38 protein-coding genes and 1 tRNA gene (2 of these 39 cut by a window edge) are annotated in these 43,659 nt (G+C 59.6%); 20 read left to right on the top strand and 19 right to left on the bottom strand.

What is annotated here, in order from left to right; translation table 11 throughout:
* From WE862_RS07655 to WE862_RS07645, 3 genes are all read right to left on the bottom strand, one after another.
* Positions 1 to 399, bottom strand: partial view of a molybdopterin-binding oxidoreductase gene (locus tag WE862_RS07655; RefSeq protein WP_042029748.1) — the 5' portion only. It extends 105 nt beyond the left edge of the window; the window shows 399 of its 504 coding nt (coding positions 1–399); the start codon lies at positions 397 to 399; the stop codon falls past the left edge of the window.
* Between the two features lie 104 nt (positions 400 to 503).
* Entirely contained in the window at positions 504 to 2,138 is a 1,635-nt protein-coding gene (gene groL, locus WE862_RS07650; RefSeq protein ID WP_005341224.1) for a chaperonin GroEL, read from the bottom strand.
* A gap of 45 nt (positions 2,139 to 2,183) precedes the next feature.
* Complete coding sequence (locus WE862_RS07645; RefSeq protein WP_005309514.1) at positions 2,184 to 2,477, bottom strand: co-chaperone GroES; 294 nt, start codon at positions 2,475 to 2,477, stop codon at positions 2,184 to 2,186.
* Between the two features lie 257 nt (positions 2,478 to 2,734).
* On the opposite strand from WE862_RS07645, the gene WE862_RS07640 reads away from it, so the two are divergent.
* The gene (locus WE862_RS07640; RefSeq protein ID WP_225628441.1) at positions 2,735 to 4,069 is read left to right on the top strand and encodes an MATE family efflux transporter; all 1,335 of its coding nucleotides are present in this window, start codon (positions 2,735 to 2,737) and stop codon (positions 4,067 to 4,069) included.
* Positions 4,070 to 4,102: 33 nt separating this feature from the next.
* Here WE862_RS07640 and WE862_RS07635 read toward each other — a convergent pair whose 3' ends face one another.
* Positions 4,103 to 4,567: an FxsA family protein gene (locus tag WE862_RS07635; RefSeq protein ID WP_041209158.1), complete on the bottom strand. Its 465-nt coding sequence runs from the start codon at positions 4,565 to 4,567 to the stop codon at positions 4,103 to 4,105.
* Positions 4,568 to 5,010: 443 nt separating this feature from the next.
* Here WE862_RS07635 and aspA point away from each other — a divergent pair, with 443 nt between their 5' ends.
* Positions 5,011 to 6,453: an aspartate ammonia-lyase gene (gene aspA, locus WE862_RS07630; RefSeq protein WP_033113944.1), complete on the top strand. Its 1,443-nt coding sequence runs from the start codon at positions 5,011 to 5,013 to the stop codon at positions 6,451 to 6,453.
* Between the two features lie 129 nt (positions 6,454 to 6,582).
* Positions 6,583 to 7,902, top strand: coding sequence for an anaerobic C4-dicarboxylate transporter (locus tag WE862_RS07625; RefSeq protein WP_339058722.1), 1,320 nt, complete (start codon positions 6,583 to 6,585; stop codon positions 7,900 to 7,902).
* A 544-nt stretch (positions 7,903 to 8,446) separates the two neighbouring features.
* Here the strand turns inward: WE862_RS07625 and tsaD are convergent.
* Positions 8,447 to 9,460, bottom strand: coding sequence for a tRNA (adenosine(37)-N6)-threonylcarbamoyltransferase complex transferase subunit TsaD (gene tsaD / locus WE862_RS07620; protein ID WP_033113942.1), 1,014 nt, complete (start codon positions 9,458 to 9,460; stop codon positions 8,447 to 8,449).
* Positions 9,461 to 9,640: 180 nt separating this feature from the next.
* On the opposite strand from tsaD, the gene rpsU reads away from it, so the two are divergent.
* The 5 genes from rpsU (at position 9,641) to WE862_RS07595 (ending at position 14,531) form a co-directional block, all read left to right on the top strand.
* Positions 9,641 to 9,856 carry a 30S ribosomal protein S21 gene (gene rpsU, locus WE862_RS07615; protein ID WP_005309452.1) on the top strand — a complete coding sequence of 72 codons (216 nt, stop codon included), beginning with the start codon at positions 9,641 to 9,643 and terminating at the stop codon, positions 9,854 to 9,856.
* Between the two features lie 15 nt (positions 9,857 to 9,871).
* Entirely contained in the window at positions 9,872 to 10,315 is a 444-nt protein-coding gene (locus tag WE862_RS07610) for a GatB/YqeY domain-containing protein (protein WP_005341238.1), read from the top strand.
* Between the two features lie 88 nt (positions 10,316 to 10,403).
* A complete protein-coding gene (gene dnaG, locus WE862_RS07605; protein ID WP_139395766.1) occupies positions 10,404 to 12,191 on the top strand; it encodes a DNA primase in 1,788 nt (595 codons plus the stop codon).
* A 183-nt stretch (positions 12,192 to 12,374) separates the two neighbouring features.
* On the top strand, positions 12,375 to 14,270 hold the full coding sequence (gene rpoD / locus WE862_RS07600) for an RNA polymerase sigma factor RpoD (protein WP_263975067.1): 1,896 nt from the start codon (positions 12,375 to 12,377) through the stop codon (positions 14,268 to 14,270).
* Positions 14,271 to 14,454: 184 nt separating this feature from the next.
* Positions 14,455 to 14,531, top strand: a tRNA-Ile gene (locus WE862_RS07595).
* A 163-nt stretch (positions 14,532 to 14,694) separates the two neighbouring features.
* Here the strand turns inward: WE862_RS07595 and WE862_RS07590 are convergent.
* The 4 genes from WE862_RS07590 to purH form a co-directional block, all read right to left on the bottom strand.
* Complete coding sequence (locus tag WE862_RS07590) at positions 14,695 to 15,249, bottom strand: cytochrome b/b6 domain-containing protein (protein WP_198493533.1); 555 nt, start codon at positions 15,247 to 15,249, stop codon at positions 14,695 to 14,697.
* The gene (locus tag WE862_RS07585) at positions 15,230 to 15,604 is read right to left on the bottom strand and encodes a cytochrome b562 (protein ID WP_041209147.1); all 375 of its coding nucleotides are present in this window, start codon (positions 15,602 to 15,604) and stop codon (positions 15,230 to 15,232) included. The genes WE862_RS07590 and WE862_RS07585 overlap by 20 nt, the downstream gene beginning before the upstream one ends.
* 248 nt (positions 15,605 to 15,852) lie before the next feature.
* A complete protein-coding gene (gene purD, locus WE862_RS07580; RefSeq protein ID WP_185227768.1) occupies positions 15,853 to 17,145 on the bottom strand; it encodes a phosphoribosylamine--glycine ligase in 1,293 nt (430 codons plus the stop codon).
* A gap of 109 nt (positions 17,146 to 17,254) precedes the next feature.
* A complete protein-coding gene (gene purH, locus WE862_RS07575; RefSeq protein WP_198493534.1) occupies positions 17,255 to 18,862 on the bottom strand; it encodes a bifunctional phosphoribosylaminoimidazolecarboxamide formyltransferase/IMP cyclohydrolase in 1,608 nt (535 codons plus the stop codon).
* Positions 18,863 to 19,283: 421 nt separating this feature from the next.
* On the opposite strand from purH, the gene zntR reads away from it, so the two are divergent.
* Entirely contained in the window at positions 19,284 to 19,739 is a 456-nt protein-coding gene (zntR, locus tag WE862_RS07570; RefSeq protein ID WP_033112990.1) for a Zn(2+)-responsive transcriptional regulator, read from the top strand.
* Positions 19,740 to 19,909: 170 nt separating this feature from the next.
* Positions 19,910 to 20,149 carry an alternative ribosome-rescue factor A gene (locus WE862_RS07565; RefSeq protein WP_042029637.1) on the top strand — a complete coding sequence of 80 codons (240 nt, stop codon included), beginning with the start codon at positions 19,910 to 19,912 and terminating at the stop codon, positions 20,147 to 20,149.
* Positions 20,150 to 20,364: 215 nt separating this feature from the next.
* Here the strand turns inward: WE862_RS07565 and hemW are convergent, their stop codons facing one another.
* Both hemW and rdgB read right to left on the bottom strand, forming a co-directional pair.
* Positions 20,365 to 21,510 (bottom strand): radical SAM family heme chaperone HemW, encoded by a 1,146-nt coding sequence (gene hemW, locus WE862_RS07560; RefSeq protein WP_198493535.1) that lies wholly within the window; start codon positions 21,508 to 21,510, stop codon positions 20,365 to 20,367.
* Between the two features lie 74 nt (positions 21,511 to 21,584).
* Complete coding sequence (rdgB, locus tag WE862_RS07555) at positions 21,585 to 22,178, bottom strand: RdgB/HAM1 family non-canonical purine NTP pyrophosphatase (RefSeq protein WP_033112987.1); 594 nt, start codon at positions 22,176 to 22,178, stop codon at positions 21,585 to 21,587.
* Positions 22,179 to 22,413: 235 nt separating this feature from the next.
* On the opposite strand from rdgB, the gene WE862_RS07550 reads away from it, so the two are divergent.
* From WE862_RS07550 to WE862_RS07540, 3 genes are all read left to right on the top strand, one after another.
* Positions 22,414 to 23,577, top strand: coding sequence for a multidrug effflux MFS transporter (locus WE862_RS07550; protein ID WP_198493536.1), 1,164 nt, complete (start codon positions 22,414 to 22,416; stop codon positions 23,575 to 23,577).
* Between the two features lie 77 nt (positions 23,578 to 23,654).
* On the top strand, positions 23,655 to 24,716 hold the full coding sequence (locus WE862_RS07545) for an oxidoreductase (protein ID WP_198493537.1): 1,062 nt from the start codon (positions 23,655 to 23,657) through the stop codon (positions 24,714 to 24,716).
* A 307-nt stretch (positions 24,717 to 25,023) separates the two neighbouring features.
* On the top strand, positions 25,024 to 25,272 hold the full coding sequence (locus WE862_RS07540) for a hypothetical protein (protein ID WP_042030661.1): 249 nt from the start codon (positions 25,024 to 25,026) through the stop codon (positions 25,270 to 25,272).
* 53 nt (positions 25,273 to 25,325) lie between these two features.
* Here the strand turns inward: WE862_RS07540 and rimJ are convergent, their stop codons facing one another.
* Entirely contained in the window at positions 25,326 to 25,877 is a 552-nt protein-coding gene (gene rimJ, locus WE862_RS07535; protein ID WP_042030663.1) for a ribosomal protein S5-alanine N-acetyltransferase, read from the bottom strand.
* Positions 25,877 to 26,431, bottom strand: a complete 555-nt coding sequence (locus WE862_RS07530; RefSeq protein ID WP_033112982.1) for a GNAT family N-acetyltransferase — start codon at positions 26,429 to 26,431, stop codon at positions 25,877 to 25,879. The genes rimJ and WE862_RS07530 overlap by 1 nt, the downstream gene beginning before the upstream one ends.
* 351 nt (positions 26,432 to 26,782) lie before the next feature.
* Here WE862_RS07530 and WE862_RS07525 point away from each other — a divergent pair, with 351 nt between their 5' ends.
* Positions 26,783 to 28,555, top strand: coding sequence for a M4 family metallopeptidase (locus WE862_RS07525; protein WP_042030666.1), 1,773 nt, complete (start codon positions 26,783 to 26,785; stop codon positions 28,553 to 28,555).
* 30 nt (positions 28,556 to 28,585) lie between these two features.
* On the opposite strand, the gene WE862_RS07520 is transcribed toward WE862_RS07525, so the two are convergent.
* On the bottom strand, positions 28,586 to 29,479 hold the full coding sequence (locus WE862_RS07520; RefSeq protein WP_033112980.1) for a LysR family transcriptional regulator: 894 nt from the start codon (positions 29,477 to 29,479) through the stop codon (positions 28,586 to 28,588).
* Positions 29,480 to 29,571: 92 nt separating this feature from the next.
* On the opposite strand from WE862_RS07520, the gene mdtH reads away from it, so the two are divergent.
* From mdtH to WE862_RS07505, 3 genes are all read left to right on the top strand, one after another.
* A complete protein-coding gene (mdtH, locus tag WE862_RS07515) occupies positions 29,572 to 30,768 on the top strand; it encodes a multidrug efflux MFS transporter MdtH (protein WP_042030669.1) in 1,197 nt (398 codons plus the stop codon).
* A gap of 128 nt (positions 30,769 to 30,896) precedes the next feature.
* Positions 30,897 to 31,823, top strand: coding sequence for a bifunctional helix-turn-helix transcriptional regulator/GNAT family N-acetyltransferase (locus WE862_RS07510; RefSeq protein ID WP_082035437.1), 927 nt, complete (start codon positions 30,897 to 30,899; stop codon positions 31,821 to 31,823).
* Positions 31,820 to 32,281: an acyltransferase gene (locus WE862_RS07505; RefSeq protein ID WP_042030670.1), complete on the top strand. Its 462-nt coding sequence runs from the start codon at positions 31,820 to 31,822 to the stop codon at positions 32,279 to 32,281. Before WE862_RS07510 ends, WE862_RS07505 begins: the two co-directional genes overlap by 4 nt.
* Positions 32,282 to 32,376: 95 nt before the next feature.
* Here the strand turns inward: WE862_RS07505 and prfC are convergent, their stop codons facing one another.
* From prfC to WE862_RS07485, 4 genes are all read right to left on the bottom strand, one after another.
* Positions 32,377 to 33,963 (bottom strand): peptide chain release factor 3, encoded by a 1,587-nt coding sequence (gene prfC, locus WE862_RS07500; RefSeq protein WP_042030672.1) that lies wholly within the window; start codon positions 33,961 to 33,963, stop codon positions 32,377 to 32,379.
* Between the two features lie 283 nt (positions 33,964 to 34,246).
* Entirely contained in the window at positions 34,247 to 36,121 is a 1,875-nt protein-coding gene (locus tag WE862_RS07495) for a diguanylate cyclase (protein WP_042030674.1), read from the bottom strand.
* A gap of 159 nt (positions 36,122 to 36,280) precedes the next feature.
* Entirely contained in the window at positions 36,281 to 37,735 is a 1,455-nt protein-coding gene (gene viaA, locus WE862_RS07490) for an ATPase RavA stimulator ViaA (protein ID WP_042030677.1), read from the bottom strand.
* A gap of 10 nt (positions 37,736 to 37,745) precedes the next feature.
* On the bottom strand, positions 37,746 to 39,359 hold the full coding sequence (locus WE862_RS07485) for an ATPase RavA domain-containing protein (protein ID WP_042030680.1): 1,614 nt from the start codon (positions 39,357 to 39,359) through the stop codon (positions 37,746 to 37,748).
* A gap of 234 nt (positions 39,360 to 39,593) precedes the next feature.
* On the opposite strand from WE862_RS07485, the gene WE862_RS07480 reads away from it, so the two are divergent.
* From WE862_RS07480 to WE862_RS07470, 3 genes are all read left to right on the top strand, one after another.
* Positions 39,594 to 40,025: a DNA polymerase III subunit psi gene (locus tag WE862_RS07480; protein WP_042030683.1), complete on the top strand. Its 432-nt coding sequence runs from the start codon at positions 39,594 to 39,596 to the stop codon at positions 40,023 to 40,025.
* Positions 40,026 to 40,077: 52 nt separating this feature from the next.
* Positions 40,078 to 40,527, top strand: a complete 450-nt coding sequence (rimI, locus tag WE862_RS07475) for a ribosomal protein S18-alanine N-acetyltransferase (RefSeq protein ID WP_042030685.1) — start codon at positions 40,078 to 40,080, stop codon at positions 40,525 to 40,527.
* 298 nt (positions 40,528 to 40,825) lie between these two features.
* Positions 40,826 to 42,616 carry an AMP-dependent synthetase/ligase gene (locus WE862_RS07470; RefSeq protein ID WP_042030688.1) on the top strand — a complete coding sequence of 597 codons (1,791 nt, stop codon included), beginning with the start codon at positions 40,826 to 40,828 and terminating at the stop codon, positions 42,614 to 42,616.
* Between the two features lie 63 nt (positions 42,617 to 42,679).
* Here the strand turns inward: WE862_RS07470 and gshA are convergent, their stop codons facing one another.
* A protein-coding gene (gene gshA / locus WE862_RS07465) for a glutamate--cysteine ligase (protein WP_042030690.1) crosses the window boundary here: on the bottom strand, positions 42,680 to 43,659 show its 3' portion. Its footprint extends 619 nt past the window's final position; only the last 980 of its 1,599 coding nucleotides appear in the window; its start codon lies off the right edge, out of view — the gene reads right to left on this strand; its stop codon occupies positions 42,680 to 42,682.

The following is a 43,659-nucleotide window of genomic DNA, read 5'->3' as shown; positions in this document are numbered from 1 at the left end:
CCCCTTGTCGCGCACCTTCATGACGACACCATCGTCCTCCCAGGCAAGGATGGGCTCATAGCGTTTGACCTTGTCCCAGTTGACACGGATCTGGTAGCTATTGAGTGCAGTCAGGGTGAGGGAATTACCATCATCAGCCCCCACAGCCGCCAGTACATCAGCCAGTCTGGGCCCACGATACTTGTGGGGCTTATCAACCCAGGGATTCCCGGTCACGATCTCGTGTTGTGGCAGTGCCTGCAACATGGCAAGGTCAAACTGCGCAACGCCATCTACGGCTTCTGTCGCTTTAACATTGCCTGTCACCTTAAGAATCACGGGCCCAGCAGGCGTCCCCAATGCCAGTACGGAAAAGCTTGCCAAGGAAAAAAGTAAAGAAATCAAACCCAGTTTTTTCATACTCACCTCCAAATAACATCCTTATCAACAACTCTCAGTTTAGCCGGATAAAAAAAAACGGCCCGCCAAAGCGAGCCGTTTCTCAAACAGAGCCGGGATGATGATTACATCATGCCCATGCCGCCCATGCCACCCATATCAGGCATGGCCGGAGCATCTTTCTTCGGCAGCTCGGTGACCATGCACTCGGTGGTGATCATCAGACCGGCGATGGAAGAGGCGAACTGCAGAGCAGAGCGGGTTACCTTGGTCGGATCCAGGATACCCATGGTCAGCATGTCGCCATACTGCTCGGTGTAAGCGTTGTAACCGAAGTTGCCTTCACCGTTCTTCACCGCGTTGGCGATGACGGAGGCTTCTTCACCGGCGTTGATGACGATTTGACGCAGCGGGGCTTCCATGGCGCGCAGGGCAACCTTGATACCGACGTTCTGGTCTTCGTTGTCACCGCGCAGACCAGCCAGTTTGGCAGCAACGCGAACCAGCGCAACACCACCACCGGCAACCACGCCCTCTTCAACCGCAGCGCGGGTAGCATGCAGAGCATCTTCTACGCGAGCTTTCTTCTCTTTCATCTCGACTTCGGTAGCTGCACCGACTTTGATCACGGCAACGCCGCCAGCCAGCTTGGCTACGCGCTCTTGCAGCTTCTCACGGTCGTAGTCGGAGGAAGTCTCTTCGATCTGCTGACGGATCTGGGCAACACGGCCTTCGATCACGCCTGCATCACCCACGCCATCGATGATGGTGGTGTTCTCTTTGGTGATGACGATGCGCTTGGCACGACCCAGATCTTCCAGAGTCGCTTTTTCCAGCTCCATGCCAACTTCTTCGGAGATGACGGTACCGCCAGTCAGTACGGCGATATCCTGCAGCATGGCCTTGCGACGGTCACCGAAGCCCGGCGCCTTGACGGCAGCTACTTTCACGATGCCACGCATGGTGTTGACCACCAGAGTCGCCAGGGCTTCGCCCTCTACGTCCTCGGCAACGATCAGCAACGGTTTGCCAGCTTTGGCAACACCTTCCAGCACCGGCAGCATTTCGCGGATGTTGGAGACCTTCTTGTCAACCAGCAGGATGAACGGGTCGTCCAGCTCGACAGAACCGGTTTCCTGTTTGTTGATGAAGTACGGAGAGAGGTAGCCGCGGTCGAACTGCATACCTTCAACAACAGCCAGCTCATCTTCCAGACCCTGACCATCTTCAACGGTGATGACGCCATCGCGACCCACTTTGTCCATGGCTTCGGCAATCAGCTTGCCCACTTTCTCGTCAGAGTTGGCGGAGATGGTGCCAACCTGAGCGATGGCATTGCTGTCGGCACACGGCTGGGACAGCGCCTGCAGCTCGGCAACGGCAGCCACAACAGCCTTGTCGATACCGCGCTTCAGATCCATCGGGTTCATACCGGCGGCAACGGCTTTCAGACCTTCGTTGACGATAGCCTGAGCCAGAACGGTTGCAGTGGTAGTACCGTCACCCGCAGCGTCGTTCGCTTTGGAAGCCACTTCCTTGACCATCTGGGCGCCCATGTTCTGGAATTTGTCTTCCAACTCGATCTCGCGCGCAACAGACACACCATCTTTGGTGATGGTCGGGGCACCGAAGGACTTGTCCAGTACCACGTTGCGGCCTTTCGGGCCCAGAGTAACCTTGACGGCATCAGCCAGGATGTTCACACCTTCCAGCATCTTGATGCGGGCTTCGTTACCAAACTTAACGTCTTTAGCAGCCATTTTTGTTCAATCCTTTCAATCAATTCGGAGAAAAGTGGGGATGGATTACTCTTCGACAATCGCCAGAATGTCGGTCTCGGACAGGATCAGCACATCCTGACCATCCAGCTTCTCGGTTTTCACGCCGTAGCCTTCGTTGAAGATAACCTTGTCGCCAACCTTGACGGCCAGCGCTTTGACATCGCCATTATCCAGGATTCGACCAGTCCCCACGGCAAGCACTTCACCACGGGTGGACTTTTGAGCCGCAGTACCAGTCAGTACGATACCACCAGCGGATTTGGCTTCAGCTTCGATGCGCTTGATGATGACGCGGTCGTGCAGTGGACGAATTTTCATCGATAACTCTCCCAAAATGAGTCTCATTGTTGCTTTGAGGAATGGCCGTTCCAGGCCAAATCGGATATGTCCCTGATGTGGGGTGAGGTTGCTAACCCTTCAAGGGCAAATACAAAAAAAATTTTTTCACGTACTATAAACGTCTTCGATTGTTCGCCCCTGTTCTCTTCGCGAACCTCGCTGGCAGCGCCAGCCCAGTTATCAGCCCAGCTCTTCGAGCAAGATGTAGAGACGATCCCTTGACCCGCATCAATCCCATGCTGACAGCACCGATCCCTGTCGTACTGCGCCAGATGACGGGCCCCATGATCCTCGGCATCGTCGCCATTCTGGCCTTCAACCTGGTCGATACCTTCTTTATTGGCATGCTGGGCACCGAAGCGCTGGCGGCCATCAGCTTTACCTTTCCGGTCACCTTCGTGGTCACCTCGCTCGCCATGGGACTTGGGGCCGGCCTCTCGGCGGTGATCGGTCATGCATTGGGACAGGGCAAGCATGAAGAGGCGGCCCACCTCGCCACCGATAGCCTGTTTCTGGCGGTGATCCTGGTTACCCTGCTCTCGGCAGGGGGCGCCCTCACCATCAAACCGCTATTTACCCTGCTGGGTGCCAGTGCCGAACTTATCTCCCTTATCCACGACTACATGCTGATCTGGTATCTCACCGTGCCCATGCTGGTGCTGCCCATGGTGGGCAACTCCGCCATCCGCGCCACCGGCGATACCAAGACACCCAGCCTCGTCATGACGGTGGCCGGTCTGGTCAACGGCATGCTGGATCCGCTGCTTATCTTCGGCATCGGCCCCTTCCCCGAGTGGGGGATCCGGGGGGCAGCCATCGCCACCTCCATCTCATGGCTGATGGCCATGCTGGTCAGCCTCTACATCCTGCGTCATCGGGAAGGGTTACTGCTGTGGCGCCTCTCGCCGCGCTCCCGGCTGCTCTATCACTGGCGGGCACTGCTCCATGTCGCCATCCCCGCCTCTTTTACCAACATGCTCAATCCGTTGGCCAATGCGGTATTGATGACGATTTTTGCCGGTCTGGGAACAGAAGTGGTGGCAGCTTACGGCGCCGCATCGCGGGTTGAGGCACTGCTGCTGATCGTGATGATGGCGCTCGCCTCCGTGCTGGCCCCCTTCATCTCGCAAAACTGTGGCGCCGGCAATCCGGCTCGGGCCAAGGCCGCACTTCAGAGCAGCATGCGCTTTGCCCTGCTGTTCCAGCTGGCCATCTATGGCCTCACCTGGCTGCTGGCACCACTCATCGCCAATCTGTTTAGCGATCATCCGCAGGTCATTCGCCTCATCATCCTCTATCTGCATCTGGTACCGATCGGATATGGCTTTCAGGGGATGGTGATGCTGCTGGCCTCGGCGCTCAATGGCGTGCGGGCATCGAGCATCTCTTTCTTGTTCAACGGCTTGCGGCTGTTTGGCTTTTTACTGCCGGGAGCCTGGCTTGGCGCCAGATGGGGGGGAGAACAGGGGATATATCTGGGGATACTGCTGGCCAATCTGGCGGCGGGCACCCTCGCATGGTGGTATGCCCGACACCGCTTCGAGGCCTTGTGCCATCAGGGCAAGCCCTGATCGGTCACTCGCCTCGGGTTTTCGTCTCGTCGATTACTCTTTACGTTCAAACTCGCCTTCGATGGTGGTGCCACCCTGTTTCGGATGATCGTCGAGGGATTGCTCAAACGGCGATTGAGTACGCTGGAAACCACCCATCTGCATCCGGAACTGGTTGCTGCCGATCAGCTTGTCGGCCAGTTTGTTGCGCAGCCAAGGCTGCAGCAGCAGGATCCCGAAGAAGTCAGTGACAAAACCCGGAATGATCAGCAGCAGACCGGCCAGCGCCAGCATCATGCCACCCATCACTTCGCGGCCCGGCATCTCGCCCTGCTGCATCTTCTGCTGGGCACTGAACAGGGTCTTGAGCCCTTCACTGCGCACCAGAGAAGAGCCCAGAATAGCGGTCAGGATGAGCAAGCCGACGGTCGGCAGCGCTCCAATCACAGAACCGACCTCGATCATCACGGTGAGCTCCAGTACCACCAGACCCACCAACAGCAGAAACAGCTTGCCCATATAAGCTCCACAACCAGTCAAATGTGAGAAAAAGTGGTCCCGCGAACCGGGAGCTGCACACGATGTTCAGACGCGCGAGTCACCACTTCCTACCCCCAATAAATGGGGGCCAACCCGCCCTTTTCAAGCCACCCAAATGCCCCCCTCATCAACCAGGCGCTAAAAAATCAGCAAAAAATTACAAATTTTTATAAAAATCAGGGTGATAAATCATGTACAACATATGTGTACATTCATCAAAGGAATTTGAAGATGTCACCAGATTAGTGATCCAGCTCTAATAACCGATACCTCAATTGGAGTAGTATGTTGATTAGTTATTAGGGAGGTCACACTCCCAATCGCCCCACTCGGTGTGTGGTGCTTCAGGATGAGCTGTGCGCAAGGAACTCGCGACCACTCGGTGAGGATTTTTCCATTTATCTGATTTCTGAGGCATTACAATGAGCGACATCAAGAACGTCCGCATTGAAGAAGACTTGCTGGGCACTAAAGAAGTTTCCAATGATCTCTACTACGGTGTGCACACCCTGCGCGCTGTCGAGAACTTCAAGATCAGCTCTCAGAAGATTTCTGACGTTCCGGAATTCGTACGTGGCATGGTGCTGACCAAGAAGGCCGCTGCGCTGGCCAACGGTGAGCTCGGTACCATCCGTCCTGAAATTGCAGACAAGATCGTGGAAGCCTGCGACCTGATGCTGAACACCGGCAAGTGCTTCGACCAGTTCCCGGTCGACGTTTACCAGGGCGGTGCCGGTACCTCCGTCAACATGAACACCAACGAAGTGCTGGCCAACATCGCACTGGAGATCATGGGTCTGGAGAAAGGTCGTTACGACGTCATCAACCCGAACGATCACGTCAACAAGTGCCAGTCCACCAACGATGCCTACCCCACCGGTTTCCGCGTTGCTGTTGTGAACAGCACCGACGTGACCCTGCATGCCCTGGAAGCGCTGATCGCCGCTTTCGACGTCAAGGCTAACGAGTTCAAGAAGATCCTGAAGATGGGCCGTACCCAGCTGCAGGACGCCGTGCCGATGACCCTGGGTCAGGAGTTCCACGCCTTCGCCGTGACCCTGCGTGAAGAGATCAAATCCATCAAGCGTTGCCAGGAGCTGCTGCTGGAAGTGAACCTGGGCGCTACCGCCATCGGTACCGGTCTGAACACTCCGCCCGAGTACTCTGCACTGGCCATCAAGCGTCTGGCCGAGATCACCGGTCGTGCCTATGTACCGGCTGAAGACCTGATCGAAGCGACCTCTGACTGCGGCGCCTACGTCATGCTGCACGGCGCCATCAAGCGTCTGGCCATGAAGCTCTCCAAGATCTGTAACGACCTGCGTCTGCTCTCCTCCGGCCCGCGCACAGCCCTGAAAGAGATCAACCTGCCGGAAATGCAGGCTGGTTCCTCCATCATGCCGGCCAAGGTCAACCCGGTTATCCCGGAAGTGGTCAACCAGTCCTGCTTCAAGGTATTCGGTAACGACATCACCATCACCTTCGCCGCCGAAGCCGGTCAGCTGCAGCTGAACGTCATGGAGCCGGTGATTGGTCAGGCAATGTTCGAATCCCTGAGCCTGATGGAAAAAGCCTGTATCTCCCTGCGCGAGAAGTGCGTGGAAGGTATCACCGCCAACCCGGAAATCTGCATGAACCACGTGCTGAACTCCATCGGTATCGTGACCTACCTGAACCCCTTCATCGGTCACCACGAAGGGGACATCGTTGGCAAGATCTGCGCCCAGACCGGCAAGAACGTACGCGAAGTCGTACTGGAGCGCGGCCTGCTGAGCGCCGAGCAGCTGGACGAGATCCTCTCCATCGAGAACCTGATGAACCCGCAATACAAGGCCAAGCGTTTCACTCGCGAAACCACTGTATAAGCGACGCATGGGCCGGGATCTTCCCGGCCCATTTAAAGTCAGTTCCCGATTGGTCTTTATCCCCAGCCCGATCGGGAATTGGCTTTTTGCCAAATAAAAACCAAAAAACTAAAAAATGGAGTTATCGCTATGATTGGAATCGAGTTACTTGTCGTGCTCGCCGCTATCTATCTGGGCGCCCGGATAGGCAGCATCGGCATCGGCTTTGCCGGTGGTCTGGGGGTTCTGGCCCTGACCTGGGGCCTCGGGGTGCAGATCCCGAGCGACCAGCTGGTCACCTACATCCCCTGGGATGTGATCATGATCATTGCGTCCGTCATTTGCGCCATCGCCTGTATGCAACTGGCTGGCGGGATGGACTATCTGGTTTCCTTGGCAGAGAAAGCGCTGCGCAAGAACCCCAAATACATCACCTTCGCCGCCCCGGTCGTCACCTATCTGATGACCATGCTGGCCGGTACCGGTCACACCGCCTTCTCCACCCTGCCGGTTATCGCAGAAGTGGCCAAAGAGCAGGGGATCCGCCCGTCCCGCCCGCTCTCCATCGCGGTTGTTGCCTCCCAGATCGCCATCACAGCCTCCCCGATCTCTGCCGCTGTGGTTGCCTTCTCCGGCATGCTCGAGCCGTTCGGTGTTGACTACCTGACCCTGCTGGCCATCTGCATCCCCTCCACCTTCCTGGCCTGTATCCTGGGTGCCTTTATCGCCAACATGATGGGCAAGCCGCTGGAGCAGGACGAAGTCTATCTGGAGCGTAAAGCCAAGGGCCAGATCAAGCTGCGCGGCACCAGCCAGCTGGAAATCAAGCCGTACGCCAAGCTATCCGTCTGGATCTTCATCGCCGCCATCGTGGCCGTGATGGCCTATGCCACCGCGATCTCCGGTAAAGTTGGCCTCATCACCAACCCGCCGATCCCCCGCGATGGCGCCATCATGGGCATCATGCTGGCCGCGGCCACCATCATGACTCTGGTGTGCAAACTGGACGCCACTCAAGTGACCAACATGCCGACCTTCAAGTCCGGTATGTCCGCCTGTATCTGCGTACTGGGTGTGGCCTGGCTGGGTAACGTCTTCGTGAAAGGCAACATGGACACCATCCAGCTGATCGCTGGCGACCTGCTGAACCAGTACTCCTGGCTGCTGGCCGTGGTGCTCTTCTTCGCCGCCATGCTGCTCTACTCACAGGGTGCAACCACCAAGGCCCTGATGCCTGCCGCTCTGGCTCTGGGTGTCAGCCCGCTGACCGCCATCGCCTCCTTCGCGGCCGTGAGCGCCCTGTTCGTACTGCCGACCTACCCGACCCTGCTGGCCGCGGTAGAGATGGACGACACCGGCTCAACCCGCATCGGCAAAGCCGTGTTCAACCACCCCTTCTTTATCCCCGGCACCGCCACCATCGCGATTGCCGTGGCGCTGGGCTTCTTCTTCGGCGGCATCATGCTCTAATCGCATCGCCTGTCGATAGCCAATCAAAAATCCCCGCCAGCTGGCGGGGATTTTTTTGCGCCTCGCGCTGACGCTGGCAGCTGATAGCGAAACCGTGGCGCCGGATTTCGCATCAACCCCTATCAAACGCATCAGATGGCCGTGCTTGGCTTAGCCCCGCACCGTCACCTCCCTTTCCTCACCTCTTTATCAGGCGCGTTCTGGCAGCACTCTGTCGGCGCAGGCATCTATCAGGATCGGACGATGGCGAGCTGGCGGTGATAAAGGGCAAAAACAGAGCCGCAGGCAAGGGCTGGCAAAGGCATAAGGAAAAATGAGGTCATTTTTCCATAATCCATAAATTAAATTTATAGCGCGACATGGATACCAAAAGCAGGCTTGAGGGGATAACTACGACGCTGCAGAGCCCTCTTCCGATCCACAAGGAATAATCAGGCAAGCCGTGGCGCAGCAATAAAAATGCCCCGGACAGGCTCCCGTCTTCACAGAGAGCATGCCCGGGGCATGTCACATCACTGGCCCGGCAGGGAGAGGATCCTCAGGATCAGACCGGATCCAGGGTATCCAGCGGCCAGCGCGGCACGGCCTTGACCGCCAGCGGCTCGAACACGCCCGCCTTCAGGCGCTGCATGCCGGCATAGGCGATCATGGCGCCGTTATCGGTGCAATATTCGGTGCGCGGATAGAACACCTCGCCCTTGAGGCTCTCCATCAGCTCGGCCAGCTGAGCGCGCAGGTGGCGGTTGGCACTGACGCCACCGGCCACCACCAGACGCTTGAGGCCAGTCTCTTTCAAGGCACGACGGCACTTGATGGCCAGGGTATCGACCACCGCATCTTCAAACGCCCGAGCGATATCGGCGCGGGTCTGCTCATCATCACCGTTGGCGGCAATGGTGTTGGCGGCAAAGGTCTTGAGGCCGGAGAAGCTCATGTCGAGCCCGGGGCGATCAGTCATGGGACGGGGGAAGTGGAAACGCCCGGTGGTGCCCTTCTCGGCCAGACGGGAGAGCAGCGGGCCGCCCGGATAGTCAAGTCCCATCAGCTTGGCGGTCTTGTCGAACGCCTCGCCGGCGGCATCGTCGATGGATTCACCCAGCAGCTGGTAGCTGCCGATGCCATCAACCCGTACCAGCATGGAGTGGCCACCGGAGACCAGCAGCGCCACGAAGGGGAACTCGGGGGCCTTCTCTTCCAGCATGGGCGCCAGCAGGTGACCTTCCATATGGTGGACGGCGATAGCCGGCTTGTTCCACGCCATCGCCAGTGAACGGCCGATGGTGGCCCCCACCAGAATGGCGCCAACCAGACCCGGCCCCGCGGTATAGGCGATGCCATCGATGTCATCCTTGCCCAGCCCGGCCTCCCGCAATGCGGCCTGGATCAACGGGATCGTCTTGCGAACGTGATCCCGGCTGGCGAGCTCGGGGACAACGCCACCGTAGTCCGCATGCAGCTTGACCTGGCTATATAACTGGTGGGAAAGGATCCCTTTTTGATCGTCGAAGATCGCGATCCCGGTTTCGTCACAGGATGTCTCTATGCCCAATACACGCATTGCTAAAAATTTTCACTGCTAAAATGAGACGGCTATGGTAACCTTCGCGGGTTTTTTAAACCAGAGCGATCTCTGCGGGTTTACTTTCATTCCCTGTCCAGAGTATAATTTCGCACCATTTTAAGTCATGCTGATCGATTGAAGGTCAGCTAACAATTTTATCACTGAGGTGAAAGGCACATGCCAGTAATCAAAGTCCGTGAAAATGAGCCGTTTGACGTTGCTCTGCGTCGCTTCAAGCGTTCTTGCGAAAAAGCCGGTATCCTGTCCGAAGTTCGTAGCCGTGAGTTCTACGAGAAGCCGACTACCATTCGTAAGCGCGCCAAAGCGTCTGCCGTTAAGCGTCACGCCAAGAAGCTGTCTCGCGAAAACGCACGTCGTATCCGCCTGTACTAATCAAGGGATCATGCCGTGTCTCTGAAGGATCAACTCAAGGATCAGCAAAAGCTCGCCATGCTTGCCAAAGACAAGCCGCGGTTGGGCGCTATCCGGTTGTTGATGGCAGAAATCAAGCAGCGTGAAGTCGATACCCGTGTCGAGCTCAATGATGAGGATATCCTCGCTGTCGTGACCAAGATGGTCAAACAGCGCCGCGATTCCATCAGCCAATTTGAAGCTGCCGGTCGCCAGGATCTCGCCGACAAAGAGTCCGCCGAGATCGTTGTGCTGCAGGAGTTCCTGCCACAACAACTGACCGCAGACGAAATTGCCGCCCTGATCGAGCAAGCCATCGCCGAGAGCGGTGCTGCCGTCATGGCTGACATGGGTAAAGTCATGGCTGTCTTGAAGCCAAAAATTCAGGGTCGTGCCGATGTCGGCGCCGTCAGTGCTCAGGTGAAAACCCGCTTGGCGTAACAGGCAAACTCTTGTTTGGTCGAAGAAGCCGTGCTTCCTTGTGAATGCGCGGCTTTTTTATTTTCTATCGCAGTGAAACAGGACGGTTATGGCAGGCAGGATCCCCCAATCCTTTATCGACGATCTGCTCGCACGCACAGACATAGTCGAGCTGATCGACTCGCGAGTGCGGCTGAAAAAAGCCGGTAAGAACTACCAGGCTTGCTGCCCTTTTCATAACGAAAAAAGCCCCTCTTTTACCGTCAGCCAGGAGAAGCAGTTCTATCACTGTTTCGGCTGTGGCGCCCACGGCAACGCCATCGGCTTTGTCATGGAGTATGACGGCCTCGAGTTCCCCGACGCCATCGAAGAGCTCGCCAGCCAGCAGGGCATGCAGGTGCCCCGCGAGCAGAGCAGCGGCGGATCTGGCCATAGCCAACCGGCCGTCAGCAAGGATCTGTTCGAGCTGATGAACCAGATCGCCCGCTTCTACGAGAGCAATCTCAAGAGTGCTCCCCATGCGGTGGAGTACCTCAAGGGACGCGGGCTGACCGGTGAAGTGGTCAAGCGCTTCAACATCGGTTATGCCCCAAGCGATTGGGATCAGGTGCGTCGCCGCTTTGGCGCCAGCCGGGATCACGAACAGCTGCTTATCTCGGGTGGCATGCTGATCACTCGTGAAAATGGTGGGGGCAGCTACGATCGTTTCCGCGATCGCATCATGTTCCCGATCCGTGACAAGCGCGGCCGGGTCATCGGCTTCGGCGGCCGGGTATTGGGCGATGGCACCCCCAAATACCTCAACTCGCCGGAAACCCCGATTTTCCATAAGGGACGGGAGCTGTTCGGCCTCTATGAGGTCAAGCAGGCACACAAGGATCCGCGCCGGATCCTGGTGGTTGAGGGCTACATGGATGTGGTGGCGCTCGGACAGTACGACATCGACTATGCGGTGGCGGCACTGGGTACCGCGACCACCAGTGATCACATCCATACCCTGTTTCGTACAACCGCTGAGGTGGTCTGCTGCTACGACGGCGACAACGCTGGTCGTGAAGCCGCGTGGCGGGCGCTGGATAACGCCCTCCCTCATCTGCAGGATGGCCGTGAACTCAAATTCGTGTTCCTGCCCGATGGTGAGGATCCCGACTCGCTGGTACGCCAGATCGGCAAGGAGGGCTTTGAAGCCCTGCTCGATGAAGCCCAACCCTTCGCCGACTTCATGTTCGAGCGCCTTGGTCGCGACGCGGCGCTCTCCGGCGAAGCGGGCAAGTTTGAAGTGGCCAACAAGGCCGCAGAACTTATCCGCCGCGTGCCGGAAGGGTTCACCCGCGAGGGGCTGATCACCCGCCTCTCCAGCATGATGCGCTGGGGTGAGAACAAGCAGCGAATAGCCGAGCTCTTTGCCCGCAACAGCCAGCCCAAGGCCGAGGTCAACAAGCCCAAGGCAGCCAAACTGACCCCGCTGCGCCGGGCACTGGCGCTGATGGTTCAATACCCGGCCGTGACGGCAGAGCTACCGGCAATGCCGGAGCTGGCGGGTTTGCGCTTGCAGGGGATTACCTTCCTGCTGCAGCTGCATCAGCAGATCCTGGCTCAGCCCGGTATTACTACCGGCATCCTGCTGGAACACTGGCGCGGCACCAAGGAGGGGGAAATCCTCGCCCAGCTGGCGATGCACGACCTGTTCGAGGAGATCAAACTCGATCAGGAGCCGGATATTCTGGGAGAGTTGCAGGATACCTTCGTCGGTTTCATCAACCTGTTTCTGAAACAACGGATCGAAGAATTGCAGGCCAAAGTGGCTCAGGAAGGACTAAGCTCCGAAGAAACCCAAGAGTTGATGATGCTGATCAGAGAGGTGCAAATTGAGAAAAGAAATGAGAGTGGGGCTTGATATTTGAGTGATTAGTCCCAATATGGATAGCGTTGCCCGAATCGACGGGATGAAAAGCAAAAATTTTATAACCGCCTGGCCCCGACAATACTGCGGGCAGGGGTTTCTCATGACCGACGCCGCAACCAGACATAGCATGTCTGGCGGTTTTCTATTAGAATTGGCTATTTGCGCAGCAGCGCACTGTACGCGCAACCTAGCAGCACCAACCGGATGAGTTCTATGGAGCAAACCCCGCAGTCTCAGCTTAAACTCCTCGTTGCCAAAGGTAAAGAACAGGGCTACCTGACCTATGCCGAGGTGAACGATCACCTCCCGCAAGATATTGTCGATTCAGACCAGATCGAAGACATCATTCAGATGATCAACGATATGGGCATTCAAGTGGTTGAAAACGCTCCGGATGCCGATGACTTGATCATGGCTGAAGGGGGTACCGCCGATGAGGACGCTGCCGAAGCAGCGGCCCAGGCTCTGGCATCTGTTGAATCCGAGATTGGTCGCACGACCGATCCCGTCCGCATGTACATGCGGGAAATGGGTACTGTCGAACTGCTGACCCGCGAAGGCGAAATCGACATCGCCAAGCGGATCGAAGACGGTATCAACCAGGTACAAAGCTCCGTAGCCGAGTACCCGGAAGCCATCACTTACCTGCTCGAACAGTATGACAAGTACGAAGCCGAGCAGCTGCGTCTCTCCGACATCATCTCCGGTTTTATCGATCCGAACGATACCGAAGATATGGCGCCGACTGCCACTCACATCGGTTCCGAACTCAGCGAGGATGACCTGGCTGACGAAGACGAAGATGAAGACGAAGATGAAGACGAAGACGGCGACAACTCTGACGATGACGGTGACGGTGGTCCGGATCCGGAAGTCGCTCGCGAGAAGTTCGCCGAACTGCGCGCCCAGTATGAAGTGACCCGCCTCTCCATTCAGAAGAATGGCCGCGCGCACGATGATACCCAGGCCGCCATCGCCCAGCTGGCCGATGTGTTCCGTCAATTCCGCCTGATGCCCAAGCAGTTCGATCGCCTGGTCAACAACATGCGCGAAATGATGGAGCGGGTTCGCGTGCAGGAACGCATCATCATGAAACTCTGCGTTGAGCAGGCCAAGATGCCGAAGAAAACCTTCGTCGCGGCCTTCACCAACAACGAGTGCGAAACTGCCTGGTTTGAATACCAGAAGCAGGCAGGCAAAGCCTGGTCTCCCCGGCTGATGGAGATGGATGAAGAGGTGCAGCGCGCCATCGGCAAACTGCAGCAGATCGAAGAAGAGACCGGACTGTCGATTGCCCAGATCAAGGATATCAACCGTCGCATGAGCATCGGTGAGGCCAAGGCCCGCCGTGCGAAGAAAGAGATGGTTGAGGCCAACTTGCGTCTGGTTATCTCCATCGCCAAGAAGTACACCAACCGCGGTCTGCAGTTCCTGGATCTGATCCAGGAAGGCAACATCGGTCTGATGAAGGCGGTAGACAAGTTTGAATACCGTCGTGGCTACAAGTTCTCGACCTATGCAACATGGTGGATCCGTCAGGCCATTACCCGCTCCATCGCGGATCAGGCCCGTACCATCCGTATCCCGGTACACATGATCGAAACCATCAACAAGCTCAACCGAATCTCCCGTCAAATGTTGCAGGAGATGGGTCGTGAACCGAACCCGGAAGAGCTGGCCATGCGCATGGGGATGCCGGAAGACAAGATCCGCAAGGTACTGAAAATCGCCAAAGAGCCTATCTCCATGGAGACGCCCATCGGTGATGATGAAGATTCCCACTTGGGCGACTTCATCGAAGATACCACCCTGGCTCTGCCGGCCGATGCAGCAACCAGCGAAAGCCTGCGCAACGCTACCCGCGAAGTACTGGCCGGCCTGACTGCTCGCGAAGCCAAGGTGCTGCGGATGCGTTTCGGTATCGACATGAACACTGACCACACCCTCGAGGAAGTGGGCAAACAGTTCGACGTTACCCGTGAGCGTATTCGTCAGATCGAAGCCAAGGCACTGCGCAAACTGCGCCACCCGAGCCGTTCGGAAGTGCTGCGCAGCTTCCTGGACGAATAATCCGGGTCGTGCCAACCAGCTTGTCAAAGCCCCGCTATGCGGGGCTTTGTTTTGTCTGGCATTTGCCCTTGCGACCCGCTTTGCGCCCTCTATCAAGCTGGACAATTAGTCGCCAAGTGGTTGATATGCCTATAGACTGCCCTTGGCACTTCCCCTATAATCCACGCCGCTAAACGCACAATTTGGCCCCTTAGCTCAGTTGGTCAGAGCAGTCGACTCATAATCGATTGGTCGTGGGTTCAAGTCCCCCAGGGGCCACCAAATTGAAAAAAGCCGCTCATCATGAGCGGCCTTTTTGCATCTGCGGATCGAGCAATGTCCCGTGATAAGCTCGATGAGGTCATAGAAAAGACCCGCCATGGGCGGGTCTGGGCAGGGTCGGATCAGGCGCCTCACTCAGAGACAAGGAGCCTAATGCTGAGCCTCAGGTTTGCTCGTTGCTGCCGCTCTGGATGGACGAGCGACGCCCTGCGGGCAACATCCGGATAACCAGATTGCTGCGCTGACGCCAGGAGGTGAAGACGATGGCCAGCAGGTGCAGACCTATCAGCCCCTGTAGCGCCACCACGCACCACTCATGCCACTCGTCAGCCCCCAGTTCAAATCCCGTCTCGGTATTTTGAAACCAGCCGCTGCCAGCGGTGGCCAGCACAACCAGCCAGAGCGCCCACACGGCCAGCTTGCCGCTACCGTGATGACCCGGTGCCGGAGGCTGCCGCTCACGCATCTCGCGCGCCTGCTGGCGAAAATCCTCACCACTGGGGATGAGGGCACCAAGGCGAGCGTAGCCACGGGCAAAAGTGAGCCCCCAGAGCAGACGCAAGGAGACCAGCCCAATGGCGCCGTAACCCAGCCACTCGTGCCACTCCTCCCCCGCTTCGTTAACCCAGAGGTTGCCGATGCAGACTGCCGCCAAGCCCCAATGGGTCAGGCGAACCAGCGGATCCCAGCGAAAGGACTCACCCTTTTTGCTTGGCATATTTGTGGTACTCCTTCTTCAGGTCGTTGACCTTGGCCAGATGCTCGCGCGCCTTGGCTTCGTCACCGGCCTTGAGTGCAGCCAGGCTGGCATCCAGCTCGGTCTGAACCTCATTCATGCCCTCGAGGAACTTCTCCTTCTTGGCGGCAGGCATGTTCTTCTGCTTGGCGATGTCGAGCTGAGCCTTCATCTCGTTGATGTGCTTCTCCATGGTAGCCGCATCATCAGCCTTGACCGCCTGCTTGTAGTTGAAGCCAATCTTCTTCATCGGCTGCTCCAGATCGCCAGCCATGGCAGGCAACGCGATCAGACCAAACATCAGGGGCAGCAGCAGGGGGCGAACAGTTTTCAACATGGGATTTCCTTATATAACAACATGCTCAAATTATTAGGGTCACCTATGAATCCAAACAGGAATTCATCACCAGCATAATGCCATGACTCATGGTGAAGCGTTTGTGAAAAATGATGTTTTTTGTGGCAAATAGTGACAAGAGAGCCGCCATTGTTAACCACTGCAACATGAATGCATCGGCCAGCTGGCGCTTTCCGGCATAAAAAAACCCCGCCATTGGCGGGGCTTGTCACTGCGGGTATCGGCCATCAACCAGCCTGCTGTTCACGTTCGATGGCGCGCCAGCCGATGTCATTGCGATAGAAGACACCATCCCACTGGATACGGGCAGCCAGCTGATAGGCACGCTGCTGCGCTTCAGCCACTGTGTGACCCAGCGCGGTGGCGCACAGCACCCGGCCACCGGCGGTCACTACGGTATCGCCATCAAGGCGGGTTCCCGCGTGGAATACCTTCTCGCCGCTCGCCTCTTCCACCGGCAGACCGCTGATGGCCTTGCCCTGCTGGTAGTCGCCGGGATAACCGCCAGCTGCCAGCACCACACCAATGGCCACGCGGGGGTCATAATTCGCTTCTACCTGATCCAGCTTGCCGGCACAGGCGGCCAGACAGAGTTCCACCAGATCGGAGCGCATCCGCAGCATGATGGGCTGGGTCTCGGGATCGCCGAAACGGCAGTTGAATTCGATCACCTTGGGATTGCCCTGACCGTCGATCATCAGGCCAGCGTAGAGGAAACCGGTGTAGACGTTGCCCTCGGCCGCCATGCCGCGCACGGTCGGCATAATCACCTGCTCCATCACCTTGCGGTGCACTTCATCAGTCACCACTGGCGCCGGCGAATAGGCGCCCATACCGCCGGTATTTAGGCCGGTATCGCCATCCCCTACCCGCTTGTGATCCTGACTGGTCGCCATCGGCAGCACATGCTCGCCATCGACCATGACGATGAAGCTCGCCTCTTCCCCTTCCAGGAACTCCTCGATCACCACCCGGGCACCAGCGTCGCCAAAGGCATTGCCGGAGAGCATGTCGCGCACGGCCTCTTCGGCCTCGGTCAGGGTCATCGCCACGATAACCCCCTTGCCTGCGGCCAGACCATCGGCCTTGATGACGATGGGCGCTCCCTTCTCGCGCAGATAGGCCAGCGCTGGCTCCACCTCGGTGAAGTTCTGGTACTCGGCAGTCGGGATGGCGTGACGGGCCAGGAAATCCTTGGCAAAGGCCTTGGAGCCCTCCAGCTGGGCAGAAGCCGCGGTCGGACCGAAGATGGCCAGCCCCTCGGCACGGAAGGCATCGACCACCCCTTTCACCAGCGGCGCTTCCGGGCCAACGATGGTCAGACCGATGCGCTGCTCCTTGGCAAACGCCAGCAGAGCCGGGATATCGGTAGCAGCGATGGCCACGTTCTCGATGCTCCCTTCGTGAGCGGTGCCGGCATTGCCGGGGGCGACGAAGACCCGGGTCACCAGAGGGGATTGCTTGGCTTTCCAAGCCAGGGCGTGTTCGCGGCCGCCATTACCAATGATCAGTACTTTCATCGTATCGCTCGCTTCTATGTGGTTCACAGGCTTCCGCCAGAGGGAAGCCGGTCGCAATAGTCAGTGGAAAAGAGACAACAAAAGGGCCGCCCGTGGCGGCCCTGATCCATCAGTGACGGAAGTGACGCATGTTGGTAAAGACCATGCACATGCCGTGCTCGTCGGCGGCGTCGATCACCTCCTGATCGCGCATCGAGCCACCCGGCTGGATCACGCAGGAGATACCGGCCTGAGCGGCAGCATCGATGCCGTCGCGGAACGGGAAGAAGGCATCGGACGCCATGACGGAGCCCGCCACGGTCAGCCCTTCGTCGGCCGCCTTGATACCGGCAATCTTGGCCGAATAAACGCGGCTCATCTGGCCGGCGCCGACACCGATGGTCTGGCCATCTTTGGCGTAGACGATGGCGTTGGATTTGACGAACTTGGCCACTTTCCAGCAGAACAGCAGATCTTGCAGCTCAGCCTCGGTCGGCTGACGCTTGCTGACCACGGTCAGGTCGCCCAGAGTCACCATGCCGAGATCGCGCTCCTGCACCAGCAGGCCGCCGTTGACGCGCTTGAGGTCAAACCCTTGCGCCGGAGCCGTCCACTGGCCGCACTCCAGCAGACGCACGTTCTGCTTGGCGGCGACCGCGTCGCGGGCCTCCTGGCTGACGGTCGGGGCGATGATCACTTCGACAAACTGGCGGGCAACGATGGCTGCCGCAGTGGCGCCATCCAGTTCGCGGTTAAAGGCGATGATGCCGCCAAAGGCGGAGGTGGGATCGGTCTGGTAGGCGCGATCGTAGGCACTCAGCAGGTCGTTACCGATGGCCACGCCACACGGGTTGGCGTGTTTGACGATGACGCAGGCCGGCTCGCTGAACTCCTTCACGCACTCCAGCGCCGCGTCGGTGTCGGCGATGTTGTTGTAGGAGAGCGCCTTGCCCTGCAGCTGGGTAGCACTGGAGACGGAACCCGGTGCGGCATGCTCCTCGGCATAGAAAGCAGCGGCCTGATGGCTGTTCTCGCCGTAGCGCATGTCCTGCTTCTTGATGAACTGGCTGTTGAAGGTGCGCGGGAAGCGGGACTCCTCGTCACCCTCCTTGTTGTCACCGTAGGAAGGCACCCCATAACTAGGAACAAGAGTGCCGAAGTAGTTGGCGATCATGCCGTCGTAGGCAGCAGTGTGCTCGAAGGCGGCGATGGCCAGATCGAAACGGGTGGCCAGTTTCAGGCTGTTACCGTTGGCATCCATTTCGCGAATAACGCGATCGTAATCGGCTGCTTTGACTACGATAGCGACATCTTTGTGGTTTTTAGCGGCAGAACGCACCATCGTCGGGCCGCCGATGTCGATGTTCTCGACCGCATCGGCCAGAGTGCAGCCCGCTTTGGCAACGGTAGCAGCAAAGGGATAGAGGTTGACGACAACCATGTCGATGGGGGAGATAGCGTGCTGGGCCATGATGGCGTCATCCTGATCCCGACGGCCGAGAATGCCGCCATGAACCTTGGGATGCAGGGTTTTGACCCGACCGTCCATCATTTCAGGGAAACCCGTGTAGTCGGAGACCTCGGTCACCGGCAGACCCGCCTCGCCGAGCAACTTGGCAGTACCGCCAGTAGAGAGCAGGGCGACGCCGCGTTCGTTGAGTGCCTTGGCAAATTCCAGAATGCCGGTTTTGTCAGACACACTCAGCAGTGCACGGCGAATGGGTCGAGCTTGTTCCATCACACTATCGTCCTCAACATAACGGGGCCCGTTCCATGGGAGGCGAGGCTCAACACAGAGAGTCCCCAAATAAATGGAAGTGGGGGGATTTCGCAAACCACTCTCGCCGCAGGCCTGACAACGGCAAAAGTGCTTTAAGAAATGCCCGCTTGGTGCGGCGCTCTCTTATGGGCGCGTATTCTACACAAAAAATGTGACGGGTGGTGGATTTTTTAAATAGCAAAACCCTTTCGTGGCGCGGCGTTAAACGTTTGCCACTTGATTTTTGCCAAACGTTTGCCATTTAAGGGTTTTATGGCAAAAGAGCGGCCAAACCAACTTTTGTCTGCCCCTTTTATGCCCTTGGCTGGCAATCGTCTGGCAAAGGGGTGATAGTGGGTTCCGGTTTTGTTGAGTCGCATATCCAACGGGAGAAAAGGGCATGTATCGGATCGGTGAACTGGCCAAGGCGTGCGGGGTCAAGGCGGATACCCTGCGTTTTTACGAGAAGAACGGGCTCATCTCGCCGGGGATCCGCAACGAATCTGGCTACCGTCTCTATAGCGAGCAGGACAAGCGACGGCTGGAGTTCATCATTCGCGCCAAGTCGGTGGGCTTCTCCCTTGCAGATATCGGCGAGCTGCTCGATCTCGATACCAACAAGGCCAAGGTCACCTGTCAGGAGGTGAAAGCAGTAGCCGACACCAAGCTGGCCCAAGTGGAGCAGAAGATCATCGAACTGACCCGCTTTCGCGACAACCTGCGCGAGCTCTCCAACATCTGCTGCGGCGGCCCCCGCTCGGCGGAGCACTGCGCCATTCTGGAAACGCTGGAGTCGGGCGCCCCGGCCCATCACGAGCATCACGGCCACGATGAGCATGACCCGGTTCACGGCTGACGGCACCAGCCGGGTCATTGCTCCCGCGGCAATTTGGTGACAAAATCGCCGCGTTTTTAACCGGTGCCAGAGCATCCGGTTGCCGGGTGCTCACCTGAACAGGCGCCCGTAGCGAAAACCGCCATCCAGACACAAGAGTGAACACACCAAGAGCAAGAAGAGGAGCCATCATGGCCAAAACTCGGGTAGAACAACCCGCCCTCACCCGTGAGGAGCATGCGCAAGGGGGCAACTATGCCCATCAGCGCGGCGAGATAAAGGATAACCATCTGCACGCCCTGCTCTCTGATCCCCTGTTTCGCAGCCGGGTCGAGCGCAACAAGAAGGGCAAGGGGAGTTACCAGCGCAAGGCCAAATTTGGCAAGCGGTGGGAGCCCGGCCAACAGCAGATGATCAGCGTCTGCTGCTGAGCGGGTTTCTACCGACCATAAACAATCAGGGCGCCAATGGCGCCCTGATTGTTATTTCGAAACACGGTTCGCCAAAACTGGCTCACGACCTGTCGCGAGAAGCTGTCAGCAAGGTGAAGAGCAGCACAGGAACCGGAGCGTATAGATATACGTGAGGCTTCCGAGCAGTGCATGAACCTTGATCACGGCTTCGCAGCCAGACCGTGAACCCGTTTTCACTCATCCATAAACAGCTCAAGCAACACATTCAGGTAGCGATGGCCGAGAGAGGTAAGCTGCCAGCTATCCCCCAAATCCTCGATAAGCTCCTTGCTTTGGGCAATGGTCAAAACCGTCCCCACCCGCTCCAGCGGCAGGCCAGTGTAGGTCTCGAATTCCGCCTTGGGGGCCGGTTCGAACAGCCGGAAGCGGTTCATAAAGTATTCGAGCGGCAGATCGTCCGCCGTCACCTGCCACTGCTCGTCCAGATAGGGACGACTTGGATCCAGATACCCTTTCGGATGCTTCACCTTGGCGGTACGCAGGATCTGTTGGTTTGCGAGATCGGTCACCTTGCCGTGGGCACCGCAGCCAATCCCCAGGTAGTCGCCAAAGCGCCAGTAGTTGAGGTTGTGATGGCACTGATAGCCCTCTTTGGCGTAAGCCGAGATCTCGTACTGGCGATAACCACTGGCGGTCAGCATGGCGTGGCCCTGCTCGTAGATATCCCACAGGGTGTCATCTTCCGGCAGTTTGGGCGGCTTGGAGGCAAACGCCGTGTTCGGCTCTATGGTCAACTGATACCAGGAGAGATGCGGCGGGGCGCAGTCAATAGCCTGCTGCAGGTCATAAAGGGCATCATCCAGACTCTGATCCGGCAGACCGTGCATCAAATCCAGATTGAAGGTGGGCAACTTGATGGCGTGGGCCAGTGCGGCGGCCTTGCGCGCCTCTTCCGGGCCGTGAATGCGGCCGAGACGGGTCAGCTTCTCCTGCTGGAAGCTCTGTACCCCGATGGAGATGCGGTTGATGCCGGCACGCTGGAAACCGGCAAACTTGTCCGCCTCTACCGTGCCCGGGTTGGCCTCCATGGTGATCTCGCAATCTGCAGTGAGCGGAATACGGGCCCGCACCCCGTCCAGCAGGGTTTGCATCGCCTCGACCGTCAGCAGGCTGGGGGTACCGCCACCGATAAAGATCGAGGAGAGCGGTCGTCCCTGTGCCCACTTCAGATCCTGATCCAGATCCTCCAGCAGGGCGGCGACATATTCGAGGTGAGGCAACTCCCCTTTCTGGGCATGGGAGTTGAAGTCACAGTAAGGGCACTTCTGGACGCACCAGGGCACATGAATATAGAGAGAGAGCGGCGGCAGTTGCAGCATGGACGTTCCAATAAAACGGGGGCTCAAGGCCCCCATTGTAGATGACAATATGCGATGGGCGGTGGAGGCTTAACTCAGTGAGCCGCCAGCGCCGCTTTCAGTTTGGCCAGCGCCTGGGCACGGTGGCTCAGCTGGTTTTTCAGCTCTGCCGGCATCTGGGCCGCAGTGCAGTCGTGATCCGGCACGAAGAAGACGGGATCATAGCCAAAGCCATGTTGACCGCGCTGCTCGTCGATGATCATCCCTTCCCAGCTAGCCTGACAGATGATGGGGGTGGGATCGTCGGCGTGGCGCATATAGACCAGCACACACCAGAAGCGGGCGCTCTTGAGATAATCAGGCGCCCCTTTGAGCTCAGCCAGCAGCTTCTCGATATTGGCCTTGTCACCGGCACCCTGACCGGCAAAGCGGGCGGAGTAGACCCCGGGACGGCCCTGCAGCAGATCCACTTCCAGACCGGAGTCATCGGCAACGGCGGGCAGGCCGGTGATGCGGGCGGCATGGCGCGCCTTGATAATGGCGTTTTCAACGAAGGTGGTGCCGGTCTCGTCGGCATCGGAGACTGCAAACTCGCTCTGCGGGATCACCTGGATCTTCATGTCGGCTAGCATGGCGGCCAACTCCTTCACCTTTTTCTGGTTACCTGTTGCCAGGACAAGCTTGTTCATCGAGCACCTCCGCAAAAATAATCAGCGCATTCTATGCGGCGCAAGCGTTTAGTAAAAGCGTCAATTACGGCAGCAGCCATGGCTTGAGCGGGAGTTATCCCTCTTTCAATAGAGCGCTTTTTGATACATGTTTCCGCAGAGGAATAACCGAAGTGATTAAATACCATTTCTATTCATTACTTTGAGCCAGTAGACTCGCGCACCAATTCAATCCCGGCTGATAGAGAGGTGACAGATGCCATTGATTCTTTTACTCGTACTGCTGGTGCTGTTCAGCCCGTTGGCCATCGACATCTACCTGCCCGCCATCCCGCAGATGGCCGAACAGCTCGGGGCGGAAGTGACCCTGATGCAGGGTACCATCACCTGGTTCCTGTTCAGCATGGGGCTGGGACAACTGCTGGTCGGGCCGCTGGCCGACCGTTATGGCCGCAAACCGGTAGCTCTGGGCGGCGTGCTGCTCTACGGTCTGAGCGCGCTGGGCGCAGGGTTCGCAGCCAGCCTCGGTGAACTGATGCTGGCTCGGGTGCTGCAGGGCTTTGGCGCCTGTGCCACCTCGGTCGCCGCCTTCTCGGTGGTGCGTGACAGCTATGGCCCGAAAAAGAGCGGCCAGATGATCTCCTATCTCAATGGCGCCATCTGCTTTATCCCGGCCCTCGCCCCCCTGCTCGGTGGCTGGCTCACCGCCAAGGCGGGCTGGTCTGCCAACTTCTGGTTTATGGCCGGTTATGCGCTCATCGTCGGCAGCTGGCTGCTATGGCGGATGCCGGAGACCCGCCCTGAGGAGACCCGCAGCGAAGGGGCCCTCATCAGCTGGTCGCGCTACAGCCCGGTACTACGCTCCCCCAGCTTCCTGTTCAACGCGGCGCTGTGCATGCTGGCGATGGCGGTGATCCTCGCCTATGTCACCGCTGCGCCGGTACAACTGATGGTGAAGCTGGGACTGGATATGAGCGGCTTTAGCTACTGGTTTACCGCCAACGCCGCGCTCAACATTCTGGCCTGTTTTATGGCGCCGCGCTTTATCGCCAAGGTGGGGCCAAGACGCACCCTGCGTATCGGCCTGCTGGTATTGATGCTCTCAGCCATAAGCCTGACTCTGGCGATGCACATCGAACATCCGCTAGCGATGATGGGGCCGGTATTCCTCTCCAGCATCGGCTTTGCCATGATCCTGGGTTCGGCCGCCGGGATGGCGCTGGCACCGTTCGGCCACTGCGCCGGTACCGCCGCCGCCCTGCTCGGCCTGTTCCAGATGAGTGGATCCGGTGCTCTGGTTGGCCTGACCGGCGCCCTGATGCACGACCCGCTCAGCCAGCTGGCACTGCATATGTGGCTGCTGCTGCCACCGCTGGTGGTGCTGATGACGCGCCGCGGACGCCGCTTGTGTTTGCAATAAATCCTGTGCTCTGATGCACACTCTGGGGGCCATGGGCCCCCTTCTCGTTTGTCACTCGACGTCAGCGGAGAACCCCGATGAGCCACTCTCTCAACGCCGCCCTGGTGGGCTATGGCTTTGCAGGCAAGACCTTCCACGCCCCCTTCCTCTCCACCACGCCCGGCTTGTCCCTGAGCTGGGTAGTCAGCAGCGATGCAGCCAAGGTGCAGGCCGATCTGCCCGACTGCCGGGTCGGTTCACTGGAACAGGTGCTGAGCGATGTCTTGGTCGATTTGGTGGTGATCGCCACCCCCAACGATACCCACGCGCCTCTGGCCCGTCAGGCGCTGCTGGCTGGCAAACACGTCGTCATCGACAAGCCGTTTGCACTTGATCTGGCCGAAGCGGCAGAGCTGGTCGAGCTGGCCGAAAAGCAGGAGCGACTGCTCAGCATCTTCCACAACCGCCGTTGGGACGGGGATTTTCTCACCGTGCGCCGTTTGATTGCCGAGGGGACGCTGGGGCAGATCGCCCAGTTCGAGTCGCACTTCGATCGCTATCGCCCCGAGGTGCGCCAGCGCTGGCGCGAAGCGGGCGGCCCGGGGTCCGGACTCTGGTTCGATCTCGGCCCCCATGTACTGGATCAGGCGCTGCAGCTCTTCGGCCAACCGGACTGGCTGCAGGCAGACCTTGCCGGGCAGCGCCCCGGTGCCCTGGCTGATGACTACTTCCATGTGGTGCTGGGCTATGGTGAACGGTCTGGCGAAATGCGAGTGATCCTGCATGGTAGCTGTCTGGTATCGGCCACCATGCCCCGCTTTGTCGTTCACGGCAGTCAGGGCTCGTTCGTCAAATTCGGTATGGATGTGCAGGAAGATCAGCTCAAGCTGGGCAAGCGGCCACCGGCAGCGGATTGGGGGCTGGATAGCGAACCCGGTCAGCTCAGTCGCATCATGGATAGCCAATTGCAGCAACAGAGCCTGACCGGCGAAGCGGGGGATTACGGCGCCTACTACCGCGGCGTCTGTGCCGCCATCAGAGGTGAGGGAGATAACCCGGTACCGGCTACGGAAGCGTTGGCGGTGATGGCACTGCTGGACCTTGCCCGCGAGAGCAACCGCTTGGGGCAACGGCTGAGCTGTCAGAAGCTGTCTGACTAACGCGTTGCAGCTTGCCGCTCTGACAGATATGGATACCGTTTAAACTGCCAATCAACATCAATAACTTGGTGGTTTATTGTGCATCAACCGCAAATAAGCGGCATCTTGTATTGATATCAGTCGTTGCAGTGGCGCTTTTTATCCACTGCACGAAAAAATGTCATTGTGATATCCGTTTTCATCGATAACCAATGGGGCTATATTGCGCCCGCCTGCCTGAGTCCCGGCTTCTTGTTTTATTCCGGGTCACGGTGGGCGCAGTGATGGTTGTGTCGACCATCTCTCCATCTTTTTTGAGGGAATGCACATGAACAAAGTACTGGTAGCCGGTATCCTGGGTCTGATGTTGACTGCTTGCGGTCAGAAAGAAGAAAAAGCTGCCGCTCCTGCTGCTGCTCCGGCCGCCGAAGTTGCTGCAACTGTAGAAAAAGCCGCTAGCGAAGCCACCTCTACCGTAGAGAAAGCCACCTCCGAAGCGACTGCAACCGTTGAAAAAGCTGCTGACGAAGCGGCTACCAAGGTTGAAGCTGCAGTGAGCGATGCCAAGGCCAACTAAGCCTGCACCTCATTGAAAGACGGGCCCCATGGGCCCGTTTTTTTATCTGCCGCTCAAGGCGCCGGATTAATCAGCGAGGTGAGAATGTGATCCTCCCAGCGGCCATTGATCATCAGATACTCCCGCGCATACCCCTCCCGCTCGAATCCGAGTCGCTCCAGCAAGGCGCCGCTACGCAGGTTGGCGGGCATATAGCAGGCCATGATGCGATGCAGTCCCTGCTCGCGAAACAGATAGTCGATGGCGGCAGTCAGGATCTCCTGCATCAGCCCCTGCCCCTCATGCTGCCGGTCGATGGCATAGCCGAGGTGACACGCCTTGAAGATCCCCATCATGATGTTGCTGAAGTTGCAGGTGGCGATCACCCGCTCACCAGCCGGATCGAGCGCCACCAGATTGACGCCGGTGCCGTTGAAAAACTGGCTGTAGCTATCCTGCAGCCGGTTATGCCAGTAAGAAAGGGTGTAGAAATGGTCGTCGCGCAGCGGCTCCCACGGGGTAAGGTGGTCGCGATTGCGCCGGTAAAAGTCGAGGATCATAGGGGCCTGATCGGGGGTCAGCAGCGTCAGGTGGGCTCGCGGGGTTTTGATATGGGGTAGCGCCATCAGGAGTCTCTCTGCCCGAGCCATTCGTCGCGCAACAGGCTGTAGTGAACATGATCCACGACCCGGGAACCCAGCCGCTCCGCGCGCCGGGTAATCCCCTCCTGCTGCATCCCGAGCCGCTCGCAGACGGCTCTGCTGGGCTCATTGTCGGTCGCGGCAGTGATCTCCACCTTCTCCATCCCCATCTCCTCAAAGGCGTGATGGATCAATGCATGACAGGCTCGGGTAATGATGCCGTTGCCCTGCCAGCGCTCTGCCAGCCAGTAGCCGATGACCACCTTGCCCAGATCGTGATCGATGCTGTTGTAGCCAATGACCCCAACCACCTCCCCCTGATACTCGATGGCGGTGGTCAGCCCCTCGCCACGGGCAAACTTCTCGATGGCATGACGGATAAAAGTTGCGCTGTCGGCTGGACGCAAAATGAAAGGGGGCCAAGGCAGCCATTGGGAGAGGTACTCCCGGTTGTCATTGCAGAGGGCAAACAGCTCGCTCGCCATGTCTGGCTGCAAGAAGAGCAGCGCCAGCTCGTCATCCAACTGCCATGAAAACATGGGATTCTCCTTTTAAATCAGTCGCCAAAACATGGGGCTGCCCCAATGTAGCCAATCGCAACTTGGCACGCCAGCCACTTTTGCCGCCTCCTCATTTCCCCTCTTGGTACGAAGAGGCGGCAGCCCCGAGCTATTTCTCTCCCTCCAAAGAGGAGGGTGGCGCTCTGAAACCGGATAACTCTCTTTGAACGGCTCCTTTTGATGCCCAAAACGGGCCATTCAGCAGATCCTGCTACCCCTCTGTGCTGCGCTGTCACATCTGACAGGAGGCACTTTTTTCCCCCCGAACTAGCTTGAAAACGCCCGACCTGGGGTCGGTTCAACAACATCATCGATTTAAGGAAAGAAGAGATGAATAAAGTATTTCTGGCCGTGGCACTGGCCTGTTGGGGAGGTGCCGCCATGGCGGCACAAGAAGTCGAGATCAACGTTAACGCAAGCAGCGCCAGAGCTATGTCTGGCCTTAATGCCGGCTCCGGCACACTGCAGCTGGAAGATGGCGAGTTTCGTCAGGTGCGGGTAGTCAAACTGCCCAACGGACAACAGCGGATCCGCTACGAGCAGACCTGGAACGGCATTCCGGTAATGGGCCAGGTCGTGGTGGCCGACAAGAGCCTGAGCGGCCAGCTGCAGCAGGCCACCGGGCGCATGCTGCGCCAGATTGATCAGGATGTGGCGAGCCCGGTCGCAACCCTCTCGCCACAGGATGCCGCCAGCAAGGCCAAGGCGGGCAGCAAGGGGAGCAACGAGCAGATCAAGCTTTATGTGATGCAGGACGAGAACGGTCTGGCCCGACTGGTCTATCAGGTCTCCTTCGTCGCGGAAGGTGACAAACCGAGCCGCCCCTTCGTCATCCTCGATGCCCAGAGCGGCGAGGAGCTCAAACGCTGGGAGGGGATCAACCACAAGGACGCCACCGGCCCCGGGGGCAACATCAAGACCGGCAAGTACTTCTATGGCACCGACTTTGGCCCGCTCATCGTCGATGACAACTGCCGGATGACCAGCCCCAACGTCGATACCATCAACCTCAACCACGCCACCTCTGGCGGCACCATCCACCAGTTCACCTGCCCGGAGAACCGGGTCAAGGAGATCAACGGCGCCTACTCGCCGCTCAACGACGCTCACTACTTCGGCAACGTGGTATTCGACATGTACCGCAACTGGTACAACACCGCGCCATTGACCTTCAAGCTGAAGATGCGGGTTCACTACAGCAAGAATTACGAGAACGCCTTCTGGGATGGCAGCCAAATGACCTTCGGGGACGGGGCCACCACCTTCTACCCGCTGGTAAGCCTCGACGTGGCGGCCCACGAGGTGAGTCACGGCTTTACCGAACAGAACTCGGGGCTGGTCTACTCGGGTCAGTCCGGGGGGATCAACGAGGCCTTCTCCGACATGGCGGGGGAAGCGGCCGAGTTCTACATGAAGGGGAGCAACGACTGGCTGGTCGGGGCGCAGATCTTCAAGGGCAACGGTTCCCTGCGCTACTTCGAGGATCCGACCCGTGATGGCAAATCCATCGGCCATGCCAGCGACTACTACGACGGCATCGACGTGCACCACAGCTCTGGGGTCTATAACCGCGCCTTCTACCTGCTGGCCAACAGCAGCGGCTGGAACACCCGCAAGGCGTTCGAGGTGTTCGTGCTGGCCAACCGCCTCTACTGGGGTGCCAACACCGACTACCAACAAGGGGCTTGCGGCGTCAGCCGGGCCACTGCCGATCTGGGCTACAACAAGGCCGATGTGGCGCGGGCCTTCCAGACCGTCGGGGTCGATGCCAGCTGCGGTACGACACCGCCAAGCGACAACGAGCTGAAAAATGGCGTGCCGCTGAGCAATCTCTCCGCCAGCAAGGGGGGCAAGCTCAACTACACCCTGACCGTACCGGCGGGCACCAAGTCACTGCAGATCAACAGCAGCGGCGGCACCGGTGATGCCGACCTCTACGTCCGCTTTGGCTCTGCCCCCACCAGCAGCAGCTACGACTGCCGTCCCTACAAGGGTGGTAACAACGAAAGCTGCTCCTTCACCAATCCCAAGGCAGGTACCTGGTACGTCCAGCTTTCCGGCTTTGCTGCATTCAGTGGCGTGACCCTCAAGGCCAGCTACTGATCCTCCGGCGCGGGGGCAACCCCGCGCCCTTTACTCCTTGCGCCACCGTTTCGCCAGTGACCGGGCCATGGCCAGTACCGTCTCTCTGGCGGGATTGGGCCGCTTGCCACCGCGCCAGGCCATCATGACATCCCAGTGATCCTGCGGCAAATTGACCACATCGAGTCTGATCAGTCGCCCCATCTCCAGATCCCGCGCAATCGCCAGCTCCGGCATCAAAGTGATAAAGCCGTGCTCCAGCGCCAGTTCCCGCGCCGCACTGGCCGGTTGTATACCGTGAATGGGGCTGGCAACTCGGCGGATCCGCCGTAACTGTTGGATGAAGGCATCACACCCCGGCCCCCACACCTGGGGGGCCAACCGCTGATCGGCGATATCCTCCAGCGTGAGGCCGTGGCACCCGGCCAGGGGATGGAGCGGTGAGGCGATGGCGATGATGGGGGAGCAGCAGAGCAACTCCATCTGCAGGCCGGAGACCGGCGGGCGCTTGAGCACAAAGCCGATATCCGCCTCCCCGGTCAGCAGCGCCTGCATGATGTCGCCCGAGTGATCCGTGGTGCAGCGGATCTCGAACGGCTCGTCCACCAGCTCCATCAACAGCGAGCCAAACACCACCGAGGTGAGCGAAGGGAGGCTGGAGAGACGGATACAGGGCAGTGCCGGTGCCCCCTGCAGTGCCAACCGCCCTTCACTCAGGGTGGCCAGTGCCGAGCGGGCGGCGGGGAGAAACTCCTCGCAGGCACGGGTCGGGGTCACACCGCGCCGATGACGCTGAAATAGCGGGGCTCCGAGGCTCACCTCCAGCTGGGCAATCCGCTGACTCACCAGTGGTTGTGACCAGCCGCGGATGGCAGCGGCCTGACTAAAACTGCCCAGCTCGGCCACATCCAGCAGCAGTTGCAGATCGTCCAGATCCATAGACATAAATAATCCTGATATGAAATATAGGTAGTTGTCGTCTACCACTATATCTAAACCCTCTCCAGAATGAAGTTATCTGTAAATGAGAGGGCGTTATGGTCGATAGGGCGAGGTTTTGGGGACGCTGGTTTCTGGCGCTGGATACCACACTGGTGATCCTGGGTTTCTTTGTGGTGATGCCGATGATCAGCCTGCGCTTCGTCGACCAGCTCGGCTGGGCCGCCGGTCTGGTCGGGCTGGCGCTCGGGCTGCGTCAGCTCACCCAACAGGGGCTGGGAATTTTTGGCGGTTCGCTGGCCGACCGTTTCGGCGCCCGCCCGCTCATCGTCACCGGCATGCTGCTGCGGGCCATCGGCTTCGCTACGCTGGCCTGGGCCGACAGCGGCGCCATGCTGATCTTCTCCTGCTTCCTCTCCGGACTGGGCGGTTGCCTGTTTGACCCGCCCCGGGCCGCGCTGGTGATCAAGTTCACCCGTCCTCATGAACGGGGCCGTTTTATCTCCCTGCTGATGATGCTGGAGAGCGCGGGTGCCGTCACCGGCGCCCTGCTCGGCAGCTGGCTGCTGCGCTTTGACTTCACCTACGTCTGCCTGCTGGGGGCCGGGCTCTTCACGCTGGCAGCACTCTGCAACTGGACCCTGCTGCCCGCCTATCGCCTCTCGATCAAACCGACGCCGATGCGTCAGGGATTGGGCAAGGTGCTGGCGGATCGCGCCTTCTGCCGGCTGGTGCTGATCTTAAGCGGCTACTACATGCTCTGGGTGCAGGTGATGCTGATCTTCCCCATTCTGGTCAAACAGCTATCCGGCAGCACCACCGCCGTGGGCTGGATGTACAGCCTGGAAACGGCGCTGTCACTGGCGCTGCTCTACCCCATCGCCCGCTTCAGCGAACGGCGCTATCGCCTCGAGAATCGCCTGCTGGCAGGCATCCTGATGATGACGGTGGGGATAGGTCTGGTCGCCTTCGTCAGCACCCTATCCTGCCTCTTCGTGCTGCTAGCCTGCTTCTATCTCGGGATCATCATCTGCGAACCGGCCCGGGAGACCCTGATGACCCGGCTGGCCAATCCGGCAGCCCGGGGCAGCTATATGGGTTTTAGCCGGCTCGGCCTCGCCGTCGGCGGCATGACCGGTTACGTGGGGGGCGGCTCGCTCTACGATTACGCCATGCAGCAGGGCCAACCCGCCCTCCCTTGGCTGGTGCTGGGTACGGTGGGAGTGGCCACCATGCTGCTGCTTGCCCACTGCTTCTCCCGCCGTCCGGAACTGGCCGCCAGAGCCGCAGCCTGACGAGCGCTACCCTGCGGCAGCCCCGGGGGCTGCTGCTATTGCTAGTCCACCGGGACGATAAAAAAGTTGCGCATTACAACTTTTTGACTATTTTAGTTGTCAGGCACAACTAAACAGGAAATCCCGACATGGATCCCCGTCCCCTGCGCGCCCTGTCGCGCGATCTGGTTCGTGAACTTGGCATGCTCTCCCAGCACTGTGGCCAGCTTGCACTCACTCCCATCGAAGCACACCTGCTGATCGAGCTGGAGAGCGCACCGGCCACCAACCAGCAACTGGCCGAGAAACTGCGCATCGACAAATCCAATGCCAGCCGCCCGCTGGCCCGCCTGGCCGAGCGCGACCTTATCAGCTGGCATCCCCACCCCTCCGATGGCCGCAGCAAGGAGGCCCGCCTCACAGCCGAAGGTCAGGCGATGCTGCTGACGCTGCATCGGGAGATGGATCACGCCATGGAGGAGATGCTGGCGCAGCTGAGCCAATCCGAGCGCGAACAGCTGTGGAGCGGCATGCTGCTCTACCGCAGCGCCCTCTCCCGCGCTCGCCGCCAGCAGGGCTACCATATTCGCCCTATCACAGAAGCAGACAATCCCCACATCGCGACCGTTATCCGCACCGTCTCGGCGGAGTACGGGCTCACCGCCGACAAGGGATATGGCGTCTCGGATCCCAATCTGGACAGGCTCTATCAAACCTATCAGGAAGAGGCGAGCCGCTACTGGGTCATCGAGGGGCCGGACGGTTCCATCCTTGGGGGTGGCGGTATCGCGCCATTGGCGGGAGAAGAGGGGGTGTGCGAATTGCAGAAGATGTACTTCCTGCCTGCACTGCGTGGTCTGGGTCTGGGCAAGCGACTGGTGTTACAGGCGCTGGACGAGGCGCGCGCCCTTGGCTATCGGCGCTGCTATCTGGAGACCACCGAAGTACTGCGCGAGGCGACCAGCCTCTACGAATCCCTCGGGTTTGAGCATCTGCCCGGCCCCCTTGGCTGTACCGGTCACGGAGATTGTGAAATCTGCATGCTGCTCGATCTGGAACAGAGAGGCGCATTATGAATGAGCCGACACGGCACACCGTTGGCATTTGCGATGTCAGTTTCGGCGAGCGGGTGAAACTGGTTGAGCCCGTCAATCTCTACGGCTGTACTCTGGCAGACGATGTCTTTATCGGCCCCTTCGTGGAAGTGCAGGCCAACGTCACCATTGGCCGAGCAACCAGAGTCCAGTCGCACACCTTTATCTGCGAGCACGTCACCATAGGTGAAGGGTGCTTTATCGGTCACGGGGTGATGTTTGCCAACGATCTCTTCAAGCAGGGATCTCCCGATCCGGACTCGACCCACTGGGGCCGAACCGTCATTGAGGATGAGGTCAGCATCGGTTCCAATGCCACCATTTTGCCGGTCCGCATCTGCCGGGGCGCCGTCATCGGTGCCGGAGCCGTGGTCACCCGGGATATAGAGATCCCCGGCACCTATGCCGGCAATCCCGCCCGTTTGCTGCGCACCTTTTGAGAGGCCACGCCAGACAACACCTTGGTACACCAATAAAAAGACCCCGCCGAAGCGGGGTCTTTTTTTATCGTGTCTGCCGGTCGGGCAAGCGCTTATCAGTGCTCGCGAGTCTGGCGGAACTCGACGTCCGGGTGACGCTCCTGGGCCAGGCGCAAGTTGACCATGGTCGGCGCGATGTAGGTGAGGTTGTCACCGCCATCGAGGGCCAGGTTGACCTCGTTCTTGCGCTTGAACTCTTCGAACTTCTTCACATCGGTCCCTTCCACCCAGCGGGCGGTGGAGACGTTGACCGCCTCGTAGATGGCCTCGACGTTGTACTCGCTCTTCAGACGAGAGACCACCACGTCAAACTGCAGCACACCGACCGCACCAACGATGAGATCGTTGCTAATCAGCGGACGGAACACCTGTACCGCGCCCTCTTCGGAGAGCTGGACCAGCCCCTTGAGCAGCTGCTTCTGCTTGAGCGGATCGCGCAGGCGGATGCGGCGGAACAGTTCCGGTGCAAAGTTCGGGATACCGGTGAACTTGAGATCTTCACCCTGAGTGAAGGTGTCGCCGATCTGGATGGTGCCGTGGTTGTGCAGACCGATGATGTCACCGGCGAAGGCATCTTCCGCCTGCTCCCGGTCACCGGCCATAAAGGTCACGGCGTCGGAGATGTTCACATCCTTGCCGATACGCACGTGGCGCATCTTCATGCCCTTGCTGTAGGTGCCTGATACGATACGCATAAAGGCGATGCGGTCGCGGTGTTTCGGATCCATGTTTGCCTGGATCTTGAACACGAAGCCGGAGAACTTCTCCTCGGTCGCCACCACTTCACGGCTCTCGGCCTTGCGCGGCATGGGAGACGGTGCCCAGTCGGTCAGGCCATCCAGCATGTGGTCAACACCGAAGTTACCCAGTGCGGTACCGAAGAAGACCGGGGTCATCTCGCCAGCGATAAAGGCGTCGTGATCGAACTCGGGAGAGGCGCCCTGCACCAGCTCCAGCTCGTCACGCAGCTGCTGGGCCAGATCTTCGCCGACGGCGGCATCCAGATCCGGGTTGTTCAGCCCCTTGACCACCCGCTTCTCCTGGATGGTGTGCCCCTGACCGGTCTGATACAGATAGGTCTCATCCTTGTAGAGGTGGTAAACACCCTTGAAGGATTTGCCACAGCCGATGGGCCAGGTGATGGGGGCGCACATGATCTTCAGCTCGCGCTCCACCTCGTCCATCACTTCCATTGGATCGCGCACTTCGCGGTCCAGCTTGTTCATGAAGGTGAGGATGGGGGTATCGCGCAGACGGGTCACTTCCATCAGCTTGCGGGTCCGGTCTTCAACACCCTTGGCGGCGTCGATGACCATCAGGCAGCAGTCGACCGCCGTCAGGGTACGGTAGGTATCTTCGGAGAAGTCCTCGTGACCCGGGGTGTCGAGCAGGTTGACCAGACAGTCGGCATAGGGGAACTGCATCACCGAAGTAGTGATTGAGATACCACGCTGCTTCTCCATCTCCATCCAGTCGGATTTGGCATGCTGGCCCGAGCCACGGCCCTTGACAGTACCGGCGCGCTGAATGGCCTGTCCGAACAGCAGGACTTTTTCAGTGATGGTGGTTTTACCCGCATCCGGGTGCGAAATGATCGCAAAAGTGCGTCTCTTGGAGACTTCACTCAGAAATTCAGCTGACATAATTCAACGTTCTTCTATTGGGCGGCGGCCTTGGCCACCGTGGGAGTAATTCCGGGATGCCGCATTGACTCACGGTCCGGCATGGATACGCAACGGGCCACTCGGGCAGACATAGGGTCTGTCGGTGGTGAGAGGAAGAGGGTTGCGTTACATGGGTCTTCTCGCCTGAGTCAAAGCAAAATTGCGCGACATTATACCCGCACGGGTGAAAAATACCCAGTCCGGCTTGGGGAATTCAGCAGCCGGATGATCCGCTCAGAGGATGAATGAGAATGCGGGCTAACTACTCTGCCCGCATCACCAGATTGCGTCCGGCCTGCTTGGCCCGATACATGGCCACATCGGCGCGCTGGACAAGCTCCCCCAGGGTCTCATCGAGCGGACTCTGTTCGGCGCAGCCGATGCTGACATAAATGGACTGCCCTTCCGACACCCCCTCGACCTTGAGCTGGGAGACGCGATGGCGGATCCGCTCTGCCACCTCGGCCGCCTCATCGATACAGGTATCTGGCAACAGCACCAGAAACTCCTCGCCACCGTTGCGCCCTACCCGATCGAACGAGCGCAGCTGTGCTTCGACGCAGCTGGCGACCGCCATCAGCACGCTGTCGCCAACATGATGGCCCAGCTGGTCATTAACCTGCTTGAAGTGATCGATATCGAGCAGCAGCACGCTAAATGGCTTGCCGCTGCTGCGCGCCTGGCGAAACAACGTCTCGCCGCGAGTCTGGATCTGGCGGCGGTTATGGATGCCGGTTAGCTCGTCGGTCATCGCCAGACGGTGCATCTTGCGGGAGCGGCGATGCTGATAGAAGACGGCAATCCCCATCAGCACCAGCAGCAGCGAGACCACCAGATACTGCCAGTAACGACGCTCTTTAAGCTGTTTCAGTTCAGCCTCCTGCAACAGCTGCTTGGTCTTGAGGGTCTGGTGGGCCAGCTCCTTGCGTGCCATGTCGAACTCGAAACGCATCTGCAGAGTCCGCTGCTCCATCAGCACCTTCTCAACCGCCGTGCGGGTTTTGACATAGAGCTTCAGATTGGCCAGCGCCTCTTTAATCTGCCCCTTCGACTCGAAGATCCGCGAACGCACCTCGTAGAGCCGGGTCAAAAAGCGCTGATTGTTCTCTTTGACGAAGATGGGCTCGGCTCTGGCAAGGCTGGCAAGCGCCTCGGATAGCTTGCCCTGCGTCTCCAGCACCATCCCCATCACCAGTTGCCAGTGCCCCTGGGTGACGCTGTCTATATCGCTACTACGGAGCAGAATCGCCTCGGCCTGCTGCAGCTTGGCCATGGCCTGATCGCCCTTGCCCTGATAGTGGAGGATGGTGGCCAGCTCAATCTGGCTCCAGGCCAGAAAGCCATCCTGCTGCTGTTTCCGGTAGAACTGCTCCGCCTGTTCCAGCAGCGGACGCGCCCGCGCATACTCCCCCATCTCGCTGTAGAGCACCCCCTGTTGGGAGATGATACTGATCTGGCGCTCCTCCTCCCCCTCTTTTTCGTACTCCTTCTCCAGCTCCTTGAAGTAGCCCTCGGCCCGCTCATAGAGCCCCATCCGGCGATAGGCATTGGCAATGTGCCCCAGCGTCTCCCGCGCCTTGCCATCCAGCCCCAGAGCTTCATAGCCGCGGTGAGCCTCCATCAGCTCTTGCAGCCCTTCCGCCAGCTTGCCCTGATAGGCATACATGTCACCGCGCTGGCTGAGAATATCGGCCTCCTGCAGCCTGTCACCCAGATTGCGCGCCAGTTGCAGCGCCTGTTCGTAATCGGCCTTGGCCTGTTTCATGTTGCCCAGCAGCTGCTGATGAAAGCCGCGACAGGTGAGCAGGCCCGCCTCGGTGAGGCCATCCTTGCGCTCACGGGCCCGCTGCAGTGCCTTGTCGGCAAACTCCACCACCCGGCGATATTCGCCATCCCGCTCGGCTGGCATGGCCCAGCACTGCAGGCGCACGATGCGCCCCTGCACATCCGGTGGATAGGCGTCATAGTTTGCAGCAAGCACGGCAACACGCAGCCGAAAAACACGCTCGCTGTGACTCCCCTCCTCCAGCTGTTGCAGCTCTCGGGAGAGTTTTGGCTCGGCAAGCGGCTCTCTGGCAGCCCATACAGAGCTACTGCAAAGCGCGGTCAGCAAGAGCAGGGCGAGGAAACGTATCATGCGGGGTCACTTCTCCAGTCAGAGAACACAGCCATTGTGCAGCACATCATAACTGCTCATCCCACAACGTACAGCAACCACTGACAGGAACCAAACAACGCGCCATATCAATCAGCTAAAGGCAGCCTCAAGTGGATTATGACTTGGCAAGACGTCGGCTCAGTGCTGTTGCCAGCGTCGCAGCAAGCGGCCGCGCAGGCCGCAATCGAGCAACCAGCTGTTGTCGAACACCCGCAGCAGCGCCTGCTTGGCGTGACGGGACATGGCCACCGCATGAAAGCGGGTCTGGCGCTGACGATAGCGGTTCATCTGATCGAGCAGGGCGTGGGGCAGGCTCTGGGCGATAAAATCGGAGATGACCAGCACATCGGCCTTGGCAAAGGCGGGATCATCGAGCTTGGCCAGTGCCTTCTCGAGGCAGGGCACCAGATCGGTACCGCCGTGAAAACTCATGGAGAGGAAGCGCTCCGCCTTCTCCAGTCCGGTATCGGCGGTGATCTCGAGGGTCGCCACCTCGGTGGAGAAGAGCATCAGATAACAGCCGCGCTTCTCGTCCATCGCCACCCGCAGCAGGGCCAGAAACAGCGCCTTGGCACACTCCTCCGGATATCCGCCCATGGAACCGGAGGTATCGACGCAGACGATAAAGGGACCGCGTTGCTGCAGCTGCTTGCCCCCCTGCTCCGGGGTGCGCAGCATGATGCGCTGGCGCGGCAGGGTACCCCGCGACTGATAGCTGAGCAGGCGCCGCTCCAGATAGCGGCGGTAGAACTCCAGCTCCAGCTCCGGCAGCCCCAGCATTACCGCCTCGCTTGGCAGCAGCCGCATCAAATCGCTCGCCTGATGAATGCCCACCAGATCGTCGGGCACATCGTCGCTGGGTGCCGGTTCCAGCTCAAGCACCTCGACCGGCGGTACAGGCTGCTCCTGCGCTCGCCGATCCCGCTCGCTGCGCCCGAGCAGACCGGCAATCTCCGCCAGCAGCGGCTCGCGCTGCAGCATGCGGGCGTACTGCTTGACCAGCACCAGACTGCGCTTGTGCCAGCTCCCCTGCGCCAGATCCCACAAGCCACCGGCGGAGATCTTGTTGGGGTCGAGGGCATCGGCCAGGGTACGGCTCGCCAGCAGCTGATCTTCAATCTCCTGACGCTGCTTCTCCCGCTCCGCCTCGGCGATCTGCTGCTGCAACTGCAGCAGGCTACCCACCAGACTGGCACGCCACTTGTCGATAAAGAGCTGGCACAACCCCTCGGTGGGGTGAGCCATCAGCTGGCGCACCAAGGATCGCGCCTCGCCGGCAAAGGGGCTGTACTGCTCCAGCGACTCCAGCAGGCTTGGCAGACGGCCAACCAGCTCGGTCATCGGCAGTTGCCGATGGGCCTGATAGAGCAGGTACTCCTGCTCCAGCGCCACCGGCACCGGTTTGTGGCGGATCTCCTCCCCCAGTTGCTCGCCCCAGCTCTGCAGGCGCTTTTTCAGCAACTTGCCCTGTAGCGGGGAGCGTTTGATGAACTCGGAGATCTTGGGGGACGCGGCCAGCAACAGCGCCACCTCGCCCGCCAGCTCCCCCTCGCCCATCAGCAGTCCCAGATCCAGCATGCCGATCTCAAGCATGACCTGCCCCTTAGCCGTCCAGTCTCGGCAACCGTTCGCGCCACTGTGCCAATTCACTGCGCAACAGCTCGAGATCCCGTCCCAGCACGAAGAAGCTGTCTTCCACCTGTTGCAGCCAGCGCGAGGCGATAAAGAGGTGCTGCTGATGACGCTCGAACAGGCTGCGCTGCTGCTTGAGCTCCTGCTGCACCTTGCCGGTCTGGCCCTGCAACTCGTCGAGCGCCTGCAACCAGGGCTCCAGCACCACCTCGGGAATAGCGCTGCGCTCCACCAGCACCAGCGGGACCTGCTGGCGCTGGATATCGAGCACCTGCAGCCGCAGTTCGTCGTCGAGCACCAGCTCGTAGTGCCCCTCTTTCGGGTTACCGAGCGGATGGCCTACCAACGCCTCGCCGGTAGGGCGCCAGTGAGAGAGCAGAGTGCGATCAAACATCAGGGTATCGGTCAGCCGCTCGGGATCGCTGCCATCCAGTGGTGCTGGCGTGAGCAGATGGAAGTGCACCTGCTTGCCAAAAGGCCTGGCATTGGCAAGCGGGATCTCGATCCCCCGGGCGCGGCGGCCAAACCACTGCTTGCGCTGCCGCGCCTTGCAGCAGAGGCGCTGGGCCACGCTCTGTTTGAGCTGCTTGAACTGATCCCGCAGGGCCAGCAGCTGGCGAGTCATCGCCAGTTGCTGATAGCCATAGAGGCGGGAGAACTCGGTCATCATCTCCAGCAGAGCAGTGCGGGACTCCTCGTCATGCCAGAGGCAATCCTTGAACAGCAGCAAATCGAGAGGGGCCACCTCGTCGCGACCGTTGAAGAAGGCGCTCGCCTTGATCAGCCGTACCGCCTTCTTCCAGCGCCGATCCGACACATAGCAGCGGTGTGCCAGCTGGCTGTCGAGCTGCTGACGCAGTTGATAGATAAGCTCGAAGCAGGCATCCGGCAACCGCACCTGTTCAATCTCACCCTGCCACTGCTCGTACTCGTCCCCGCGGATCTGCAACGAAGCGGGCAGGTTGTGGTGCGAATGACCATCGCTGGCCAGCATCGCCTGAAAGTTGGACTTCTCCTGCACCCGATCCATCCAGATCCGCACCAGCATCCGGTCGTAGAGCGCTTCCAGCCCGCTGTCCGGCGCTGGCAGCTCGTTGGAGGCGGTCACCAGCAAGCGCATCGGGATGGGGTGCTGGCTGTCGCCGTTGCGAAACTGCCGCTCGTTGATGGCGGTGAGCAGAGTGTTGAGGATGGCGGGGCCCGCCTTCCAGATCTCGTCGAGGAATACCACCTCGGCCTCGGGCAGGTAGCCGGCGGTGAGGCGCAGATATTTGCCATCCTCCTTCAGCGCCTGAATGGAGAGGGGGCCGAACACCTCCTCCGGCGTACTGAAACGGGTCATCAGGTATTCGAAGTGGCGGGCCTCAAAGAACGCCAGCTTGAGGCGGCGGGCGATCAGACTCTTGGCGATGCCGGGCGGGCCCAGCAGAAACACGCTCTCGCCACTGAGCGCAGCCAGCAGACCGAGGCGCAGGGCATCCTGCCGTTCATAGAGCCCCTCCCCCAGAGCGGCCAGCAGGCGGGGCAGGCGCTCCTGAATGGGAATGGCACGCGCAGAGTTCGTGGCTTGAGCTAAAGGCGACATAGAGACAATTCCAGGCTGGGATGATGATAAGCCCAAGGGGTGATGGCCACCTGTTCGTCCTTGGGGTTTCTCTTGTTATGATATTTATCCGGTTCGATTGCGCCAGAATACCCGACTCTGGCAGGAAAAAAACCGGATAACCCCCGCAGAGGGCCGCAAAGGGTGCAGAGCAACCCGTTCGCGTGTACCCTGCCGGCACGATTTTCCCCAATGCAGCAAGAGAGTGACTCCCCCATGACAGACCCCGTACGTCAAAGCATGCTGGCCCGTATGGGCATTCAGAGCTGGCAGCTGCGTCGTCCGGCCATGCTGGGTGTCGCCCCTGCCGAAGAGGCTGAAGCAGCCAGTACGGAATCGCCGCAAGAGGCTATCCCGCAGGCTCCTCGCCCTGCCGGCAAGCTCTGGCTGCTGGCTCAGGCACTACCCGCTGCGACACTGCTGGAGGATATCTGCCAGCTGCTCGCCATCAGAACCGATGAGGTCACGCTGCTGAGCACGCCCCCGGAGGCGCACTGGCTGCAACAGGAGCCGTCACCGCTGCTCTGGCTGACCGAGGCCGATTCCCGCTGGCCCGATGCCCTCGTCTGCCCGCTCGCCCCCGGCAGTGCCGAAAAGCGGGCACTGTGGCAACAGCTGCAGCCACACCTCGCAGCCCGGACAGCCTGACCCAATCCCATGCCCGTCGCTGCGGGCTTTGACGTTATCCCACGGAGCCACCATGCCTGAGTTTCGCCCCCTGCTCGAAGCCGACTTCGACCTCGTCTATCCCATCGAACAGGCCGCCCACAAGGAGCCCTGGAGTCAGGCCAACCTGCTATCCTGCTTTGGCCCCCGCTACCTCAACACCCTGATGCTGGTCGATGGCAAGCCGGCGGGCTTCTATATCTCGGATCTGGTGGCGGGCGACAGCTCGCTGATGAACATCTGCGTCCACCCCGCTTTTCAGGGCAAAGGGCTGGGCCGGGCGCTGCTGCAACATTATCTCGCGCACAGCAAGCAGAGCGGGGCGCAGGCCTGGTTCCTCGAAGTGCGCGCCGGTAACCAGACCGCCATCAATCTCTACGAGAGCGCCGGTTTTGCCGAGTATTGCCGCCGCGCCGGCTACTATGGCACCGGCCAGGATCGGGAAGACGCCGTGTTGATGTCGCGCCTGTTCGACTTCAGCTGATCCCGGCAATCCCACCCACCGACATAGTGACTGAACGAGGAGGGAACCCAGCCCTCCTCTCCCCCATTTCCCGCTTCCCTTTGCTTGCCCACTCCCCTTGCCTTCCGAGCTTCTGCTTCTAACGTCGGATCCGGTCTCAACCAAGCCGCTCGCACTGTGCAGAAGATGCGCTATTTGCCCTCTTTGTGATCCAGAACAAACGGCGAACACTTGTAAGCTGTAATATTGGAGTTTAAACTCTAGCCCGCTTTTTAGTGCCCTCGTGGGCGTACAACTGTAACGAAAGGATGTTTGATTGATGCCGAAGCTTCATCTGGTTCAATTGATGCGCGAGCGTATTGCCCGGCTTGGCAACAAGGCTGCCCTGCGCGTTCAGCAGGATGGTCAATGGCGTGCCATCGGCTGGCGCACTCTGGGTCAGGCCATGGACTACTGTGCCCAGGCCCTGATCCGCGCCGGACACCAGCCCACCGAAATGGTCGGCATCTATTCGCGCAACATGCCGGAGTGGACTCAGGCCGATCTCGGCATCCTCGCCGCGCGCGGCGTCAGCGTCCCCATCTACCCCACCAGCACCCTCGATCAGCTGCGCTATATCGTGCGCGATGCCAACATCGGCCTGCTGTTTGTCGGCGAGCAGCCCCAGTTCGATCAGGCACTGCAACTGATTGAAAGCGGCGAGATCCGCCAAATCGTTGCCCTCGACGGCAGCGTCAACCTACGCGGCTGCGCGCAAGCGAGCCACTTTCAGGAGTTTCTGGTCTCCGGCAACCATCAGCCCAGCGAGCAGGAGCTGCGGGTACGGGAAAGCCAGTACCGGATGGACGATCTGCTGACCCTGATCTACACCTCCGGCACCACCGGCGAGCCCAAAGGGGTGATGCTCGATTTCGCCAACATCGCCGCCTGCTTCGAGATGCACAACAGCCGCCTCGATCTGAACGAGCAGGATGTGTCGCTCTGCATGCTGCCGCTCAGCCACGTGTTCGAGCGCGCCTGGAGCTACTACGTGCTCTATTGCGGCGCAGAGAACGTCTACATCCGCGATCCGCAGAAGGTGATGGATGTGATTGGCGACGTGCAGCCGACCGTGATGTGCGCCGTACCGCGCCTCTACGAGAAGGCCTACGCCATGATCCAGGCCCGGGTTGCCCAGGCTCCGCGCCTGCGTCAGGCCCTGTTTGGCTGGGCCACCCGGGTCGGCAAGCAGATGGTCGCCACCCGTCAGGCGGGCAAGTCCGCCTCCCCCCTGCTCTACGGCCAGCTCTGGCTTGCCGAGCGGCTGGTTTTTCGCAAACTGCGCGCCCGCTTTGGCGGTCGTACCCGCTTCCTGCCAGTGGCCGGAGCCCGTCTCGCCGACGATGTGAACCTCTTCTTCCAGGCGATGGGGCTCAACCTCAAGTACGGCTACGGCATGACCGAAACCACCGCCACCGTCTGCTGCTACGAAGATCAGCAGTTCAAGCTGGGTTCCATCGGCACTGTGCTGAACGGTATCGAAGTGAAGCTGGGTGAGAACAACGAGCTGCTGGTGCGTTCCCCCACCGTGATGCGCGGCTACTACAACAAGCCGGAAGCGACCGCCGAAGTGATGACCGAAGATGGTTTCCTGCGCACCGGTGATGCTGCCGAGCTCGACAGCGAAGGCAACATCTACTTCACCGAGCGCCTCAAGGAGCTGATGAAGACCTCCAACGGCAAGTACGTGGCGCCGCAACTGGTTGAGGGAACCATCGGCAAGGATCGCTTCATCGAACAGATCGCCATCGTCGCCGATGCTCGCCACTTCGTCTCGGCGCTGATCGTGCCCTGCTTCGAGTCGCTGGAGGAGTACGCCCGCTCAATCAACCTGCAGTACCAGTGCAAGACCGAGCTGCTGCGCCACTCCCGGGTGGTGGAGTTCTTCGAATCACGCATCGCCGATCTGCAAAAAGAGCTGGCCAAGTTCGAGCAGGTGAAGAAGTTCACCCTGCTGCCGAGCGCCTTCTCCATGGAGCTGGGTGAACTCACCCCCACCATGAAGCTGCGCCGCAAGATCATCGAAGCCAAGTACCAGAGCGAAATCGAGGCGATGTACAGCCACGTCTGATACCGCTCGGGTCTCCGGAAACAAAAAAGCCGCTCATCGAGCGGCTTTTTTATTGGTCTGCCGTCAGGCAGTGGTCTTGCTGGTACCGAAGTAGTCGGCCAGGAAGTCATCGAACGACACGCTGTCGCTGCGCTCGCGCTCCCGCTGCTTGGCCAGCGAATCCTTCGCCTCACCGGCAAAGTAGGCCTCATCCCAGTACTGCAGTTCGCCTGCCAACAGCTCCTCGCGATAGCGGGTCGCCAGTTTGTCGCCGTAACAGCCATTGTCCTTGCCGCTCTCCAGCAGCTCCTTGAGCATGCGAGCGGAGTAGGTGAGCTCGGGGTCGAGCAGCTTCTCGCGATGCATCGCCAGCGTCTCGCGGTAGCGGTTGCGACCGCAGCAGCGATCCAGCAGGTCGGCTACCTGAGCCAGCTCCTCGAACAGCTTGAGGCCGTACTCTTTGAGGCCAATAGCATTGCCCTGCTCATCTTCCAGCGTCAGGCCGGGGCGACGCCCCTCCAGCACCACCTTGCTCTGGTTGCGGCGATTGCGGGCAATCTCCTCCTCGCTCAGCACCGGAGAGGGGCGCAGCAGACACCAGACCAGGAACAGGTCGAAGAAGCGGATTTGATCGGCGTCGATCCCCAGCGGCGTGAAGGGGTTGACGTCAACGGTACGCAGCTCGATGTACTCGATGCCGCGCTGCTCCAGCGCATCCGACGGCTTCTCGCCGCTGCGCGGGGTGCGCTTGGGCCGGATCGGAGCATACAGCTCATTCTCCAGCTGCAGCACGTTTTCGTTGAGCTGGCGATACTCTCCATTCACCTTGACCCCGATCTTGGCGAACTCGGGATCATGGGTATTGATGGCACGGCGCAAGCTGCTGACATAGGCCGGCAGATTGTCGTGGCTGATCTTGAGCCCCGCCTGGGAGCTGTTGGTATAGCCCAGATCGGAGAGACGCAGCGCGGTGGCGTAAGGCAGATAGAGGGTGCCCTTGCCGGTCTTCTCGAACGGCAGGTTGCTCTTGCGCCCTTTGAGGAAGGACTCGCAGATGGCCGGCG

It is taken from the genome of Aeromonas jandaei, from assembly GCF_037890695.1.
GTDB lineage: Bacteria > Pseudomonadota > Gammaproteobacteria > Enterobacterales > Aeromonadaceae > Aeromonas > Aeromonas jandaei.
Note: the sequence above shows the minus strand (reverse complement) of the source record. Positions and strands in the feature narration are given on the sequence as shown.

Coding starts and splice junctions, on each gene's coding strand:
- groL (WP_005341224.1), bottom strand. CDS start 2,138: ATGGCTGCTAAAGACGTTAAGTTTGGTAACGAAGCCCGCATCAAGATG.
- WE862_RS07645 (WP_005309514.1), bottom strand. CDS start 2,477: ATGAAAATTCGTCCACTGCACGACCGCGTCATCATCAAGCGCATCGAA.
- WE862_RS07640 (WP_225628441.1), top strand. CDS start 2,735: ATGCTGACAGCACCGATCCCTGTCGTACTGCGCCAGATGACGGGCCCC.
- WE862_RS07635 (WP_041209158.1), bottom strand. CDS start 4,567: ATGGGCAAGCTGTTTCTGCTGTTGGTGGGTCTGGTGGTACTGGAGCTC.
- aspA (WP_033113944.1), top strand. CDS start 5,011: ATGAGCGACATCAAGAACGTCCGCATTGAAGAAGACTTGCTGGGCACT.
- WE862_RS07625 (WP_339058722.1), top strand. CDS start 6,583: ATGATTGGAATCGAGTTACTTGTCGTGCTCGCCGCTATCTATCTGGGC.
- tsaD (WP_033113942.1), bottom strand. CDS start 9,460: ATGCGTGTATTGGGCATAGAGACATCCTGTGACGAAACCGGGATCGCG.
- rpsU (WP_005309452.1), top strand. CDS start 9,641: ATGCCAGTAATCAAAGTCCGTGAAAATGAGCCGTTTGACGTTGCTCTG.
- dnaG (WP_139395766.1), top strand. CDS start 10,404: ATGGCAGGCAGGATCCCCCAATCCTTTATCGACGATCTGCTCGCACGC.
- WE862_RS07590 (WP_198493533.1), bottom strand. CDS start 15,249: ATGCCAAGCAAAAAGGGTGAGTCCTTTCGCTGGGATCCGCTGGTTCGC.
- WE862_RS07585 (WP_041209147.1), bottom strand. CDS start 15,604: ATGTTGAAAACTGTTCGCCCCCTGCTGCTGCCCCTGATGTTTGGTCTG.
- purD (WP_185227768.1), bottom strand. CDS start 17,145: ATGAAAGTACTGATCATTGGTAATGGCGGCCGCGAACACGCCCTGGCT.
- purH (WP_198493534.1), bottom strand. CDS start 18,862: ATGGAACAAGCTCGACCCATTCGCCGTGCACTGCTGAGTGTGTCTGAC.
- zntR (WP_033112990.1), top strand. CDS start 19,284: ATGTATCGGATCGGTGAACTGGCCAAGGCGTGCGGGGTCAAGGCGGAT.
- WE862_RS07565 (WP_042029637.1), top strand. CDS start 19,910: ATGGCCAAAACTCGGGTAGAACAACCCGCCCTCACCCGTGAGGAGCAT.
- hemW (WP_198493535.1), bottom strand. CDS start 21,510: ATGCTGCAACTGCCGCCGCTCTCTCTCTATATTCATGTGCCCTGGTGC.
- rdgB (WP_033112987.1), bottom strand. CDS start 22,178: ATGAACAAGCTTGTCCTGGCAACAGGTAACCAGAAAAAGGTGAAGGAG.
- WE862_RS07550 (WP_198493536.1), top strand. CDS start 22,414: ATGCCATTGATTCTTTTACTCGTACTGCTGGTGCTGTTCAGCCCGTTG.
- WE862_RS07545 (WP_198493537.1), top strand. CDS start 23,655: ATGAGCCACTCTCTCAACGCCGCCCTGGTGGGCTATGGCTTTGCAGGC.
- WE862_RS07540 (WP_042030661.1), top strand. CDS start 25,024: ATGAACAAAGTACTGGTAGCCGGTATCCTGGGTCTGATGTTGACTGCT.
- rimJ (WP_042030663.1), bottom strand. CDS start 25,877: ATGGCGCTACCCCATATCAAAACCCCGCGAGCCCACCTGACGCTGCTG.
- WE862_RS07530 (WP_033112982.1), bottom strand. CDS start 26,431: ATGTTTTCATGGCAGTTGGATGACGAGCTGGCGCTGCTCTTCTTGCAG.
- WE862_RS07525 (WP_042030666.1), top strand. CDS start 26,783: ATGAATAAAGTATTTCTGGCCGTGGCACTGGCCTGTTGGGGAGGTGCC.
- WE862_RS07520 (WP_033112980.1), bottom strand. CDS start 29,479: ATGTCTATGGATCTGGACGATCTGCAACTGCTGCTGGATGTGGCCGAG.
- mdtH (WP_042030669.1), top strand. CDS start 29,572: ATGGTCGATAGGGCGAGGTTTTGGGGACGCTGGTTTCTGGCGCTGGAT.
- WE862_RS07510 (WP_082035437.1), top strand. CDS start 30,897: ATGGATCCCCGTCCCCTGCGCGCCCTGTCGCGCGATCTGGTTCGTGAA.
- WE862_RS07505 (WP_042030670.1), top strand. CDS start 31,820: ATGAATGAGCCGACACGGCACACCGTTGGCATTTGCGATGTCAGTTTC.
- prfC (WP_042030672.1), bottom strand. CDS start 33,963: ATGTCAGCTGAATTTCTGAGTGAAGTCTCCAAGAGACGCACTTTTGCG.
- WE862_RS07495 (WP_042030674.1), bottom strand. CDS start 36,121: ATGATACGTTTCCTCGCCCTGCTCTTGCTGACCGCGCTTTGCAGTAGC.
- viaA (WP_042030677.1), bottom strand. CDS start 37,735: ATGCTTGAGATCGGCATGCTGGATCTGGGACTGCTGATGGGCGAGGGG.
- WE862_RS07485 (WP_042030680.1), bottom strand. CDS start 39,359: ATGTCGCCTTTAGCTCAAGCCACGAACTCTGCGCGTGCCATTCCCATT.
- WE862_RS07480 (WP_042030683.1), top strand. CDS start 39,594: ATGACAGACCCCGTACGTCAAAGCATGCTGGCCCGTATGGGCATTCAG.
- rimI (WP_042030685.1), top strand. CDS start 40,078: ATGCCTGAGTTTCGCCCCCTGCTCGAAGCCGACTTCGACCTCGTCTAT.
- WE862_RS07470 (WP_042030688.1), top strand. CDS start 40,826: ATGCCGAAGCTTCATCTGGTTCAATTGATGCGCGAGCGTATTGCCCGG.